Annotated in this window: 33 protein-coding genes and 1 tRNA gene; 16 read left to right on the top strand and 18 right to left on the bottom strand. The window is 68.6% G+C overall.

Features of this window, described 5'->3' with window-relative positions:
* Window positions 1-105 precede the first annotated feature (105 nt).
* From AC1RU4_RS25250 to AC1RU4_RS25230, 5 genes are read right to left on the bottom strand one after another with little or no spacing between them, the layout of a single operon-like run.
* On the bottom strand, window positions 106-969 hold the full coding sequence (locus AC1RU4_RS25250) for an NAD-dependent epimerase/dehydratase family protein (RefSeq protein WP_492894470.1): 864 nt from the start codon (window positions 967-969) through the stop codon (window positions 106-108).
* Window positions 966-1,862, bottom strand: coding sequence for an SMP-30/gluconolactonase/LRE family protein (locus AC1RU4_RS25245; protein WP_492894468.1), 897 nt, complete (start codon window positions 1,860-1,862; stop codon window positions 966-968). The genes AC1RU4_RS25250 and AC1RU4_RS25245 overlap by 4 nt, the downstream gene beginning before the upstream one ends.
* Before the next feature lie 9 nt (window positions 1,863-1,871).
* Window positions 1,872-2,639 carry a 2-dehydro-3-deoxy-D-gluconate 5-dehydrogenase KduD gene (gene kduD / locus AC1RU4_RS25240; RefSeq protein ID WP_492894466.1) on the bottom strand — a complete coding sequence of 256 codons (768 nt, stop codon included), beginning with the start codon at window positions 2,637-2,639 and terminating at the stop codon, window positions 1,872-1,874.
* On the bottom strand, window positions 2,636-3,475 hold the full coding sequence (kduI, locus tag AC1RU4_RS25235) for a 5-dehydro-4-deoxy-D-glucuronate isomerase (RefSeq protein ID WP_492894464.1): 840 nt from the start codon (window positions 3,473-3,475) through the stop codon (window positions 2,636-2,638). Before kduI ends, kduD begins: the two co-directional genes overlap by 4 nt.
* Window positions 3,476-3,518: 43 nt before the next feature.
* Complete coding sequence (locus AC1RU4_RS25230; protein ID WP_492894462.1) at window positions 3,519-4,196, bottom strand: GntR family transcriptional regulator; 678 nt, start codon at window positions 4,194-4,196, stop codon at window positions 3,519-3,521.
* A 106-nt stretch (window positions 4,197-4,302) separates the two neighbouring features.
* On the opposite strand from AC1RU4_RS25230, the gene AC1RU4_RS25225 reads away from it, so the two are divergent.
* The 4 genes from AC1RU4_RS25225 to AC1RU4_RS25210 all read left to right on the top strand — a co-directional run bounded on the left by AC1RU4_RS25225 (window position 4,303) and on the right by AC1RU4_RS25210 (window position 8,066).
* Window positions 4,303-5,097, top strand: a complete 795-nt coding sequence (locus tag AC1RU4_RS25225; RefSeq protein ID WP_492894460.1) for a 2-keto-4-pentenoate hydratase — start codon at window positions 4,303-4,305, stop codon at window positions 5,095-5,097.
* Between the two features lie 76 nt (window positions 5,098-5,173).
* Entirely contained in the window at window positions 5,174-6,160 is a 987-nt protein-coding gene (locus AC1RU4_RS25220; RefSeq protein WP_492894458.1) for a TRAP transporter substrate-binding protein, read from the top strand.
* Window positions 6,161-6,264: 104 nt separating this feature from the next.
* On the top strand, window positions 6,265-6,786 hold the full coding sequence (locus AC1RU4_RS25215) for a TRAP transporter small permease (protein WP_492894456.1): 522 nt from the start codon (window positions 6,265-6,267) through the stop codon (window positions 6,784-6,786).
* The gene (locus AC1RU4_RS25210) at window positions 6,786-8,066 is read left to right on the top strand and encodes a TRAP transporter large permease (RefSeq protein ID WP_492894454.1); all 1,281 of its coding nucleotides are present in this window, start codon (window positions 6,786-6,788) and stop codon (window positions 8,064-8,066) included. Before AC1RU4_RS25215 ends, AC1RU4_RS25210 begins: the two co-directional genes overlap by 1 nt.
* A 12-nt stretch (window positions 8,067-8,078) precedes the next feature.
* Here the strand turns inward: AC1RU4_RS25210 and AC1RU4_RS25205 are convergent, their stop codons facing one another.
* A complete protein-coding gene (locus AC1RU4_RS25205) occupies window positions 8,079-8,669 on the bottom strand; it encodes a TetR/AcrR family transcriptional regulator (protein ID WP_492894452.1) in 591 nt (196 codons plus the stop codon).
* 97 nt (window positions 8,670-8,766) lie between these two features.
* The gene (locus tag AC1RU4_RS25200) at window positions 8,767-9,951 is read right to left on the bottom strand and encodes an MFS transporter (protein WP_492894450.1); all 1,185 of its coding nucleotides are present in this window, start codon (window positions 9,949-9,951) and stop codon (window positions 8,767-8,769) included.
* Between the two features lie 139 nt (window positions 9,952-10,090).
* On the opposite strand from AC1RU4_RS25200, the gene AC1RU4_RS25195 reads away from it, so the two are divergent.
* Window positions 10,091-10,990, top strand: coding sequence for a LysR family transcriptional regulator (locus AC1RU4_RS25195; RefSeq protein WP_492894448.1), 900 nt, complete (start codon window positions 10,091-10,093; stop codon window positions 10,988-10,990).
* Here the strand turns inward: AC1RU4_RS25195 and AC1RU4_RS25190 are convergent.
* Complete coding sequence (locus AC1RU4_RS25190) at window positions 10,980-11,471, bottom strand: cupin domain-containing protein (RefSeq protein WP_492894446.1); 492 nt, start codon at window positions 11,469-11,471, stop codon at window positions 10,980-10,982. The genes AC1RU4_RS25195 and AC1RU4_RS25190 overlap by 11 nt on opposite strands.
* 38 nt (window positions 11,472-11,509) lie before the next feature.
* Complete coding sequence (locus AC1RU4_RS25185; protein ID WP_492894444.1) at window positions 11,510-12,364, bottom strand: SDR family oxidoreductase; 855 nt, start codon at window positions 12,362-12,364, stop codon at window positions 11,510-11,512.
* Window positions 12,365-12,528: 164 nt separating this feature from the next.
* Between AC1RU4_RS25185 and AC1RU4_RS25180 the strand changes: the two genes are divergently transcribed.
* On the top strand, window positions 12,529-12,936 hold the full coding sequence (locus AC1RU4_RS25180) for a winged helix-turn-helix transcriptional regulator (protein WP_492894442.1): 408 nt from the start codon (window positions 12,529-12,531) through the stop codon (window positions 12,934-12,936).
* Here AC1RU4_RS25180 and selD read toward each other — a convergent pair.
* From selD to AC1RU4_RS25165, 3 genes are all read right to left on the bottom strand, one after another.
* A complete protein-coding gene (gene selD, locus AC1RU4_RS25175) occupies window positions 12,870-13,934 on the bottom strand; it encodes a selenide, water dikinase SelD (RefSeq protein WP_492894440.1) in 1,065 nt (354 codons plus the stop codon). The genes AC1RU4_RS25180 and selD overlap by 67 nt on opposite strands.
* A 135-nt stretch (window positions 13,935-14,069) precedes the next feature.
* Complete coding sequence (locus AC1RU4_RS25170) at window positions 14,070-15,221, bottom strand: transglutaminase-like domain-containing protein (RefSeq protein ID WP_492894438.1); 1,152 nt, start codon at window positions 15,219-15,221, stop codon at window positions 14,070-14,072.
* Entirely contained in the window at window positions 15,218-15,922 is a 705-nt protein-coding gene (locus tag AC1RU4_RS25165; RefSeq protein WP_492894436.1) for a TlpA family protein disulfide reductase, read from the bottom strand. The genes AC1RU4_RS25170 and AC1RU4_RS25165 overlap by 4 nt, the downstream gene beginning before the upstream one ends.
* A gap of 212 nt (window positions 15,923-16,134) precedes the next feature.
* Between AC1RU4_RS25165 and fdnG the strand changes: the two genes are divergently transcribed.
* The 7 genes from fdnG (at window position 16,135) to AC1RU4_RS25130 (ending at window position 25,744) form a co-directional block, all read left to right on the top strand.
* Complete coding sequence (gene fdnG, locus AC1RU4_RS25160; RefSeq protein WP_492894434.1) at window positions 16,135-19,221, top strand: formate dehydrogenase-N subunit alpha; 3,087 nt, start codon at window positions 16,135-16,137, stop codon at window positions 19,219-19,221.
* An 11-nt stretch (window positions 19,222-19,232) separates the two neighbouring features.
* Window positions 19,233-20,219, top strand: a complete 987-nt coding sequence (gene fdxH / locus AC1RU4_RS25155) for a formate dehydrogenase subunit beta (protein WP_492894432.1) — start codon at window positions 19,233-19,235, stop codon at window positions 20,217-20,219.
* A 93-nt stretch (window positions 20,220-20,312) separates the two neighbouring features.
* Window positions 20,313-21,044: a formate dehydrogenase subunit gamma gene (locus tag AC1RU4_RS25150; RefSeq protein ID WP_492894430.1), complete on the top strand. Its 732-nt coding sequence runs from the start codon at window positions 20,313-20,315 to the stop codon at window positions 21,042-21,044.
* 175 nt (window positions 21,045-21,219) lie between these two features.
* Window positions 21,220-22,134 (top strand): formate dehydrogenase accessory protein FdhE, encoded by a 915-nt coding sequence (fdhE, locus tag AC1RU4_RS25145; protein ID WP_492894428.1) that lies wholly within the window; start codon window positions 21,220-21,222, stop codon window positions 22,132-22,134.
* A gap of 12 nt (window positions 22,135-22,146) precedes the next feature.
* Window positions 22,147-23,556: an L-seryl-tRNA(Sec) selenium transferase gene (selA, locus tag AC1RU4_RS25140; RefSeq protein WP_492894425.1), complete on the top strand. Its 1,410-nt coding sequence runs from the start codon at window positions 22,147-22,149 to the stop codon at window positions 23,554-23,556.
* Complete coding sequence (gene selB / locus AC1RU4_RS25135; RefSeq protein ID WP_492894423.1) at window positions 23,553-25,670, top strand: selenocysteine-specific translation elongation factor; 2,118 nt, start codon at window positions 23,553-23,555, stop codon at window positions 25,668-25,670. The genes selA and selB overlap by 4 nt, the downstream gene beginning before the upstream one ends.
* Window positions 25,649-25,744: transfer RNA gene (locus tag AC1RU4_RS25130), tRNA-Sec, on the top strand. Before selB ends, AC1RU4_RS25130 begins: the two co-directional genes overlap by 22 nt.
* Window positions 25,745-25,905: 161 nt before the next feature.
* Here AC1RU4_RS25130 and AC1RU4_RS25125 read toward each other — a convergent pair.
* The 4 genes from AC1RU4_RS25125 to bcsA are packed head-to-tail and all read right to left on the bottom strand — an operon-like array spanning window position 25,906 to window position 34,443.
* The gene (locus AC1RU4_RS25125; RefSeq protein ID WP_492894472.1) at window positions 25,906-28,278 is read right to left on the bottom strand and encodes a tetratricopeptide repeat protein; all 2,373 of its coding nucleotides are present in this window, start codon (window positions 28,276-28,278) and stop codon (window positions 25,906-25,908) included.
* A 20-nt stretch (window positions 28,279-28,298) separates the two neighbouring features.
* Window positions 28,299-29,405, bottom strand: coding sequence for a family 8 glycosyl hydrolase (locus tag AC1RU4_RS25120; RefSeq protein ID WP_492894421.1), 1,107 nt, complete (start codon window positions 29,403-29,405; stop codon window positions 28,299-28,301).
* Complete coding sequence (locus tag AC1RU4_RS25115; RefSeq protein ID WP_492894419.1) at window positions 29,402-32,236, bottom strand: cellulose biosynthesis cyclic di-GMP-binding regulatory protein BcsB; 2,835 nt, start codon at window positions 32,234-32,236, stop codon at window positions 29,402-29,404. Before AC1RU4_RS25115 ends, AC1RU4_RS25120 begins: the two co-directional genes overlap by 4 nt.
* A 2-nt stretch (window positions 32,237-32,238) precedes the next feature.
* Window positions 32,239-34,443, bottom strand: a complete 2,205-nt coding sequence (gene bcsA / locus AC1RU4_RS25110; protein ID WP_492894417.1) for a UDP-forming cellulose synthase catalytic subunit — start codon at window positions 34,441-34,443, stop codon at window positions 32,239-32,241.
* Window positions 34,444-34,738: 295 nt separating this feature from the next.
* On the opposite strand from bcsA, the gene bcsN reads away from it, so the two are divergent.
* Together bcsN and AC1RU4_RS25100 are read left to right on the top strand one after the other, a co-directional pair.
* The gene (bcsN, locus tag AC1RU4_RS25105; protein WP_492894415.1) at window positions 34,739-35,866 is read left to right on the top strand and encodes a cellulose biosynthesis protein BcsN; all 1,128 of its coding nucleotides are present in this window, start codon (window positions 34,739-34,741) and stop codon (window positions 35,864-35,866) included.
* A gap of 91 nt (window positions 35,867-35,957) precedes the next feature.
* Complete coding sequence (locus AC1RU4_RS25100; protein WP_492894413.1) at window positions 35,958-37,580, top strand: ABC-F family ATP-binding cassette domain-containing protein; 1,623 nt, start codon at window positions 35,958-35,960, stop codon at window positions 37,578-37,580.
* Window positions 37,581-37,617: 37 nt separating this feature from the next.
* On the opposite strand, the gene AC1RU4_RS25095 is transcribed toward AC1RU4_RS25100, so the two are convergent.
* Window positions 37,618-38,544, bottom strand: coding sequence for an AraC family transcriptional regulator (locus tag AC1RU4_RS25095; RefSeq protein WP_492894411.1), 927 nt, complete (start codon window positions 38,542-38,544; stop codon window positions 37,618-37,620).
* A 131-nt stretch (window positions 38,545-38,675) separates the two neighbouring features.
* Between AC1RU4_RS25095 and AC1RU4_RS25090 the strand changes: the two genes are divergently transcribed.
* Entirely contained in the window at window positions 38,676-39,572 is an 897-nt protein-coding gene (locus AC1RU4_RS25090) for an SDR family oxidoreductase (RefSeq protein WP_492894409.1), read from the top strand.
* A gap of 146 nt (window positions 39,573-39,718) precedes the next feature.
* Here the strand turns inward: AC1RU4_RS25090 and pyk are convergent, their stop codons facing one another.
* Window positions 39,719-41,305 (bottom strand): pyruvate kinase, encoded by a 1,587-nt coding sequence (gene pyk, locus AC1RU4_RS25085; protein WP_492894407.1) that lies wholly within the window; start codon window positions 41,303-41,305, stop codon window positions 39,719-39,721.
* Window positions 41,306-41,938: the final 633 nt, after the last annotated feature.

The raw sequence follows: 41,938 nt of genomic DNA, 5'->3' as shown, positions 1-41,938 counted from the left end.
GCCGCGGGATGGGATGGGGCGGGGCGGACGGGGCCGCCGGGACGAGCAAGCTGGCGCTCACGAAACGCCGGTGTCGGGTTTGCGGGTCGGCCATACGTCACCGGTCTAGTCCGGCCCTGCGTCCGCACGCCTCGATCGCCAACCGAACAACTCCTCCGGTGATGGTGCCGCCCGGTCATAGCCGGCTGAGCAAAAACTTCCGCCCTGGTACAGCGCGGCCACCGCATCCGCGTCCGCCACCCCGGCGATGACGTCAGGCGCAAACCTTTCCGCCTCCTGACCCGGATCCTCGCCGAGATCGTCGTGTCGAACCCACCACGAGCGCGCATTGGCCGACACGCCCCACACAATCCGGCAACCCAATGCCTCATGCGACAGCCCAGCCTCAATCAGACGAAGCAAATCCTCAAGACCGAGCCAGGTCGACAGATGGCGAGGCTCCGTCGGTCGCTCGATGCAGCTTCCGATCCGAATCGATAGGCTCTCCAACCCGTGCTTGTCCCAATAGAGTCGCGCCAGCAATTCGCCATAGGCCTTGCTCAGCCCATAATAGCCATCCGGGCGCATGTCGCAGTCCTCGTCCAGTTTCGCGCCGCGGCGATGGAAGCCGACTACATGGTTGGACGAAGCGAACAGCACCCGCGCTCCGGCCGCGCGGGCGAGATCGAACACATGATGGGTGCCGGCTATGTTCGGGCCGAGAATTGCCTCGAAGCTGCGTTCGGTCGAGGCCGCGCCGAAATGGAGTATCGCCGCAAAGTCGTTACCCAGTCGCAGCACCGCATCGCGATCGGCGAGATCGGCGGTGACGAAATGCGCATGTTCCGGCAGCTCATAAGCCGGCTCCACGATATCGGTCAGTACCAGCGGTCGATCCGGCCGGGCGAGACGGGCGGCGAGCACGGCCCCCAGCGCCCCCGCGGCGCCGGTGAGGAGAATGGGGCGACCCGATGCTGTTTGGTAGGTCATGGGGCATCCTCGAACAAAGCGATCGGCGCGCCGGCAACGCCGATATCCAAAGCGAATATCCCGCCGGATTCCGGCACAGCGCCCAGCCGGTCCGTCGTAACGCCCTTGCGCAGGCTGGTGAGGAACAGAGTGTGCAATCCGTCGCCACCAAAGCAGGGCATGGTCGGGGCCGGCATCGGCAAGGCGATTCGCGCCGCTAGCCGTCCATCGGTATCGAAGCCGTTGAGGCAACCGGCCGAGACGCCGCAACTCCAATAGATGCCGGCAACATCGCACGCGCCACCATCCGGCCGGCCCTCGGCTTCCGACAATGTGCGGATGCGGGTGCGCTCGGCAATCATCCCGCTCCGTGGATCGAAGTCCCAGCGGTCGATCCACGGGCCGCGCGAGTCGGAATGAAACAGGGTGCGCCCATCCGCCGTCCAGGCGAGGCCGTTCGAGACTTTCAGCCCATCGATCTTGCGATCGACCCGGCCGCCGGCGGTTACGCGATAGAGACAGGCTTCGGGACGTTGCCGATCCGGTGGAACATCATGCATCGATCCGACCCAGAAGGCGCCGTCCGGCCCTACCTTGCCGTCGTTGAGACGGAATTCCGGGAAGCGCGGCTCGACCTCGGCGAGCATCCGGTGCCGTCCGCTCTCGGTGTCGAGCATGAGCACCGCGCCGCCGCAGGCGACCACCAGCCGACCGGAGCGGGCGAGACCGAGGCTGCCAACTGGCCGGTCGAACGACCAATGCTGCTGCATGCCGCTGTCCATATCCAGCCTGAATACGGTGCCGGCAGGTATGTCGACCCAGTAGAGCGCCCGCCGCGCGGCGTCCCACAGCGGCGATTCGCCGATCTCGCAGCGGCTGTCGACGAGGAGCCGCGTCATCGGTTCCACACTCATCGCCACACCTCAGCGCGCCAGCCAGCCGCCGTCGACCGGCACCACTGCGCCGGTTACATAGCTGGAGCCCGGCGCGGCGAGGAAAAGCACGGCGGTCTTCAGGTCGTCCGGTACGCCCCAGCGGCCAGCGGGGATCCGATCTAATATTTGCCGGCTACGTACATGGTCTGCACGTAGCGCCGTGGTGTTGTCGGTTTCGATATAGCCCGGAGCGATGGCGTTCACGGTGATACCCTTCGGCGCCAGCTCGTTGGCCATCAGCCGGGTGAGGCCGAGCACGCCATGCTTGCTGGCGGTATATGACGGTACGCGAATGCCGCCCTGAAAGGAGAGGAGCGAGGCGATATTGATGATGCGCCCCGGTGTGGCGTGTGCCGCCCAGTTCCGTGCAACAGCCTGCGAGAGAAAGAACACGCTCTTCAGGTTCACCGCCATCACCGCGTCCCAGTCTTCCTCGCTGAAGTCGAGCAGGTCGGCGCGACGGATGATGCCGGCATTGTTGACGAGGATATCCGGTGTGCCGAAGTTCTCGGCGAGTTCCGTCATCAGGGAGGCGAAGTCGCCCCCGGCTTCGAGATCGCGGACGACTTCGTGAAACCGCACGCCCTGCGCCTCGACCGCCGCGCGGGTATCCGGCATGGCGCGCGAGCCAAGGCCGATCACGTCGGCGCCGGCGGCAGCCAGTGTTTCGGCGAGGGCCCGGCCGATGCCGGTGCGGGCGCCGGTCACCAATGCGATGTGGCCGGTGAGGTCGAACAACCCGGCGTTTCCGCTCATTTCAGCTCTCCCATCGGCACGAAATCCATGTCGGCGAAGGACTGGTTGTCGCCCGCCATCGCCCAGATGAAGGCGTAGGAGCCGGTGCCGGCGCCGGAATGGATCGACCAGGGCGGCGAGAGCACCGCCTGCTCGTTGCGCACCACCAGGTGGCGGGTCTCCTCCGGTCGACCCATCAGGTGCAGCACCATGCTGTCCGGGGCCACTTCGAAGTAGAAATACGACTCCATCCGCCGATCATGGGTGTGGGCGGGCATGGTGTTCCACACGCTGCCACCCTCCAGTCGCGTCAGGCCCATCACAATCTGGCAGGTGGGCAGCACGCCGGGGTGCAGATACTTGAAGATGGTGCGCTTGTTGGAGGAGTCGAGGCTGCCCATGGGTTGCGGCGAGGCTTCGGCTTCGCGCACGATCCGGCTGGGATGGCGCCGGTGGGCAGGAGCCGAGTTGGCGTAGAAGCGCGCCGGTCGCGCGGCGGACAGGTTCTCGAAGGTCACGTCGCGGGTGCCCATGCCGAGATAGAGCGCCTCCTGCGGCTGAACGACGAAGCTCTCGCCGTCCGCCGTCACCTTCAGCGCGCCGCTGCCGATATTGATGCCGCCGAGTTCACGCCGCTCCAGGAAGAATTCCGCGCCGGCGACGCCGGCCAGCGCGGCGTCGAAGGCAAGCGGCGCTTCTTCCGGGGCTATGCCGAGCACCACCATGCGGTCGTAATGCGAGTAGGTGGCGCGGATCCCTCCCGCGTCGAACACGGTGTCGATGAGGAAATGCCGGCGCAGGCCAGCCGTATCCAGTACCTCGGCCTGATCCGGGTGGATCGCGTGGCGGATATCCATGGGTACTCTCCCTGAGCGAATTCGGGCCGTTGACCGGCCGCTGTCAGATGAACAGGTCAGAATGGGCGATGCGCACCTGCGGCAAGGCCTTCAGGATTTCCGACAGATGCGCCTTCAGTTCGGCTTCGGCGCGGTCGGGGTCGCGCGCGTCGATGGCGGCGACAATGGCGCGGTGCTGCTCGACCAGATGCGGCAGCGCGGTCGCCGAGGGCAGGGTGAGGTGGCACACCCGGTCCATATGCGCCTTGATGTCGTCGATCACCGACCAGGCGGTCGGGCAGCCGGCACCCTCGGCGAGCGCGGCGTGGAAAAGCTCGTCGGCGCGCTGGAATTCGTAATGCTGGCCGGCCTCGGCCGCGATCGTCTGAGCGTCGAGATAGAAGTCGATGCGGGTGCGCACCCGCGCGTCGAAGCGCTCGCAAGCGCGGCGTACGATGCCGGCTTCCAGCGTCTCGCGGATGAAGCGGGCCTCCAGCATGCGGTCGAGCGAAATCTTGACCACGAAGGTGCCGCGCCGCGGCTGGATCTCCACCAGACCGGCGCGGGCCAGCGAAATGAATGCCTCCCGCACCGGCTGGCGGGATACCGCATAGCGTTCGGCGATATCCTGCTCGGACAGCGGCGAGCCCGGCCGGATGGCCAGCGTGATGATGGCCTTGCGGATTTCGCGCTCGATGCGGCGCGCACTGCTTTCCGCGACCTCGCCGGTCTCCACGTTCACCCGCACTCTCCCACATCGTCGGTTTCGATTGCTGCTTGACCTTCTACCATACTAGAGGCAGTATCTACCATACCAAAAACGAAGAAACCGCGTTGCGGAGGGCTAAATGACCGGCACGGCGAAGGAATTTGTCGCGGCACGGCGCGATGCGCGCCCGCTGGTCGCCTTTCCCGGCACCTTGCCCGCCAGCCTGCCCGCGGCCTATGCGGTGCAGGAAGAGGTGCTGCGGATCACACCCCGTCGTCTTGCCGGCTGGAAGGTGGCGGGCATCCCGCCCGCCTTCCGCGACCGCTACATGGCGCCGCGCCTCGTCGGGCCGGTCTTCGCCGATGTTGTGCAGGACGTGGCCAGCGGCGGTGTTGCCGACGTCTTCGTCTATGCCGGCGGTTTCGCCGCGGTGGAGGCGGAATTCGTGGTGCGGCTCACCGCCGACGCGCCGGAAGGGCCGCTCACCGCCGCCGACATTTCCGCCTTCTCGACGCTGCATGCCGGCTCGGAGATCGCCTCCAGCCCGCTCGCCAGTATCAACGAGCTTGGTCCCGGCGCGGTGATCGCCGACCATGGCAACAATGCCGGCGCGGTGATCGGTCCCGAGATTCCGCCCGAGGCGGCGCGCGACTGGGAGCGCCTCGTCTCGCGCAGCTTCATTGCCGGTGAACTCGTCGGCGAGGGCAGTGCCGCGCGCGTCGCGGGCGGGCCTTATGAGGCCGTCGCCTTCCTGATCGACCAGCTCGCCTCGCGTGGGCGCCGCCTGAAGGCCGGCGACGTCGTGCTCACCGGCATGACCACCGGCGTGCACGACGTGCGTATCGGTGAGCAGGCCCGCATCGAGTTTCCCGGCATCGGCGGCTTCGACATCCGCGTGCATGCGCGCCAACCGGAGCGTTCCGCCGCCGCCTGATCATCGGCGCCGCACGGCGTCTACGGACAATGACGGCAGCAAATGCCGCTTGTGACTCTAGGAGAGGAATACGCCAATGAACTTCGCACGCATTCTCTGCGTCGCCACAGCCGTCGCGATGGCCCCGGTCATGCTCGCACCGCCGGCGGCGAGCGCCCAGACCGTCCTGCGCTCCGCCGACATCCACCCGGATGGCTACCCGACCGTCGAGGCGGTCATCTATATGGGCAAGCTCGTCAAGGAGCGGACCAACGGGCGCATCGACATCAAGGTGTTCAACAACGCCTCGCTCGGCAGCGAGAAGGACACGATCGAGCAGACCCGCTTCGGCGTCATCGACATGAACCGCGTGAACACCGCGCCGTTCAACAATCTCGTGCCGCAGACGCAGGTGCTGGGCATGCCGTTCCTGTTCCGCTCCGTCGACCACATGCACAAGGTGGTGGACGGGCCGATCGGCGACGAGATCCTCGCCGCCTTCACGCCGCACGGGCTGGTCGGCCTCGCCTTCTACGATTCCGGCGCCCGCTCCTTCTACACCACCAAGAAGCCGATCAAGGCGATCGGCGACCTCAAGGGCATGAAGATCCGCGTCCAGCAGTCGGACCTGTGGATCGCGATGATGAAGGCCTTCGGCGCCAATGCGACGCCGATGCCGTTCGGCGAGGTCTATTCCTCGCTGGAGACCGGCGTGGTCGACGGGGCGGAGAACAACTGGCCGTCCTACGAATCCTCGCGCCATTTCGAGGTGGCGAAGAACTACACGCTCACCGAGCACTCGCTGGCACCCGAGGCGCTGGTGATATCCAAGACGAGCTGGGACAAGCTCTCGCCGGACGATCAGAAGATCCTCCGCCAGGCGGCCAAGGACTCGGTGGCCAAGATGCGCGAGCTCTGGCTGGCGCGTGAGAAGGCGTCCGAGGCGAAAGTCCGCGCCGCCGGCGTCAATGTCATCACCGTCGACAAGGCGCCGTTCATCGAGGCGATGAAGCCGGTCTACGACACGTTCGTCACCGATCCGAAGATGAAGGATCTGGTGACGCGCATCCAGGCCGTCCAGTGAACGCGCCGCTCAATCCGGCCCGGTCCGGATTGCCCGCTCCCGCCGCTGGCGCGGAGCGGGCGGATAGCCCGGGAGCCGATGTCCGCTTCAAGGAGGCCGCCGGAATGAATGCCACCCTCGTTCAAGCGCGTCGGGTGCTGGGATTCCTGTCCGCCGCGGCGCTGTGGATCGCCGGCTGCCTCCTCGTCGCCATGACGGCGGTGGTCGGCTGGCAGGTATTCGGCCGCTACATGCTCAACGACACGCCCAATTGGGCGGAGCCGATCTCGCTGCAGTTCATGAGCTGGTTCATCCTGCTCGGGGCGGCGGTCGGTGTGCGCGACAGCGTGCATCTCGGGCTCGACCTGGTGCGGCACATCTCGCCGCCCTGGATCCAGCGAAGCATGGACCTGACCAGCCTCGTGCTCGTCGCCGGCTTCGGCCTTGCCATGGCGTGGTACGGCACCCTGCTCGCCATCGGAACCTGGACGGCGACGATACCGGTGCTCGGTCTTCCCGGCGGGGTCGACTTCTTTCCCCTGATCCTCGGCGGGATCCTCATCGCCCTGTTCGCGCTGGAGCGGCTGGTCGACACGCTGCTCGGCGTCGAGCTGGTGGCCGATACCGCAACCCCGGAGTTGGTGTGATGGAACATCTGGTTCTTTTCGGCAGCTTCGTCGCGCTGATGGCGATCGGCACGCCCATCGCCTTCTGCCTCGGCATCTCCTCGCTTCTGACGGTGCTCTATATGGGGCTGCCGCCGATCGTGGTGTTCCAGCAGCTCAATTCCGGCATCAACGTCTTCGCGATGATGGCGATCCCGTTCTTCATCTTCGCCGGCGACCTGATGGTGCGCGGCGGCATCGCCGTGCGGCTCATCCGTTTCGCCGCCGGTCTCGTCGGCCATCTGCGCGGCGGGCTGGGCCAGGTGAACATCGTCGCCTCGACGCTGTTCGGCGGCATTTCCGGTTCGGCGGTGGCGGACGCCTCGGCGGTCGGCGGGCTGATGATCCCGCAAATGGCCAAGCGGGGCTACGACCGCGACTATGCGGTCAATGTCACGGTGAACGCGGCGATCATCGCGCTGATGATCCCGCCCTCGCATAACATGATCCTCTATTCCATCGCCGCCGGCGGCAATGTCTCGGTGGCCGACCTGTTCACCGCCGGCGTGGTGCCGGGGCTGCTGCTGGCGGCGGCGCTGATGATCACCGCCTGGTGGGTGGCGGTGAAGCGCGGCTACCCGTCCGAGCGGTTCCCCGGCTTCTCGCGGCTCGGCTTCTACTTCCTCTCGTCGATTCCGGGCCTGCTGCTCATCGCCATCATCTTCGGCGGCGTGCGCTCGGGCGTGTTCACCGCCACCGAGAGCTCCTGCGTCGCGGTTCTCTACGCGCTGCTGGTGGCGGTGCTGGTCTATCGCGAACTGGACTGGGCCGGCTTCGTCGAGGCGACGCTCGGGGCGGTGCGCACCACGGCGATGGTGCTGCTGGTGATCGGTGCGGCGGCGTCCTTCGGCTGGCTGATGGCCTATCTGCAGGTGCAGCAGGCGACCATCCAGTTGATCCGGTCGATCTCCGACGACCCGATCATGGTGCTGCTGCTGATCAATGTCGTGCTGCTGTTCCTCGGCACCTTCATGGACATGGCGCCGATGATCATCATCTGCACGCCGGTTCTGCTGCCGGTGGTGAAGGCCTTCGGCATCGACCCGGTGCATTTCGGGGTGGTGATGATCCTCAATGCCGGCATCGGGCTGAACACCCCGCCGGTCGGCACGGTGCTGTTCGTCGGCTGCGCCGTCGGCGGCATCAGCATACGCGAGGCGATGCGCACCATCTGGCCGTTCTTCGGGGCCAGCGTGTTCGTGCTGCTGCTGGTCACCTATGTGCCGGCGCTCTCGCTCTGGCTGCCGGCGCAGTTCCGCTGAGGCGATGCCGGCTCACGGTTCCGCCGGCGTGTCCTGCTCGATGACGTGCCGGCGGAGCGAGTCGCGGACCGACGCCAAAATCTCCTCCGACAGAACCGGATCGGTGCTGCTGAGGCCACGCGCCAGCGTCACCGCCCCGACCATGGACGACATCAGCGTGATGGCGTCGGCATGGCGTTCTTCCGGGGTTCCGCCGGGAGGCAGCAGTTCGGCGATGCGCTTGAGCTGATGGCGCAGCCCATCGGCATATTCCTGCTGCACAAGCTCCGGCTGGCGGGAGATTTCGGCACCGAAGGCGGAGATCGGGCAGCCTTTCGACGGCTCGTCGCGATGGCGGGTCGAGACGTAGCGATCGATCACCGACCACAGGTCCGGCACCTTGTCCCATTTGGCGAGGCTCTTCAGGAAGGCATCGCGGCAGGCCTCCTCGGCCAGATGCGCCTTGGAGCGGAAATGGCCGTAGAAGGCGCCGTGGGTGAGCCCGCTCGCCTGCATGATCTCGGCGACCCCGACATCCACGAAACCGCGCTCCCGAAACAGGCGGGAGGCGGCATCGAGGATCGCGCGCCGATGTTCGACGACCTTCTCGCGGGTAACACGCAATTCAAAACCTCCGCCGGGTGCACCGATCCCGGCTCCACACGCTCCTTTAACAACAGTTTTTATTCATGATGCAAATCAGAGATAATACGCAGGCGGGTCAGGCCGCCTGCGCCGCGGGGGCGGCGGCGCGGCGATCGAGCGCTCCGCTCCAGATGGTGAGGGCGAGGGCGAGGGCAACCAGCGCCGCGCCGACGAACGGGGTCGCGCCAAGGCCGAAGGGCGAGGCGACGACGAGCCCGCCGACCCAGGCGCCGAGGGCGATGCCGAGATTGAAGGCGGCGATGTTCAGCGCCGAGGCGACATCGACGGCGCCCGGCCGATGGATGCGGGCCAGCTCGACCACGTAGATCTGCAGGCCGGGCACATTGGCGAAGGACAGGAAGCCGAGCGCGGTGAGCGTCACCAGCGTCAACACCGGCGACAGCATGGTGAAGCCGAACAGCACCAGCACCAGCGCCTGCGCCGCGAACAGGACGATCAGCGCCTTGACCGGATCGCGGTCGGCAACGCGCCCGCCGATGACGTTGCCGGCCGCGATGGCGGCGCCGTAGAGGACCAGGATCAGGCTGACGGCATTGGCCGAGAAGCCGGTTACCGTCTCCAGGATCGCCGCCAGATAGGTGAAGGCGACGAAGGTGCCGCCATAGCCGAGCGCGGTCATGCCGTAGACGATCAGCAGCCGGCCGCTGCCGAGCACCTTGATCTGGTCGGACAGATGTGCCGGCTCCGGCCGCGAGAGCTTGGCCGGCAGCAGGAAGGCGATGGCGAGGAAGGCGATTACGCCCAGCCCGGCCACGCCGGCGAAGGTGGCGCGCCAGCCGAAATGCTGGCCGATGAAGGTGCCGAGCGGCACGCCGGTGACGATGGCGACCGTCAGCCCCATGAACATCATGGCGATGGCGGAGGCGCGCCGGTTCGGCGCGACGAGGTCGGCGGCGATGGTCGCGCCGACCGAGAAGAACACGCCATGGGCGAAGGCCGAGATGACCCGCGCCACCAGAAGGCTCGCATAGTCCGGGCTGAGCGCGGCGCCGGCATTGCCGGCGATGAACAGCGCCATCAGCCCGAGCAGCAGCGGCTTGCGGGGGATGGTGCCGGTGAGCGCGGTGAGGATGGGTGCGCCGAAGGTGACGCCGAGCGCATAGACGCTGACGATCAGCCCGGCGAGCGGCAGGTCGATCTGGAGATCGGTGGCGACGGTGGGCAGCAGGCCGACGATGACGAATTCCGTCGTGCCGATGGCATAGGCCGCGACGGTGAGGGCGAACAGGGCGATGGGCATGGGGCGAGCTCCGGGCGCATCCGCCAGGCGGCGCGCCAATGGGACAATTGTGTTGCCGTAACTATGGAGCGCGCATTCCCCCTTGTTTATTCCAAAAGCTGGATCAAGATTTGTGAATAAATTTCAAAGATAGGTAGTCATGGATAATCGCGCCGGTGAAATGCAGGTTCTGGTGGAGGTTGCGGACCGCGGCAGTTTCTCCGCTGCCGGCCGCTTCATGCGCCTGTCGCCCTCGGCGGTGAGCAAGATCGTCGCCCGCGTCGAGGCGCGGCTCGGGGTAAGGTTGCTGCTGCGCTCCACCCGCGCGCTGGTGCTCACCGCCGAGGGCGAGGCCTATGTCGCCCGCGCCCGCGGCATTCTCGCCGAGATCGAGGAGGCCGAGCGGCAGGTGGCGGCCGGTGCGGCGGTCGAGCCGCGCGGGCGTCTGCGGGTATCGGCCTCGGTGGCGTTCGGCGAGCATTATCTGGTGCCGCTGATCCCGAGCTTCCTGGCCCGGTTCCCTCGGGTCGAGCTCGACCTGTCGCTCACCGACAGCGTCATCGACCTGTTCGGCGAGCGCACCGATCTCGCGATCCGCACCGGCCCGCTGCGTGATTCGGCGCTCAAGGCCCGGCGCCTGCTCGACAGCCGGCGGTTGATCGTCGCCTCGCCCGGCTATCTCGATCGCCATGGCGTGCCGCAGACGCCGGCCGATCTCGACCGGCACAATTGCCTGCGCTTCAATTTCCGCCGCAGCCTCGACGATTGGCCGTTCCGCGATCCGGCGACCGCCGTGTCGTTCGTCCGGCCTATCGTCGGCAATTTCGAGGGCAATAGCGGCACCACGCTGCGTCGCCTGGCGCTGGAAGGGCTGGGGCTGGCCCGCATCGGCGAGTTCCATGTCCGGCCGGACATCGCCGCGGGCACGCTGGTGCCGGTGCTCGAGGACTACAACGCGGGGGATATCGAGCAGATCAGCGCGGTTTATGCCGGCCACGCCCATCTCGACGCGCGCATCCGCGCCTTCGTCGAGTTTCTCGTCGACCGCATCAAGGGGTGAGCGGCGGCCCGAGGAACTCGACGCCCCATGCCGTGCCGAAGGCGTCGAGCTTTGCGGAATCCGGCACTCCGTCCTGCATCACCCCGGCGAGGCCGGTGAAGAAGGCGACGGCGTCGAGGCCGGGCAGGATGAGAATGAACTGTTTCGCCGGCCGGTTGGTGATGTTGACGAAGGCGTGCGCCGCGCCGCCGGGGATGGTCACCACGTCGCCGGCTCCGGCCTCGAAGCGCCGGCCGTCGCATTCGAACAGGTAGCGTCCCTCCAGCACGCGGAATATTTCGGTCTCGCGATGACGGTGCAGCGGCGGGCCGAAGCCCGGCGCATTGGTCGTCTCGATGGCGGTGACGGCGCCGCCGCTCGCCGACGGCGGCAGCGGCACGCGCAGGATGAGGCCGATGGCCGGCACCGCGATGGCGGGTTCGTCGGCATGCGCGTGCAGGAAGCGGAAGCTCATGATGTCCGGGTCCGGTTGGTCGCCCATCCGAACCCGTCCATGTCCGGGATGCAATCCCGGCGCCGTCAGGCGAAGGCCTTGAGATAGTCGCGGGCGCTGGTCGAGGGCCGGCCGGCGAGGCGTTCGACATCGTTGGACGTCGCGGCATATTCGCCGGCGCCGAGCGCCGCGTAGAAGCTGCCGACGCCGGCGACCACGAATTCCGGCAGGCCCATCTCGCGGAACTTCGCCTCGAAGGCCGCGACCGGCACGTCGAGCGCCTTGATTTCCCGGCCCGTCAGCTCTGCGAGGATGGCGGCGAGGTCGACCGCGCTATAGGCCTCGCTGCCGGCGATCTCATAGACCTTGTTTTCGTGGCCGGTGCCGGTGACGGCGCCGACGATCGCATCCGCCACGTCCTGGTGCGAGACATAGGCGACCTTGGCGTCGATGCCGGGGAAGGGCAGCACGCCGCTCTCCCTGGCGCCGGCGAACAGCGCGTCATTGTTGGAGAAATAGGAATTGTCGCGCAGGATCGTATAGGCGAGGCCGGAGGCCTTCAGTTCGGCTTCCGTGGCCTCATGCGCCTTGGCCCAGTCGAAGGCGCTGGCGGCGACCGGGTTGGTGGCGCTGGTATAGACGATGCGTGCCACGCCGGCTGCCCTGGCCGCCTCGACGGCGTTGTGGTGCTGGGCGATGCGTACCGCGTTCGGCCCCGCGCCGGAGATGATCACCGCGACCGTCGCACCGGCGAAGGCGGCCTTCAGGCTCGCGGGGTCGTCGTAGTCGGCGGCGATCACCTCGAAGCTCTGCGCCTTGCGATCACAGAGCTTTTCCGGCGAGCGGACGGCGAGACGCACGCCCGTGGCGAGGCCCTTGGCGGCGAGCGCGTCGGCGAGCGCGGTGCCGAGCTTGCCGCTCGCGGCGGTGATGACGATCATGATGCGGTATCCTTCGGCGGACGAGCCCGCGAGGGCTGTCTTTGGTTACTGAATGAGACTAACATGCTCATCCGTGCCTAAGGCGCAAGAACGGTTTTTGAAGTGCCTCGGTATGCGCGCGGTAACCATTGGCCCCGTTGCGGCCGGCCGGAACGGAGTGGGCGATGAAGCCGGAATGGATCGATCTCGGGGACGCCTGTCCCACACGCTCGCTGCTCGACCGCATCGGCGACCGCTGGAGCGTGCTGGTACTGATGGAGCTTGAGGCGGCGAAGCGGCGCTTTTCCGAGCTGCGGCGGGCGATTCCCGATATTTCCCAACGCATGCTGACGCAGACGCTGCGCTCGCTGGAGGCCGACGGGCTGATCTCGCGCACGGTGTTCGCCACCGTGCCGCCGCGCGTGGACTATGAACTGACCGAGCTTGGCCGCTCGCTGATGGTGCCGCTCGGGGCGCTGATCGCCTGGGCGGAGGCCAACCATGTCGCGGTGAAGCAGGCGCGCCGTCAGCCGGAAACGACGATCGACGGCTCTCCCGCCTCCAGCCGGCCGACGATCGCGGCGGCCGGATAGCCGGCGGCGCGGATGTCGGCGAGCAGCGCCCCGGCGGCGTCCGGCGCGCTGGCGACCAGCAGGCCGCCGGAGGTCTGCGGATCGGTGAGCAGGTGGCGGCGCCAGTCGGGGAAACCTTCCGGCAGGGCGACCGCCTCGCCGTAGCTAGCCCAGTTGCGGTGCGAGGCGCCGGTGACAAAGCCTTGCTGCGACAGGGGTTCCGCCTGTTCCAGCAGCGGCAGGGCGGCGGCGTCGAGATGCAGCGCCAGGCCGGAGCCGCGCGCCATTTCCAGCCCATGGCCGAGAATGCCGAAGCCGGTGACGTCGGTCACCGCGTGCACGTCCGGCTTCTTGCCCAGCTCGGCGCCGATGCGGTTGAGCCTGGTCATCGAGCCGATCATCTCGGCATAGGCGGCCCCGTCCAGCGCCTGCTTCTTGAAGGCGGCGGAATAGATGCCTATTCCCAAGGACTTGGTGAGGATCAGCACGTCGCCGTCCCTGGCGGTGCTGTTGCGGCGGATGTGCTCTGGCCGGGCGGTGCCGATCACCGCGAGGCCGTAGATCGGCTCGGGCGAATCGATGGAATGGCCGCCGGCGACCGGGATGCCGGCCTCATTGGCGATGCCGGCGCCGCCGCGCAGGATGTCGCGCACCATCGGGGTGGGCAGCCTGCCGAGCGGAATGCCAAGAATCGCGAGTGCCATCAATGGCTTGCCACCCATGGCGTAGACGTCGGAGATGGCGTTGGTGGCGGCGATGCGGCCGAATTCATAGGGGTCGTCCACCATCGGCATGAAGAAATCGGTGGTGGCGATCAGGCAGGTATCGTCGTCGAGCTGCCACACCGCGGCGTCGTCGCCGGTCTCGGTGCCGACGAGAAGCCGCTCGAAGGGACCGCTAAGTACCTGTTCCGACAGAAGTTCCCGCAGAACCGAGGGGGCGAGCTTGCAGCCGCAGCCGCCGCCATGGGCGAGGCTGGTAAGGCGGAACGGGACGTCTTCGGTCGGCTTGTCGAGCATGGCGGAATTCCCTGTGAGGGGCGGGAGGCGAGGCCCCCGCTGCCCCTCTCCCCTGCCGGGAGAGGGGCCGTCGGTGAGTGCAGTGAGGTGTATGATGAGCCCGATTTGCGGGCCCTGGATGTATGATCAGGCCGATCAGGCGCTGATCTCGCTGGCCTTGATCGAATAGGTGAAGGCGTCCGGGTCGAGGCAGTCGTGCCGCAGGCTGGCGACCTCGGCCTGCGGGTACATCAGGAAGCCGAGCCTGGGTCCCGAGGAACCCGGCAGGGCGACGTCGTGGCCGTCATTATAGGCGAGCCAGTTGCCCTCCCAGGCGCCGAACAGCGTCTTGCGGGCGGCGACCACCCTGGCGTCGTCGACGGCGTTCTTCCCCGGCGGCTCCTCGAGCACCACCTTGCGCACGTCGGCCGGGTCCGCCGGCACCCAGCCAAAACCCTCCAGCCACACCTCGGCGCGGCAGTGCTGGGCCTTGCTCACCGTCGGCGAGTTGGCGCCGAGGCTCTTGTAGCCGAAGGCGGAGGGGGCGACGCGCAGGCCGTAGAGGTCGCGGGCCGGGATGCCGGCGGCGCGGTTGAGGCCGACGAACAGCGCGTTGAGATCGGCGCATTTGCCGCCGAGATTGCCGCTCGCCAGCAGCGAGGCGATGTCGCCGGTGCCGCAGCCGCGGGTGGCGGCATTGCGATAGGTGTTGTCCACCACCCATTCATAGATGGCGCGGGCCTTCTCGATATCGGTCGCTTTGCCGGCAATGATCTTGTCCGAGGTCGCCTTCACCAGCCCGTCGGTGGGGATGAGGTCGGTGGCCCTGAGGAACAGCGCGCGGTCGTCCGCCGACAGCGGGGCGATGGGCCCCGGCCTGGCGAAATCGGTGGCGCGGTCGCGGGTGGCGAATTTGGAGGTGATCTCCACCTTCGGGTCGGCCTCGCCCTGCGCCCATGTCAGGTGCAGCATCTGCGCGCCGTAATGCGGGTCCTTCACGATCTCGGCGCTGCGGGCATTGGTCTTCCAGCTGCTGCCGGCCGGCTTGAACCAGTCGTCGGCGGCGAAGGCGGGCAATGGCACCCAGGCCTGGGCCGGGCCGGCCTTGCCGTCGACCGGCGCAATGTCGAGCGTGGTCACCACCTCGAAATTACGCCAGTTGCCGGGCTTTGGCGCGAAGGTCGCGGTTGCAGCAGACGTTGCGGCGGCAGGCGTTGCGGCGGTTTGCGCAAGGGCGTGGCGGGGGAGGGCGAAGGCGGCGGCGGCGAAGGCGGCGCCGGCTTTCAGCAGGTCGCGACGGCTGGTCATTGTTGATGGCTCCCGGAGGTTTCAGGCAAGGCGGGCTGGGCGGGCGCCGGCCGGGCCGGCGAGCCGGCGGGCGGTGCGCCGGCGAGGGGCGGGTCAGCGAGGGGCGGGTCGGAAATCAGCGCTTCCAGATTCGCCACGGCGCGCGGGTCGTCCCAGTCGACCGGGCCGGCGGCATAGAGGCGGAGCGTGTGGTCGGGGGCGAGCACATAGCTGGTGGGGAAGAACTCGACCTTCCACGCCTTCATCGCGGCGCGGTCCTCATCGAGCAGGATGGGGAAGGGCACGGGATCGGCGGCGAAGAACCGGCGGATCCGGGTTTCCGGCTCGCCGACATCGACCGCGAGAATCGCGAAGCGGGTTCCTCGCGGCATTGCTCCCATGCGACTGGAGAGCCGGCGCAGCGCCGCCATCTCCTCGCGGCAGGGCTCGCACCATGTCGCGAAGAAGTGAACGAGCACCGCGCGATCTCGCAGTGCAGCAAGCTGCTGCGGGCCATGGTCGAGCGAGCCGAGCGACAGCGACGGCACCGGAGCGCCGCGCGGCAGCGGCGAGTCGGGCAGGCCCTGCGCGGCCGCATCGGCCGCAACCGCCGCGAGCGCCACGAGAAAAATCGAAAAAATGAACGGTGCGGAGCCCCGACACGCGGGAGCCGATCTGTCGAGCACGGAACGATCCTGCCGACAGCGGCCCGCGCTCGTCAATCATCCCATGGTTTGGGGCGCCCGATTGTGCGCCGCAGCAGCGCCGTTGCGAAATCGCACGGCGGAAGCATCTGGAATATCAAATCTTTTTGGTGCGGCTCGACTTTAGATGATTTGACATTGGAGGAGCTAAAAAATAGCGTCCCCTGATCGGATATCCCTATCTCACCATAGGGAAGACACGGCATCGCCCAGGGTCCGGGAGAATTAGCATGAACATGGAGCTCTCGCGTCGCGCGTTCCTGCGCACGTCGGGTGCAGGCATAGCGGGTAGTACGCTCGGGGCCTTCGGCTTCGGCGAGGCGGAAGCGGCGGTCGCCGCCCACGTCAAGCCGTTCCACCTGGCCAACACCACCGAGGCCCGCAACACCTGCACCTATTGTTCGGTCGCCTGCGGCATCATCCTGTTCTCGAAGGGCGACCTTCGGAAGGGCGAGAAGGCCGAGATCGTCCATGTGGAGGGCGACGCCGACCACCCGACCAATCGCGGCACCCTGTGCCCGAAGGGCGCCGCGCTGCTCAGCATCGTCAAGTCGGAGACGCGCCTCACCGAGCCGATGCTGCGCAAGGCCGGCTCCGACACGTTCGAGCCGATCTCCTGGGACGCGGCGCTCGACAAGATCGCCCGCGCCATGAAGGACGATCGCGACGCCAATTTCGTCGCCACCAACAAGGACGGCGTCACCGTCAACCGCTGGATCACCACCGGCATGCTGGCGGCGTCGGCGACCACAAACGAGACCGCCTTCGCCACCTACAAGGTGGTGCGAAGCACGGGAATGGTGGTTTTCGACAACCAGGCGCGCGTCTGACACGGCCCGACGGTGGCGAGTCTCGCCCCAACATTCGGCCGTGGCGCAATGACCAATTCGTGGACCGACATTCGGAACACGGATCTCGTGGTGATCATGGGCGGCAATGCCGCCGAAGCGCATCCGTGCGGATTCAAGTGGGTCACCGAGGCGAAAGCCAACCGTGGCGCCAAGCTCATCGTCGTCGACCCGCGCTTCACCCGCTCGGCGTCGGTGGCGGATTACTACGCGCCGATCCGCCAGGGCAGCGACATCGCCTTCCTGATGGGGCTGATAAATTACTGCATCCAGAACGACAAGGTGCAGTGGGATTATGCCAAGGCCTTCACCAATGCCTCCTATCTGGTGAAGGAGGGCTTCGCCTATCAGGACGGCCTGTTCACCGGCTATGACGAGGCCAAGCGCGACTACAACCGCGACAGCTGGGAATACGAGATCGGGCCGGACGGCTATGCGGTGGTCGACGATACGCTGACGCATCCGCGCTGCGTGTGGAACCTGCTCAAGCAGCATGTCGCCACCTATACGCCCGAGATGGTCGAGCGCATCTGCGGCACGCCGAAGGACAAGTTCCTGCATATCGCGCAGATGATCGGCGAGTGCTCCTCGCCGACCAAGACCATGACCTCGATGTATGCGCTCGGCTGGACCCAGCATTCCAAGGGGGCGCAGAATATCCGCGGCATGGCGATGCTGCAGCTCATCCTCGGCAATATCGGGGTGCGCGGCGGCGGCATGAATGCGCTGCGCGGCCATTCCAACATCCAGGGGCTGACCGATCTCGGGCTCATGTCCAACATGCTGCCCGGCTACCTGAACCTCGCCACCGAGAAGGAGCCGGACTTCGCCAGCTACATGTCGACGCGCGGGTTCAAGCCGCTGCGGCCGAACCAGATGAGCTACTGGCAGAACTACAAGAAGTTCTTCGTCAGCTTCATGAAGTCCATGTACGGCTCCGCCGCCACGGTGGAGAACGACTGGGCCTACCAGTACCTGCCCAAGCTCGACGTGCCGACCTACGACATCCTGCGGGCTTTCGAGCTGATGAAGCAGGGCAAGATGAACAACTACATCTGCCAGGGCTTCAATCCGCTGATGGCCTTCCCCAACAAGGCCAAGCTCGCCGAGGCGCTGGGGAAGCTCAAGCTGCTGGTGATCATGGATCCGCTGCAGACCGAGACCGCCCGCTTCTGGGAGAATCACGGCGTCTACAACAAGGCCGATCCCGCCAGCATCAAGACCGAGGTGATCCAGCTCCCCACCACCTGCTTCGCCGAGGACGAGGGGTCGCTGGTGAATTCCGGCCGCTGGCTGCAATGGCACTGGGCCGGCGGCTCGCCTCCCGGCGCGGCGCGCACCGACACCTGGATCATGGCGCAGATCCACCTGCGGCTGAAGGAGCTCTACAAGAAGGAGGGCGGCGCCTTCCCCGACCCGATCGTCAATCTCAACTGGTCCTACAAGGATCCGAACGAGCCGACGCCGGAAGAGCTCGCCAGGGAGATGAACGGCTCGGCGCTCGTGGACGTTCCCGACCCGGCCGATCCCTCCAAGAAGCTGCTGGAAGCCGGCAAGCAATTGTCGGGTTTCGGCCAGTATCGCGACGACGGCACCACGGCGGGCGGCTGCTGGATCTTCTCCGGCTGCTTCACCGAGGCCGGCAACGCGATGGCGCGCCGGGACAATTCCGACCCGGACAATACCGGCGCCTACCTGAAATGGTCGTTCGCCTGGCCGGCGAACCGGCGCATCCTCTACAACCGCGCCTCCTGCGACCTCGACGGCAAGCCGTGGGACCCGTCCCGCAAGCTGATCGAGTGGGACGGCGCCAAGTGGAGCGGCTACGACGTGCCGGACATCGCGCCGACCGCCAAGCCTAGGGATGTCGGCCCCTTCATCATGAACCCGGAGGGCGTCGGGCGCCTGTTCGTGCGCCGGATGATGCGGGACGGGCCGTTCCCGGTGCATTACGAGCCGTTCGAGAGCCCGGTCGTCAACGTGATCGCCCCGAAGATCGTCGGCAATCCGGTGGCGCGGGTGTTCAAGGACGACTGGGAGCAGTTCGCCAAGACCGCCTCGCCGGACTTCCCCTATGCGGCGACCTCCTACCGGCTCACCGAGCATTTCCACTACTGGACCAAGAACAACCATGTGAACGCGGTCCTGCAGCCGGAAGGCTTCGTGGAGATCTCCGAGGAACTGGCGAAGGAGAAGGGCATCACCAAGGGCGGCTGGGTGCGGGTGTGGTCGAAGCGCGGCCAGATCTTCGCCAAGGCGGTGGTCACCAAGCGCATCAAGCCGATGACCTGCGACGGCAAGACGGTCCATGTGGTCGGCATCCCGATCCACTGGGGCTTCGTCGGGGCGGCGCGCAAGGGCTTCGGCGCCAACAACCTCACCCCCTTCGTGGGCGACGCGAATATCGAGACGCCGGAATTCAAGGCGTTCCTCGTCAATATCGAAGCGTCCACCGGGCCGGTGGCATAGGGAGAAGGCGCATGTTTCCTCCGCTTCCCAACCCCAGCGTCGATCCGGCCGCCGCCTCGCCCCGCTTCGGCGAGAAGGACATCATGCGCCGGTCGGCTTCCACGGTGACGCCGCCGGCCGAGCGGCTCACCGAGATCGCCAAGCTGATCGACGTCACCAAATGCATCGGCTGCAAGGCCTGCCAGGCCGCGTGCCTGGAATGGAACCAGCTCACCGAGGAGATCGGCTTCAACCACGGGGTCTACGACAACCCCATGGACCTGACCGAGAACAGCTTCACGCTGATGCGCTTCACCGAGTGGGAGAACCCCGAGACCGAGAATCTCGAATGGCTCATCCGCAAGGATGGCTGCATGCATTGCGAGGATCCGGGCTGCCTGAAGGCCTGCCCCTCGCCCGGCGCCATCGTGCAGTACTCGAACGGCATCGTCGATTTCCAGCACGAGAACTGCATCGGCTGCGGCTATTGCATCAAGGGCTGCCCGTTCAACATCCCGCGCATCTCCAAGGTCGACCACACGGCGTATAAATGCACGCTGTGCTCCGACCGCGTGGCGGTGGGGCAGGGGCCGGCCTGCCAGAAGGCCTGCCCGACCCAGGCCATCGTGTTCGGCACCAAGCAGGAGATGAAGGGCTGGGCGGATTTCCGCATCAAGGACCTGAAATCGCGCGGCTTCGCCAATGCCGGGCTCTACGACCCGCAGGGCGTCGGCGGCACCCATGTGATGTATGTGCTGCACCACGCCGACAAGCCGTCCATCTATGCCGGCCTGCCCGACAATCCGCGCATCTCGCCGATCGTGGAAACCTGGAAGGGCATCACCAAATATATGGGGCTGGCGCTGATGGGCGTCGCGGCGGCGGCCGGCGCGCTGCACTATTTCGTCGCCGGGCCCAACAGGGTCTCGGAGGAAGACGAGGAGAATGCCGAGAAGCTCGCCGGAACCCGGCCGGCTCCGCCGCCATCCACCACGTCGATGCCGGGCGAAAGGGGATAGGTCATGGATTCGAAGGACCTCCACGTCTCGAATCTCGGCGCGCCCTCGGATGTTCCCGCGCCTTCCGATTTTCGCGCAACGCCGGATCTTCGCATGGTCCCGGAGCCCGCCGAGGATGTGGAGCCGGGCGATGCGGTGCATGCCGGCCACCCGGTGACGGTGGACCGCTACACGGCGGCGGCCCGCGTCAACCACTGGATCACCGCCACCAGCCTGGTGCTGCTGGCGCTGTCCGGCCTCGCCCTGTTCACGCCCTGGCTGTTCTTTCTCACCGGCCTGTTCGGCGGCGGGCAGATGACGCGCATCCTGCACCCGTGGATCGGCGTGGTGCTGTTCTTCTCCTTCTCCGGCCTGTTCCTGCGCTTCTGGCGCGCCAACCTGCCGGCGCGGGAGGACGTCACCTGGGTGGCGCATTCCGGCGACCTGCTGGCGGGCCGCGAGGAGAAGATGCCGGAAGTCGGCAAATATAATGCCGGCCAGAAATTCGTGTTCTGGTCGATGTCGGCGCTGATCCTGGTGCTGATCACCAGCGGCATCGTGATCTGGGACCAGTATTTCTCCACGTTCACCACCATCGAGCAGAAGCGGATCGCCGTTCTCATCCATTCGGCGACGGCGATCTTCGCCATCTGCGTGTGGATCGTCCATGTCTATGCGGCGATCTGGGTGAAGGGCACCATCAGCGCCATGACCAGCGGCCATGTCACCGGCGGCTGGGCCTGGCGCCACCATCGCAAATGGCTGCGCGAGCTGGTGGGCAAGCCGGTGATCGGCAAGCCTGGTGGCGGTGCCGCCTCCGGCCGGCCGGGCACGCCGGCCGAGTGAGGCCGAACCGGATCGGCGGCGCCCGCGAGGGGATGCCGCCGCTCCATCCGCCGAGGCGATGCCGGCAAGCCGGTCCGGCCTTTCGGAAACACCGCGCGGATCCGTGCGGCCTGTTTGAGCGTTGCCTATCCGCGTTTGCCCGACCACGTGACCGGTCCGGTTCGTGAGGAGCCCGATGAATTCCGATATCCAGCCCGATCCGACCGCCATCGGCGACGTCTCCACTCCGCCCTTCGCGGTGGCGCCCGATCCGTCTTCGCTGTTCGTCATCCGCGCCCGGCGCCTGCGCGCCTATGCGGCGGTGAGCCCGGCCAAGCCCTATCTCGATTTCGTCGCCGGCATCGTCGATGCGCAGGCCGGGCTGGTCGCCAGCCAGCCGGCCCCGGCGCCGCTGCCGGCCGCGAGCCTCGCCCGCGCGCTCGAATTCGGCATGCCGCCGCTCGACCGCGCGGCGCTCGCCCATGACCCGGCGCTGGCCCCGACGCTCGACGCGCTGTTCGATGCCGCCGCGCGCCGGCCCATGCCGGAGGCGGCCAGCGCGGCGCTGGACCGGGTGGCGCGGGCGGGCGCGGAGCTGCGGGCGGAAATCGCCGCCAACGTGCTCTCGCATGCCATCCCGATGGAGGCGCTGGCCGAGCATGCCTTCCTCGCCGCCGGGCTGCAGGTGCTGGCGGCGCGGCACGCCGCGACGCTCGACGCCGCCACGCTGCAGCCGATGAGCGAGACTGCGGTGTGCCCGGCCTGCGGCGGCCCGCCGGTCGCCTCGCTGATCGTCGAATGGCCGACCGCCCATGGCAACCGCTTCTGCGCCTGCGAGCTGTGCGGCACGCTGTGGAACTATGTCCGCATCAAATGCGTGTCCTGCGGCTCCACCAAGGGTATCGGCTACCAGGAGGTCGAGGGTGGCCCCGGCACGGTGAAGGCCGAGACCTGCGACGAGTGCCGCACCTATGTGAAGGTGCTCCACCAGCACAGGGACCCGTCGATGGAGGCGGTGGCCGACGATCTCGGCAGCCTGCCGCTGGACCTGATGATGCAGGGCGGGCCTTATCGCCGCGCCGCCTTCAATCCGTTCCTGATCGGCTATTGAGGGGAGGCGGCGATGGATGCGGAGCCCCGCCCGTCCCTGCGCGACCTGCCCTCGGTCGACCAGGTGCTGAAGACGCCGGCCGGGCTTCACGCCGCCGCGCGCTTCGGCCGGGCGCCGCTGACCGCCGCGATCCGCGCCGCGCTCGACGTGGTGCGCGCCTGCATGCTCGCCGGCCAGCTCGCCAGCCTGCCGTCGCCCGACCATGTGGCGCTGGCGGCGGAGGAGGAGCTGGAGCGCGGCGCGCGGTCCGGCCTGCGCCCGGTGTTCAACCTCACCGGCACCGTGCTGCACACCAATCTCGGCCGCGCGGTGCTGGCGGAAGCGGCGATCGAGGCGGCCAGCGCCGCCATGCGCTCGGCGCTGGCGCTGGAATTCGACCTCGAGACCGGCACGCGCGGCGAGCGCGACGACCATGTGCGGGCGCTGCTGGTCGAGCTGACCGGGGCGCAGGACGCCACCGTCGTCAACAACAATGCCGCCGCGGTGCTGCTGGCGCTGAACACGCTGGGGGCGGGCAAGGGCGCCCTCGTCTCGCGCGGCGAATTGATCGAGATCGGCGGCGCCTTCCGCATGCCGGACATCATGGCGCGGGCCGGGGCGCGGCTCGTCGAGGTCGGCACCACCAACCGCACCCATCCGAAGGACTATGCCGGCGCCATCGACGCCGGGACCGGGCTGATCCTGAAGGTGCATACCTCGAATTACCGCATCGAGGGCTTCACCAGCGAGGTGCCGGCGAGGGAGCTGGCGGCCATCGCCCGCGCGGGGGGCGTGCCGCTGGTGCACGATCTCGGCTCCGGCACGCTGTTCGACCTGGCGCTGATCGGCATCGGCCACGAGCCGACGGTGCGCGAGAGCGTGGCGGACGGCGCCGATCTCGTCACCTTTTCCGGCGACAAGCTGCTGGGCGGGCCGCAGGCCGGCTTCCTCGTCGGCCGCGCCGACCTGATCACCGCCATCAATCGCAACCCGATGAAGCGGGCGCTGCGCGTCGACAAGATGCGGCTCGCGGCGCTGGAGGCGACGCTCAAGCTCTACCGCGACCCCGACACGCTGGCCGCGCGGCTGCCGACGCTGCGGCTGCTGGCGCGGAAGGCGGACGAGATCCGCACCCTCGCCGAGACGCTGGCGCCGCAAGTGGCGGCGATCCTCGGCGCCGGGTTTACCGTCGACGTCGTGGACTGCGCCAGCCAGATCGGTTCCGGCGCGCTGCCGCAGGAGACGCTGGCGAGCGCCGGGCTGGCGATGCGCGCCGGCGACGGCAGCGGCGGCGCGCTGAACGCGCTGTCGGGCGCGCTGCGCCGGCTCGACCGGCCGGTGATCGGCCGCATCAAGGACGGCGCGCTGCTGCTCGACCTGCGCTGCCTGGAGGACCCGGCGGGCTTCCTCGAAAGCCTGTCCGGGCTTGCGGTGCCGCCATGATCATCGGCACCGCCGGCCATATCGACCACGGCAAGACGGCGCTGGTCGGCGCGCTGACCGGCGTCGACACCGACCGGCTGAAGGAGGAGAAGGCGCGCGGCATCTCCATCGATCTCGGCTTCGCCTATCTGCCGAGCGAGGCCGGCATTCTCGGCTTCGTCGACGTGCCGGGCCATGAGCGCCTCATCCACACCATGCTGGCCGGGGCGAGCGGCATCGATTTCGCGCTGCTGGTGGTCGCCGCCGACGATGGGGTGATGCCGCAGACGCGCGAGCACCTGGCCATTCTCGACCTGCTCGGCCTGTCGCGCGGGCTCGTCGCGCTGACCAAGGCGGATCTCGCCGATGCGGAGCGCCGCGCGGCGGTGGCCGCCGAGATCGCCGGGGCGCTGGAGGGCACCGCGCTCGAAGGGGCGCCGGTGCTGCCGGTCTCGGCCCGGACGGGGGAGGGAGTCGAGGCGCTGCGCGCGGCCCTGATCGCCGCCGCCGGCTCCTTCGCCGCCGGGCGGGGCCTTGGGCGGTTCCGGCTGTCGGTCGACCGCAGCTTCGCGCTGCCGGGCGCCGGCACCGTGGTCACCGGCACGGTGATGTCGGGCGCGGTGGCGGTCGGCGACCGGGTGGGCGTCAGCCCCTCCGGCCTCTCCGCCCGCGTGCGCTCCATCCATGCGCAGAACCGGCCGGCCGGGCGCGGCGTCGCCGGCGACCGCTGCGCGCTCAATCTGGCCGGCGAGGGCATCGCCGCCACCGTGCTTTCGCGCGGCGACGTGGTGCTCGACCCGTCGCTGCATGCGCCGACCGACCGCATCGATGCGCATCTGCGGGTGCTGGCGAGCGAGCCGCGTCCGCTCGGCACCTGGTTCCCGGCCCGGCTGCATCACGGCGCGGTGGAGGTCGGCGCGCGGGTGGTGCCGCTCTCGGCCGAGGCGCTGGCGCCCGGCTCGGAGGGGCTGGTGCAGCTGGTGCTGGAGCGGCCGATCGCCGCCGCGATCCGCGACCGCTTCATCCTGCGCGACACCTCGGCCCAGCGCACCATCGGCGGCGGCCGCTTCGTCGACCTGCGCGCGCCCGCCCGCAAGCGCCGCACGCCGGAGCGGATGGCGCAGCTGGAGGCCGGCGCCGCCGCCGACCCTGCCGAGGCGCTCGCCGCGCTGCTCGCCTTGCCGCCCGGCTTCGTCGATCTCGACGCCTTCGCCCGCGACCGGGCGCTGGCCGCCGACGCCCCGGCGACGCTCGCCGCCGGTCTCGGTCTCGTCACGCTGAGCGCCGGCGGGACGACGCTGGCGCTTGCCGCCGCGCGCTGGGCGGGATGGCGCGAGGAGATTGCCGAACGGCTCGCTTGCTATCACGCCGCCAATCCCGACCTCGCCGGCATCGGGGTGGAGAAGCTGAGGCTGGAGCTCGGCATCCGCCTGCCCAAGCCGGCCTTCCTCGACGCGCTCGCCCGCCTCGCCCGCGAGGGGCTGCTGGCGGTGGAGGGCGCGTGGGTGCGCCTCGCCGGCCACGAGGTGCGGCTCACCCGCCGCGACGACCTGCTCTGGGAGGCGGTGGAGCCGATGCTGGCCGGCATCGAGCGCTACCGGCCGCCGCGGGTGCGCGACATTGCCGGCCGGCTCGGCGAGCCGGAGGCGGATGTGCGCCGGCTGCTGAAGCTGCTGTCGCGGCTGGGCCGGGTCGACGAGGTGGCGCATGACCATTTCTTTCTCCGCCCGGTGGTCGCCGCCATGGTCGGCCATGCAAGCGACCTGGCGTCGGAGGGGGAGTTCAGCGCGGCGGCGTTCCGCGACCGGATCGAGGGCGGCGGCGCATCCGGCGAGCATGCGGTCGGCCGCAAGGTGGCGATCCAGATCCTGGAATTCCTCGACCGCCACGGCGTGACGTTGCGGCGCGGCGACATGCGCCGTATCAACCGGCATCGGCTGGACCTGTTCGGCGTCGCGGCGGCGCCGGCCACCCCGCCGGTCGCCTCCGGGCAAGGCGCGCCGGCTGGAAAGCCGGGCGTATCCGGGCAGGACGCGCCGGGCGGGGATCCGCCGGCGACGGCGCCGCTTGTGCCGAGTCAAGATTCGTCGGCGCCTGCGCCGACGGGTTCTGGGGAAGAGAGGTATCTCCGGTGAGGTACCCGGACTTCAAATCCGGGAGGGGCCGCGCGCCGGTCCTTGGTGGGTTCGACTCCCACTCTCTTCCGCCAGCTGTCTTCCGACCCAAGCTACTTCCCGACCCAAGCTGCCTCCTGGCCTGGGTCGGCTTCCGAGCCAGCTGCCGGCCTGAGCCAGCTTCCGCCGGGCCGGGCTGAAAATGCGAACGCGCCCCTCGGGGCGCGCCGCCGTTCCGTGCCTGTCGCGCGGTGCCTCAGTAGCGGCTGATGCGGCGGGCGAACTCGACCTCGGTATGGCCGCTCATCGCCTCGGCATTGCCCTGGGCGGCCAGCGCCTTGAAGATGCGGTCGGCCGACTGGAAGTCGCGCAGGTGGAAATAGCACCAGGCGCGCATCAGCATCAGGTCCTGCTGCTCCGGGCCGATCCGGGCCCGCTCGTCGAGCGAGATGATCGCCTCGACATAGCGCTGGTCCTTGTAGAACTCATAGGCGCGCTGGGCGAGCAGGTCGGCGGTGAGCTGCATCGAGCGGCGCGGCGACTGCGGCGCCTCGATGGCGGCGACCTGGGCCTGGTTGGTCATGCCCTTGCGCAGATAGGCGAGCGACTTGCCGTAGGCGGCTTCCTCGGCGACCTTGCCGCTGCCGGTCTTGATCGCCTCGTCGAAGGCGGTGACCGCCTCGATGGGACGGTTGAGCTCCATCAGGCGCCAGCCGCGCGACAGCGCCGCCGCCCCGCCGCCGCCGCCCGTAGCCGGAGCCGTCGCACGCGGGGTGCCGGAGCTGGCGGCGACGCGCTGGCGGCTCGTCGTGCTGCGGCGCGGCGCCGGCGGCGTGGAGGCTTCCTGATAGTTCACCGTCTGCGGCGCATAGGAGCGCTGGGCCGGAACCGGCTGGGACGCGACGGGCTGCCCCGCAGTCGCCTGCGCCGGGATCGGCGCGAATTGCGGCTGCACCGGCTGTACCGGGGCGTAGGACGAGGTTTGGGACGAGGCCTGCGCCGGGATCGGCGCGAAATTCGGCGCCGCCTGCGTCGCCGACGGGGTGAAGCTGTGCGTGGCGGGTGCCTGGGTCGGGATCGGGGCGAACTGGCCGGCATTCGGCACCGGCTGGTAGGCCACCTGCGGCTGGCCCGTCGCGTAGGGGCGGATGGCGGCCTGGGGCGCGACCGGCGCCGCGGCGTTCAGCGGCGGCGGGGTGACGCGCAGCGCGGCGGCAACCAGCGGGCTGGTGTTGCGGTTGATCTGGCCCTGGTAATTGCGCGCCTCGATCTGGGCGCGCACCGCCGGATCGACCAGCGCGACGATGCGCTCGGAGCGGGTGCGCCAGGCCTGCACCAGGGCGTTCAGCCGGGCGACGTCGTTCAGCCGCCAATAGGTGAGGGCGAGGCCGTAGGAGGACGCCTCGTCGTTCGGATCCCATGAGAGCGCGGTCTGGAACCAGGACTGCGCCACCACCAGCTGCCCGGTATTGAAGGCGTACCAGCCGAGCGCCTGCGCGCCGGAGACGTATTTGTCGCGCATCACCACCGGGCTGAAGCGCGACAGCATCGCCTCGTCCAGCACCGGCGCCGGATCGGCGGTGAGCAGGCTGATGACGACGTCGAGATAGGCCTTGTTGTTCTCCGGCGCCGAGTCGCGCCATTCGAAGGCGATCGGCTCGGCCTCCAGCGCGCGGCCGAGGAAGTTCAGCGACAGCACATAGCCTTCCGCCGCCTTGTTGCCGCCCTTGCGGTCGAGCGCCAGCTTGAACCATTCGAGCGCCTTGGCCGCCTCGTCGTGGCGGAACAGGTACCAGCCCAGCAGCAGCGGGTCGCCCGGCTCGGTGCCCTCGCGCGAGAGCTGCTCCATGCGCCTTATGTCGTCGGTCGAGACCACATATTCCGGGTTGGCGGCGGCCTTGCCGACGCGGCGGCGGATCAGCTCGTCGCGCAGCGCGACGAATTCCGGCTTGCCCTGCGCGTCCTTGCGCTCCAGCGCCAGCAGCTGCTTCATCTGCTCGTCGTCGAGGAAGGGCAGCGCCTTCTGCACGGTGGCGAGGCGCTCGGACGTGTCGCTGCAATTGGTCAGCACATAGGTATAGGCGTCGAGCGCGCGCTGGATCTGCCCGGTCCTGGCGAAGCCCTCGGCGACGCGCCACAGGATGTCGACATTGTTGCAGGTGAGCAGGCCCGGCGTCTCGGTCGCCATGCGCAGCACCTGGCCCCATTGCTGGGCGTCGGAGGCGTTGATGAGCCGGCGGCGGTTCTCGGATTCGTCGAGCCTCGCGACGAGGTCGGCCGGCGGCTCCCAGGACGGGTCGGAGGCCTGGCGGGCGGCGATGGCGGTGCGCAGGTCGGAGAACTTGCTGTCGGTGTAGAGCTTCCACATCCGCTCGAGCTCGGGGTCCGACTGCGGGCCGAACAGGTCGGCCGGCGGCGACCATTCCGGGTAGAGCGCGCGCAGGCGGGCGATCTCGGCTTCGAGCCGGCGGGTGTCGCCCTGGGAGGCGAAGTAGCGCAGCGCGGTCTCGTCGACCTTGGGGCGGATGGCGGCTGCGTTGGTATTGGCGGGCCTGCCGTTCGCGCCGTCATTGCCGATCGGGAGCTCGATCTGCTGACCGATGGCGGGAACGACGGCCCCCCCAAGCACGATCAGCAAAACGGCTCTCTTCAAAGACATCGCGGATATTTCTCCACCAGCAAGGCCCAACTCAACAAGAACAAGGTCGACGGGTAATAGAGCGTCGGCTCAAACCGTCTCAGGTCCTGAGGAATCGCGGTACCGTTCAGCGCGCAGGCGAGAACGGCAGCCAGCATGCGGTAGCCCGGCTCGGTGAGCAGCGTGACGACGCGGCCCGAGGGAATGTCGACAACGGCGGGAGACCCGCCATTCTCGACCAGCCAGTTGCGCCGGAAAGCTTCCAATATCTCGGAGTCCCCGATTCCTGCCCTCAACAGGTAAAGAGATATCCTTAATGAATTGTAACCGAACACGGGCGGGAAGCCCTCGGCGAGCGTCACCGGGCCGCCCGCCGGCGCCGAAATCCAGTCCGGCGGCAGGCGCGCCGGACCCAGCCGCGCAATGTTCAGCAGATCGAGGCCGCTGGCGCTGAGCTTCGACCAGTCGGTCGCCGGCGCCAGCTGCGCGAGGATCGGAAACGCCTCGAAGATCCAGTAGGACAGGTTGAGGACCGGGCCGTCCTTGCGGTCGGCCGTCGAAAAACCGGTGGCGCCGGGCAGCAGCACCAGCCGGTCGCCCGATTTCACCACCAGCTTGGCGCCGAGCGCCTGCGCGATCCGGCGCGCGCTGTCGAGATAGGCCTGGTTGCCCCAGCTGCGGCCCGCCCTGGCCAGCGCATAGGCGATCAGCAGGTCGCCGTCGCTCGCCGCATTGATGTCGGTGACGTGCGGGTTCGAATTGGGATCCCAGCGCCATGCAGCCAGCCCGTCGTCGCGAATCAGCAATTCCGTACGCGTGAAGCCCCATATGCGCTCGAAATTACCGCGGTCGCCAGCCAAAAACGCCAGCAGCATACCGTAGCCCTGGCCCTCGCTATGGCTGATGTCGCCATTGGCGGTGTCGATCACCCGTCCGCTGTCGTCGACGAAGCGGGCCATGTAGGCGTTCCATGCCTCGATCGGCACCGGATTGGCCATGGTCTGGGCTTTCAGCGGCGGGGCGCCGGCGATCCCGCAGGCGAGAGCGGCGGCGAGGACGAGGACCGGCGCGAGGGCTGGGACGAGGGCGGGCAGGCCGGCGAGACGCAGCCACTTCATGAGGGACGCCCGAGCCGACGGAGCATGAAGGAGGTGGCGATGCCGAGCACCGTCGAGGCCAGCATGAGCATCAGCGCGTAGGGCACGATATTGGTCGACAGCCAGTTGGCGCTGATCATGCGCATATTGGCGAAGCTGAGCGGCGTGGTGACGATGAAGCGGTGGGCGAGCACGTCGCGCCGCTCGATCTCGCCGGAGGAGGCCTGGAAGGCGACCGCCTGACCGCCGATGCGGTTCCAGGCAGTGTCGGCGGTCAGCCGCACCAGCGAGCCGGCCAGCGTCTCGGAGGTGCGCCCGGTGACCAGCGTCCACACCGCGGCGCCATTGGTCGAGTTGCCCTGCGCCATCAGCACCGAGGTGCGCGGCGGCGGCTCGTAGAGGATGCGCCGTCCCTCGTTGATGCGCAGCGATTCGAAGCTGATCGAGAAGGTGCGCTTCATCCAGCCCTCGAAACTGTCGGCGATGGCGTTGAGGGCGCCGGTGGTCTGCACGGTGTTGCGCCAACGCTCGTAGACCTCGGGCGTGTTGGCGTCGGCGGGGTGGTCGCTCGGCGCCACGGCGGCCTGGCCCTCGCCGTTCTGGCGGGAGCGGAAGCGCTCCAGCACGTTGTCGTAGCTGCCGGCGGTGCTGGAGGTGGCGGCGGCCTCGTCACCCACCGTCACCACCCAGTTGGAGCGGGTGGATTCGGAGATGCCGACCTGGTCGAGCACGCTGCCGGAAATGTGGTCGATATCGCCGACGAAGATGGTGTTGCGCTCGCCCAGCGTCGCCGAGGCCGGCGAGGCGTCGAGGAGCAGCGGCGAGCCGTGCGAGAGCGCGAGGCGGGCGAGCAGCGTGCTCGCCGCCCCCAGCGTCGCGGCGTCCTGGCGCGCCAGCACCACCGCCATCGGGCTGCCGTCGAGGCCGTAGGGGAACGCATCGGCGGTGAAGGCGGCGAGGTTCGGCACCGTGCCGATCCGCGCGAAATTGTCCATGATGAATTCGGTGGAATCGAACAGCACGAAGCGGTTGTCGGCCGGCAGCGTGGCGCCGGGCAGGCAGCGCGCGTCCGACTCGGTGTCGAGCACCACTTCCAGCCACAGCCGGTTGATGCCCGGACGGAAATTGCGCAGCGGGATCTGCATCGGCTGGTGCTGCATCAGCCCGCCGCCGCGGATGGTGATCGGCAGGTTGGAGGCGATCTCCTGGTTCACATAGACGTCGACATGGCTGCCGGGCCGCACGGCGGCGGTGAAGGCGATGTCGAGCAGCAGGCGGGCACTGCCGTAGAACTCGGCGAAGAAGTCCGCCGGCAGCGCGATCTGGAACTCGGCACGGAAGCGGCGGCCGGAGAATTCCTGGGTGGTGACGCCGAGATCGGCGAGCCGCACCGAGCGCGCGCCGGTGAACAGCGGCGCATTGGGGGCGAAGCGGGAGGCGGTGCTGACGCTCTCGCGCTGGTCGAGCACGATGTCGTTGACCCGGTCGATGGCGCGGTCGACATCGGGCGGCGTCGGCCCGGAGAGCACCAGCGTCGGGGCGCCGAGCCGGTCGTCGTTGACGAAGGTGGTGAGGGGGCGCTGTCGCGCCTCGGCGATCGGGTTGGCCATCAGCCGCGGCAATTCGGAGGCCGAGCCGATCACCACGGTCAGCGTGCCGGCGGGGGCGGGGCCGGCCGAGCCGTCGACGATCGACACCGCCGGATTGGGGAACTGGCCGCGCACGGCGAGGCCCTGCACGGCGCGCAGCACGCGGGCGCTGCCGCCGCCTTCGATCGGGCCGGGGGTGACGACGCGGATATTGGTCACGCCCTTGCTGTCGAAGCCGACGGAAGCCAGATCGTCGAGGCCGCCGGCGAGGATCGGGCTGCCGCCGGCAAAGGCGATGCCGGTGCCCTCGTTGTTGATCTCGGTCCACAATTCGTAGGTGGCGGTCACCGCGCAATCGGTGCGGTGGCGCTGCACGACGTCGAAGCGCACGAGGTTGGCACCGGCGCGCAGCGTGCCGCGCGGGATCGGCACCGCGAAGTTCGACGGCTCCTGCGAGGAGGCGATGGGGGATTCGATGATCGCCTGGCCGTTGATCGTCACGCGGATGCGCGAGGTCTCCGGCATCACCACCACCGAATTGAGGTAGCTGAGCACGAAGGTGGCCGAGCGCGCGGCCTCCTCCTGCGAGGTGTAGATGACCCAGGCGCGCGAGGCGACCTCGCCGGCGAAGATCATCCGGCCCTGCGGGATGACGTAGCGGTCCGGGCGCGGCGGCGCGGCGGGAGGACGCGCGGTCGGGATGCTGGCCACCGGCGCCGCGGGCTGGCCGGGCACCATCTCGAAGGGCGCGGCACTGGCGGCCGGCGCGGCCTGGCCGGCGGCGGCCGGCCTGGCATTCGCGGTCCCGGCCGGCGGGGCGACCGGCGGCTCGACATAATTGGTGGTGGCGCGGGGAATCTGCGGCGCGGCGGGCGTCGGGGCAGAGGATGTCGGGGCAGAGGATGTCGGCGCGGCGGGTGCCTGGGCTTGAGTTTGGGCTTGAGTTTGGGCCTGGGCCTGGACCGTGGGCGCCGGGATCGGCGGCAGGGCGGGCAGCAGCGGCCGGGCGGGCGTGTTGGCCGCCGTCGGCGCCGATCCGGCCGTCGGCGTCGAGCCGGCGGAGCGCGCACCGCCGCCGAGCGGCGGCGTCATCTGGAACAGGCTGGTACCCTGTCCGGCCGAGCCGGTGGCCTGCTGGGCCAGTGCCGGGCCGGCGGGCAGCGACCCGGCGAGCAGGGCGACGAGCGCCACCCGCGCGAAGGCGGTGGGCGCGAACCGGGCGGGCGCGAACCGGGCGGGTGTGGAGGCGGCGGACGGGCGCATCGTCACGATCCCCGTTTGGCGGGCGCGAGCGCCGGGCGGCGTCGCCGTTCGCGCCGGAGCTTCTGCAGGTGGACGAGGTAGGAAAGGCCGCGGCCGGTATGGTAGATCGACGTGCGCACGAAGCGCAGCGTCCCGAGCAGCACGCCGGGATTCTTGCGGCGCGATTCCTGGAATTTCCGCCATTCGTCGGCATTGGCGAAGATCAGGTCGGCGACGAGGCGATAGTGAGCCGGCGTCTGCGGCTGGAACTGGCAGCCGAACACCGTGCCGTTGCGGGTGTGCTCGACATTGCGGATGGCGAGCGGCAGCACGTTGTCGGTGAGCTCGGCAAAGGGCGTGAAGCGCAGCTCGGCATATTGGCCGCGCTCGAATTCCGGCAGGCCGGCCGAGTTGTTCGGGCGGATTCGGGCACCGCCGGTCGAGCCGTCCTCGACGCTCGCGGGATAGACGATGCCGTTGATGATGATCTCGCAGCGGCGCATCAGGCGGACGCGGTGGTTGCGCCGGCGGTTGCGCCGTTCCGACACCACGCCGAGCGCGCAGCCGGCCAGCAGGATGTTGAGCAGGTTCCAGCCGCCCACCACCACGATGACGTCGGCGCTGAACGGCTCGGTGAGCGCGCGGTAGATCGACACGAAGAAGGCGGCGACCAGCACGCCGAAGATGATGAAGAACGGCCGGCCGATTTCCGAGACATGGCCTTCATGGACGTTCTCGCCCTTGCTGGTCACGTTGAAGGTCGGCTTCCTCGGGTTGGCGATCACCGAGAGGATCGCCGGCAGCAGGTAGATCGCCTGGATGTATTCGTAGAGTTCCGAGATCCACGGCCAGCGGTAGCGGCCGTAGAGGTAGTTCTGCATCAGGAGGTTCACCAGCATGTAGGTGGTGGTGTAGGCGAGGAACTCGGCACCGGAGGCGTTGAATATCTCCAGCGAGAAGAACAGGTAGAACAGCGGCGAGATCAGGAACATCAGCCGTGGGTAGGGAAACAGCCAGAACAGGTTGCTCGACATGTAGCAGAGCCGCTGCGGCAGGCTCAGGCCGCGCTTGAGCGGCGGCACATGGAACAGCAGGATCTGCACCATGCCCTGCGCCCAGCGCGAGCGCTGGCCGATGAAGCTGGCGAAGCTCTCCGGCTGCAGGCCGGCGATCAGCGGCTTCTCGACATAGACGCTGCGCCAGCCGCGCGCGTGCAGGCCGAGCGCGGTCTCGCAGTCCTCGGTGATGGTGACGCCGGAAAAGCCGTTGGTCTCCTTCAGCGCCTTCCGGCGCAGCACCGCCGCCGAGCCGCAGAAGAACGAGGCGTCCCATTTGTCGAGGCCGCGCTGGATGATGCCGTAAAACATCTCGTTCTCGGAGGGCATGGTCTCGAACGTGTCGAGGTTGCGCTCCAGCGGGTCGGGATTGATGAAGAAATGCGGCGTCTGGACCAGGAACAGGTTCTCGTCCTGGGCGAAGAAGCCGATCGTCTCCTGCAGGAAGTTGCGGGCCGGGGCGTGGTCGGCGTCGAACACCACCACCAGCTCGCCGGTGGAATGCTCGAGGCCGTTATTCATGTTGCCGGCCTTGGCGTGCTCGTTGCGCGCCCGGGTGAGGTAGCTGGCGCCGAGCCCCTCGCACAGCTTCTGCAGGTCGCGCCGGCGGTTCTGCGCCTCGAGCGCCTTGGCCGCGTCGTCCTGGTTGCATTTCTGGTCGGAGCCGCCGTCGTCGAGCAGCCACACCGTCATCTTGCCGGCCGGGTATTCCATGCCCTTCGCCGCCGCCACGGTGGTGGCGAGCAGCTCGATGTCCTCGTTATAGGTCGGGATGAACACGTCGATGGTCGGCGCGTCGTCGGGGATCGGCGGGGTCGGGCGGTGCGGCAGCGGCGAGGAGACGACGAACAGGCTGAGGAACAGCATGAACACGCTGTACATCTCGGCGATGTAGAGCATGAAGCCGGGAATGAAATCCTCGATCTGGGTGATCGGCGGAATGGTGCTGGTGGTGCGCCAATAGACGTAGCGCAGCACGATGGTGGTGCCGAGCGCCAGCGCGATCAGCCGGAAAACGCCGGTCGGCGGGCCGAAGGTCTTCAGCAGTATCATGGCGAGGACGACAATCGAGCCGGCAATCAGATGCGCCTGGAGGCTGATGGGCAAGGTGATGAGAAATACCACCACCAGTGATGCAATCGCCCACAAGGCGGCAATCCATGCCTTACGCATCGTTTCTCTTGCCTCGTTCCGACCTCGCGCCGCACAGCGACGGATGCTCGTGTCTTAATGCCCAGGTGTTGAAAAAATCTATCTAATTTCGAAAGCACCGCTCATTTGGTCGATTCCACCGGATGCCCTCACAGGATAAAGTCTGATCCATCAGTGATTCGGCGGCCTCCAGCGTGGTTTTCTTCGGATGTGCGCCCAGGCAATGTTCGCGTGGACGACGTCTCGAACGCATGAAGGGCCCATGAGCGGACGGACGAGCAAGCGACCTTTTATTCGGGGGATGTCTCTGTCCGTCGTGCTCCTTCTGGGAGCTTGCGCCCCGTATCCGTCCTATTTCGACCGCGGCGTGCGCGTGGCCGGCGCGACGACCGAGGTCGACACCGCCGACGCTCTGGTGCTGCCCGAGCCGGGCGCGGCGCCGCGCATCCTCGCCGTCCTGCAGAGTTCGTATTCGAACGCCATTATGCAGGAAATCATCCTGGAGACGAACTCCTCGGCGCGCGGCCAGAACGCCTTCCACGCCACCTTCTTCGGCCCGGTCGAGCATAACCGCGCCGGCGGCTACGAGCGCACCGACGAGTTCCTCAACGAGGAAGCGCTGGAGAAGGAGATGGAGGAGCAGCTCCCCGGCGTCTCCATGCACACCTCCAACTATTTCGTGCAGAACCGCTACGGGCCGTTCAACTACGCGATGGGCCGCGGCGGCGCCGGCGAATTGTGCATGTATGCCTGGCAGCGCATCCAGTCGCAGGTGCCGGTCTATCTCATCATGCGCGACCGCGGCGTGCTCTCGGTGCGGCTGCGGCTGTGCCAGAGGGGCGCCAGCGAGCAGGACCTGCTGCGCGTCATGTACCGCTATTCGATCAACGGCTATTTCCTGCCGCGCGTCTGGCAGCCCTATGGGCGGCCGATGGGCGAGCCGGAGGGCATCGGCCGCATCGGCGGCCCGCTCGCCTATCCCTCCGGGCTGCAGGGCGACGGCACGGTGCTGGACGGCTGGATGGGCCCCGAGCCGGCGGCCGCGCCGCGCGCCTCGCGTCCGGCGCCCTCGCGCCGCTACGGCGCGCCGGTGGAGGCGCCCGAGCCGGTGGTGCCCGAGGCCGGCTATGGCGAGCCGACCGACGGCTATACGCCGGTGGACGGCTATCCGGTGGTGCCGGGGCCGACGCCGTCGGCCCAGCTCGCGCCGAGCGCGACGCCGAACGTGGTGCGCGGCCAGCCCGCCGCCGGCGCGGTGGTCGACCCGGCGCCGGCGCGCCCGGTGCAGAGCGAGACGCAGAACACCCCGTTCAGCACCCCGCCGCGCCTGCCGGGCGTGCCCTCGGGCACCAGCAACTACGCGCCCGCCTCCGGCACGGTCGGCGCCCCCGTCCGCCTGGTGCCCGGCGCTTCCAGCTACCCGGTGCCGGCCGCGGGACAGTGAGGCCGATTCCGGCGCAGGGCCCGCCCGCCCTTCCGCCGGCGCCCCGCATGGCGTAAATCCGCCCGCAAACTCTCCCAGCGCGCGGTTTTTCATGATTCGTCTCGACAATATCGGCAAGCAGAACGGCCGGCAGATCGTCTTCATCGAGGCCTCGGCGACGCTGCTGCGCGGCGAGAAGATCGGCCTCGTCGGCCCGAACGGCGCGGGCAAGACCACGCTGTTCCGACTCATCAACGGCGAGGAGGCTCCCGACGAGGGCCAGGTCTCGGTCGATCGCGGCATCACCATCGGCTATTTCAGCCAGGATGTCGGCGAGGTCGCGGGCCGCTCGGTGCTCGCCGAGGTGATGGACGGCGCCGGCCCGGTGAGCGAGGTCGCCGCCGAGCTGCGCGAACTCGAGGTCGCCATGGGCGATCCCGACCGCATGGACGAGATGGACGCCATCATCGAGCGCTATGGCGAGGTGCAGGCGCGTTTCCAGGATCTCGACGGCTATTCGCTGGAGGGCCGCGCCAGCGAGGTGCTGGCCGGCCTCGGCTTCTCGGCCGAGATGATCGCCGGCGACGTCGGCGCGCTGTCGGGCGGCTGGAAGATGCGGGTGGCGCTCGGCCGCATCCTGCTCATGCGCCCGGACGTGATGCTGCTCGACGAGCCCTCGAACCATCTCGACATCGAGAGCCTGATCTGGCTGGAGACCTTCCTGCGCGGCTATGACGGCGCGCTGATGATGACCTCGCACGACCGGGCCTTCATGAACCGGATCGTCAACAAGATCGTCGAGATCGACGCCGGCGCGCTGACCTCCTATTCCGGCGACTACGAGTTCTACGCCCAGCAGCGGGCGCTGGCCGACAAGCAGCAGCAGGCGCAGTTCGAGCGCCAGCAGGCGATGCTCGCCAAGGAGATCGCCTTCATCGAGCGCTTCAAGGCGCGCGCCTCGCATGCCGCGCAGGTGCAGAGCCGGGTAAAGAAGCTCGACAAGATCGAGCGCGTCGAGCCGCCGCGCCGCCGCCAGTCGGTCGCCTTCGAGTTCCAGCCGGCGCCGCGCTCGGGCGAGGACGTCGCCAGCCTCAAGGGCGTCGACAAGAGCTACGGCACAAGGCGCATCTATGAGGGGCTGGACTTCCACATCCGCCGGCGCGAGCGCTGGTGCGTGATGGGCGTCAACGGCGCCGGCAAGTCGACGCTGCTCAAGCTGATCACCGGCACCACCGAGCCCGATGCCGGCACGGTGAATGTCGGCGGCAGCGTGAAGCTCGGCTATTTCGCCCAGCACGCGATGGAACTGCTCGACGGCGAGCGCACGGTGTTCGAGGCGCTGGAGGCCCGTTTCCCGCAGGCGGCGCAGGGGTCGCTGCGGGCGCTGGCCGGCTGCTTCGGCTTTTCCGGCGACGACGTCGACAAGAAGTGCCGGGTGCTTTCCGGCGGCGAGAAGGCGCGGCTGGTGATGGCGCAGATGCTGTTCGACCCGCCGAACTTCCTGGTGCTGGACGAGCCGACCAACCATCTCGACATCGGCACCAAGGAGATGCTGATCGCGGCGCTGGCCTCCTATGAGGGGACGATGCTGTTCGTCTCGCACGACCGGCATTTCCTCGCCGCGCTGTCGAACCGGGTGCTGGAGCTGACCGAGGACGGCGTGCACCAGTATGGCGGCGGCTACACCGAATATGTCGCCCGCACCGGGCAGGAGGCGCCGGGGCTCAGGGGGTGAGGGATCCCGGCCGGCACCGTGCCGGCGCGGGGGGACCCTAGGCCGTCGGCGCCGGCGCGCGGGCGCGGCCATATTGCCGGGGCGCGCAGCCCATCACCCGCTTGAATGCGGTGCTGAAGGCGCTTTCGGATTCGTAGCCGAGCGACAGGGCGATGGCGGAAACCGGGTCGGCGGAATGCGTCAGCCGGTCGCCGGCCATCAGCATGCGCCAGCGCGTCAGATAGTCCATCGGCGCGGTTCCGACCGATGCCTTGAACTTCAGCGCGAAGGTCGAGCGCGACATGCCGGCGCGTGCCGCCAGCTCCTGCAAGGTCCAGCGATGCGCCGGATCGGCGTGCATGGCGCCGATCGCCGCGCCCATCTGCCGGTCGGCCAGCGCGAACAGCCAGCCGACGCCGCCGCTCGCCGCTTCCGCCAGATGCCGCCGCAGCGCCTGGACCAGGATCATGTGGGCGAGGTGCTGCACGATCAGGAAGCTGCCCGGCTGGCGGTCGTGCAGCTCCAGCATCGTCCGCTCGACCGACCAGCGCAGCGCCGCCTGCTCCGGCTCGCGGCGGATGTGGACGATGGGCGGCAGCATGCGCAGCAGGATGTCGGCATGCGGCCCGGCCAGGGCGAAGCGGCTGCTGACCAGGAAGAAATCCCCGCCGCCGCCATGGGTGACGATGCCGCCCTCGCGCGCCTGCGAGAAGATCGCCGCCGCTTCGGCCGGCTCCAGGTCGAGGTCGCTGGCCAGGCGGAAGGGGCGCCCGCCCGGCAGCAGGAAGCAGTCTCCCGGATCCAGGCGAACCGCCGGCGCGACGCCCTCGACGGCCAGCCAGCACCGGCCGGAAACCACGGCGCCGCATTTGATGCTTTCCCGCTGTCCGGGGAATCGGATCGACCAGTCGCCGGCGGCATCGAACCCGGCCGACATGGTGTTGCGCGGCTTCAGCAGCGAGAGCACGTCCGACAAGGGGTCCATGGGCATCCCGGACGATCGCGAATGAAATGCGGATTTTACAGCATGGATCGTATCATTTCGGCGGCTTATCACCAAGACACGCGGCGGCGCATGCGGCCGCGGCCCGTAGGGAACGTCATGGAGAAGTCGTGATGCGTGTCTTCGTCACCGGGGCGACCGGATTTGTCGGCTCCGCCGTCGTGCAGGAATTGATCGGCGCCGGCCATCGCGTGCTCGGTCTCGTCCGCTCGGATGCGGCCGCCGCCTCCCTCCTCGCCGCCGGCGCCGAGCCGCATCGCGGCGATCTCGAAGACCCCGACAGCCTGCGGCGCGGCGCGGCGATGGCGGACGGGGTGGTGCATGCCGGCTTCATCCACGATTTCTCGACGTTCAGGGAGAATTGCGAGATCGACCGGCGCGCCATCGAGGCGCTCGGCGCGGCGCTCGCCGGCTCCGACCGCCCGCTGGTCGTCACCTCCGGGATCGGCATCCTGCCCCAGGGCCGGGTGGCGGGCGAGGACGCCATGCCGGCCACCGGCAGCGCCGCGCATCCGCGCGCGGCCTCGGAAGAGGCAGCGGACGGCGTGGCGGCGCGCGGCGGGCGCATCTGCATCGTTCGCCTGCCGCCATCGGTGCATGGCGACGGCGATCACGGCTTCGTGCCGCTGCTCATCGGCATCGCCCGCGAGAAGGGCATCTCCGCCTATACCGGCGACGGGTCGAACCGCTGGCCCGCCGTGCACCGGCTCGACGCGGCGCGGCTGTTCCGGCTGGCGCTGGAGAACGGCGTCGCCGGCGCCCGCTATCACGGCGTCGCCGAGCAGGGCGTGCCGTTCCGCGACATTGCCGGGGTGATCGGACGCCGGCTCGAGATGCCGGTGGTCTCCATGCTCCCCGAGCAGGCGGCGGCGCATTTCGGCTGGTTCGCCCGTTTCGCCGCGCTCGATTGCCCGTCGTCGAGCGCGCGGACGCGGGAGGTGCTGGGCTGGCGGCCCGAACGGACCGGGCTGCTCGCCGACATCGACCGGCCAGTCTATTTCGACGCCTGAGCGGGGGCGCCTCCTGACGTCCGGCAGCCGCCGCCGGGCATAGGCGTCACCGGGCCTGGGCGTCGCAAACAAAAGGCCCGCCCCTTCGCGGGAGCGGGCCTTGCATTCTTCAAGACCTTCGGCGCCGGGGTCCGGCGCCCCCGCCTCTAACGCGACGCCGGCCGCCCCGACGACGCCTTGCGGGCGCCCGGCTTCAGCTCGGCGCTCTTGCGCGTTGCCTCCGGCTTAGCCTCGCCGCCGGCGACGATGCCCTTGGCGCGCGGGCGCGGGGCCGGCTGCGGGTTGCCCGGCTTGCGGTCCACCATGCCCTTGTCGATGGTCACGAGGCGCAGCACGTTGGTGGTGCCGGGCTGGGCGAAGGGCACGCCGGCGGTGATCGCCAGCCGGTCGCCCTCGCCGGCGAAGCCGTAGTCGATCGCGGTCTGCGTCGCCTTGGTCGCCATCTCGCCGAAGGTGTGGATCTCCTCCGGCGCGTAGACCACGTGCACGCCATAGGACAGCACCAGTTGGCGGGCGGTGGCGAGCTTCGAGGCGATGCCGAGCACCGGGATGCGCGGGCGCTCGCGCGCCGCGTGCAGCGTGGTGGTGCCGGACAGGGTGTAGGTGACGATGGCGGCGGCATCGACCGCATTGGCGGCGCTGTAAGCGGCCTGCGTCACCGCGTCGGCGACGCTGGTGCCTTCCTCGGGGCGCTGCGAATCGATGATCTTGCGGTAGCCGGGATCGCGCTCCACGTTCTTGATGATCTGGTCCATCATCGCCACCGCCTCGACCGGATACTGGCCGGCGGCGCTTTCGGCCGAGAGCATCACCGCGTCGGCGCCGTCATAGACCGCGGTGGCGACGTCGGAGACTTCCGCCCGCGTCGGCACCGGCGAGGTGAGCATCGATTCCAGCATCTGGGTGGCGACGATCACCGGCCGGCCGAAGCGGCGGGATTCGCGGATGATGCTCTTCTGCAGGGCCGGAATCTCGGGCAGCGACAGCTCGACGCCGAGGTCGCCGCGCGCCACCATGATGCTGTCGCTGAGCTCGGTGAGCCGGGTCAGGTGCTCGATGGCGGCCGGCTTCTCCAGCTTCAGGTTGATGCGGGCGCGGTCCTGGATCAGCTCGCGCGCCTCCAGCACGTCCTCGGGGCGCTGCACGAAGGAGAGCGCGATCCACTCGACGCCGAGGTCGAGGGCGAAGAACAGGTCGGCGCGGTCCTTCTCGGTCAGCGGCGAGACCGGCAGCAGCACGTCGGGAACGTTGAAGCCCTTGTTGTTGGACAGCTTGTTGCCGGCCACCACCTCGGCCTCGATGAAGCCGGCGCCCTTGTGCACCACGCGCACGCGCACCTTGCCGTCGTCGAGCAGCACGGTGGAGCCGACATGCAGCGCCTCGAGGATCTCCGGGTGCGGGATCGGCACGCGGGTCGCATCGCCCGGCGTCGGGTCGGTGTCGAAGCGGATCGAGGTGCCGGCGGTCAGCGTGATCGCATTGTCGACGAAGCGGCCGACGCGCAGCTTCGGGCCCTGCAGGTCGGCGAGCACGCCGATCGGCCGGCCGACCTCGCGTTCGAGCGCACGCACGATGCCGAGCACGCGCCCGTGGTCGGCCTGGGTCCCATGGCTGAAATTCAGCCGGAACACGTCCACGCCGGCGGTATAGAGGGCCTTGATCATCTCGGGGCTCGACGATGCCGGGCCGAGGGTCGCCACGATCTTCGTCGCGCGTTCCCGCCTGCTGTACATGAATTCCTCCGTCTATACACTTGTTCCGACGCAATGGCCGGTTGCTATTCATATGGACCAAAAGGCCGTTGCTGTCTCGTCTTGCTTATATTGCAACGCAACGTGTCTTTTGCGCGACGCGGCAAGGCGAGCACTGGCATGTTGACCTTTGGTCAGGCATCTTCCCTTTCGGCCAAGCGCGGAATTTCCTTGCTGGCATTCGGAATTCTGTATACCAATACAGGGGTTGCCCTTCGCTCCGCAATTCGCGCGGACGGGTCGGCGCCGGCCTCCCCGGCGAGGCGCCGACAGCGTCGGAATGCGGTGTGGCGCCGGGCGGCGGCGCGCCGCAGGGCGATGGTGACGGAGCCGTCCTGCGGGACGGCGAGACATGTCGAAGCCTCCGGGCCGCGCGGTCGACGCCAACGATCGCGATCGCGTACCGGGCAGGTCCTTTGCCGACTAACGCGGCCATGCCGGGGTCTCCCGCGCGGGCCGGACATAATGATGAACAAACGACCTTTCCAAGGGAGGAAGGCTCATGCGGATTGGAATTTTTGCCGAGCCCGTCTCGGAGCCCCGGGTTTCGGCGTCTGCCGACACGGTGAAGCGTTACGTGTCGCTTGGGGCGGCGGTTTTTGTTGCGTCGGGGGC

Source organism: Ancylobacter sp. GW821-FHT10E12 (genome assembly GCF_058809335.1).
The sequence above is the reverse complement of the archived record's forward strand: the minus strand, read 5'-3'. Positions and strand labels throughout refer to the sequence as shown.

Bases quoted from the DNA above. Each gene is read 5' to 3' on its own strand.
- AC1RU4_RS25250 (WP_492894470.1), bottom strand. From the start codon at position 969: ATGACCTACCAAACAGCATCGGGTCGCCCCATTCTCCTCACCGGCGCC.
- AC1RU4_RS25245 (WP_492894468.1), bottom strand. From the start codon at position 1,862: ATGAGTGTGGAACCGATGACGCGGCTCCTCGTCGACAGCCGCTGCGAG.
- kduD (WP_492894466.1), bottom strand. From the start codon at position 2,639: ATGAGCGGAAACGCCGGGTTGTTCGACCTCACCGGCCACATCGCATTG.
- kduI (WP_492894464.1), bottom strand. From the start codon at position 3,475: ATGGATATCCGCCACGCGATCCACCCGGATCAGGCCGAGGTACTGGAT.
- AC1RU4_RS25225 (WP_492894460.1), top strand. From the start codon at position 4,303: ATGACCGGCACGGCGAAGGAATTTGTCGCGGCACGGCGCGATGCGCGC.
- AC1RU4_RS25220 (WP_492894458.1), top strand. From the start codon at position 5,174: ATGAACTTCGCACGCATTCTCTGCGTCGCCACAGCCGTCGCGATGGCC.
- AC1RU4_RS25215 (WP_492894456.1), top strand. From the start codon at position 6,265: ATGAATGCCACCCTCGTTCAAGCGCGTCGGGTGCTGGGATTCCTGTCC.
- AC1RU4_RS25210 (WP_492894454.1), top strand. From the start codon at position 6,786: ATGGAACATCTGGTTCTTTTCGGCAGCTTCGTCGCGCTGATGGCGATC.
- AC1RU4_RS25200 (WP_492894450.1), bottom strand. From the start codon at position 9,951: ATGCCCATCGCCCTGTTCGCCCTCACCGTCGCGGCCTATGCCATCGGC.
- AC1RU4_RS25195 (WP_492894448.1), top strand. From the start codon at position 10,091: ATGGATAATCGCGCCGGTGAAATGCAGGTTCTGGTGGAGGTTGCGGAC.
- AC1RU4_RS25190 (WP_492894446.1), bottom strand. From the start codon at position 11,471: ATGGGCGACCAACCGGACCCGGACATCATGAGCTTCCGCTTCCTGCAC.
- AC1RU4_RS25185 (WP_492894444.1), bottom strand. From the start codon at position 12,364: ATGATCGTCATCACCGCCGCGAGCGGCAAGCTCGGCACCGCGCTCGCC.
- AC1RU4_RS25180 (WP_492894442.1), top strand. From the start codon at position 12,529: ATGAAGCCGGAATGGATCGATCTCGGGGACGCCTGTCCCACACGCTCG.
- selD (WP_492894440.1), bottom strand. From the start codon at position 13,934: ATGCTCGACAAGCCGACCGAAGACGTCCCGTTCCGCCTTACCAGCCTC.
- AC1RU4_RS25170 (WP_492894438.1), bottom strand. From the start codon at position 15,221: ATGACCAGCCGTCGCGACCTGCTGAAAGCCGGCGCCGCCTTCGCCGCC.
- fdxH (WP_492894432.1), top strand. From the start codon at position 19,233: ATGTTTCCTCCGCTTCCCAACCCCAGCGTCGATCCGGCCGCCGCCTCG.
- AC1RU4_RS25150 (WP_492894430.1), top strand. From the start codon at position 20,313: ATGGTCCCGGAGCCCGCCGAGGATGTGGAGCCGGGCGATGCGGTGCAT.
- fdhE (WP_492894428.1), top strand. From the start codon at position 21,220: ATGAATTCCGATATCCAGCCCGATCCGACCGCCATCGGCGACGTCTCC.
- selA (WP_492894425.1), top strand. From the start codon at position 22,147: ATGGATGCGGAGCCCCGCCCGTCCCTGCGCGACCTGCCCTCGGTCGAC.
- selB (WP_492894423.1), top strand. From the start codon at position 23,553: ATGATCATCGGCACCGCCGGCCATATCGACCACGGCAAGACGGCGCTG.
- AC1RU4_RS25120 (WP_492894421.1), bottom strand. From the start codon at position 29,405: ATGAAGTGGCTGCGTCTCGCCGGCCTGCCCGCCCTCGTCCCAGCCCTC.
- AC1RU4_RS25115 (WP_492894419.1), bottom strand. From the start codon at position 32,236: ATGCGCCCGTCCGCCGCCTCCACACCCGCCCGGTTCGCGCCCGCCCGG.
- bcsA (WP_492894417.1), bottom strand. From the start codon at position 34,443: ATGCGTAAGGCATGGATTGCCGCCTTGTGGGCGATTGCATCACTGGTG.
- AC1RU4_RS25100 (WP_492894413.1), top strand. From the start codon at position 35,958: ATGATTCGTCTCGACAATATCGGCAAGCAGAACGGCCGGCAGATCGTC.
- AC1RU4_RS25095 (WP_492894411.1), bottom strand. From the start codon at position 38,544: ATGGACCCCTTGTCGGACGTGCTCTCGCTGCTGAAGCCGCGCAACACC.
- AC1RU4_RS25090 (WP_492894409.1), top strand. From the start codon at position 38,676: ATGCGTGTCTTCGTCACCGGGGCGACCGGATTTGTCGGCTCCGCCGTC.
- pyk (WP_492894407.1), bottom strand. From the start codon at position 41,305: ATGTACAGCAGGCGGGAACGCGCGACGAAGATCGTGGCGACCCTCGGC.